The 49,442-nt window shown below is 52.1% G+C and carries 57 protein-coding genes, 2 tRNA genes and 3 pseudogenes; 34 read left to right on the plus strand and 28 right to left on the minus strand.

Annotated elements, in window-relative coordinates:
• Positions 1-125 precede the first annotated feature (125 nt).
• The 13 genes and pseudogenes from mafA (at position 126) to Q9J79_RS08100 (ending at position 8,316) form a co-directional block, all read left to right on the plus strand.
• Positions 126-1,067, plus strand: coding sequence for an adhesin MafA (mafA, locus tag Q9J79_RS08045; RefSeq protein WP_301672826.1), 942 nt, complete (start codon positions 126-128; stop codon positions 1,065-1,067).
• A gap of 3 nt (positions 1,068-1,070) precedes the next feature.
• Positions 1,071-2,411 (plus strand): polymorphic toxin MafB class 1, encoded by a 1,341-nt coding sequence (gene mafB, locus Q9J79_RS08050; protein ID WP_301912065.1) that lies wholly within the window; start codon positions 1,071-1,073, stop codon positions 2,409-2,411.
• Positions 2,408-2,824: a DUF6911 family protein gene (locus tag Q9J79_RS08055; protein ID WP_003689511.1), complete on the plus strand. Its 417-nt coding sequence runs from the start codon at positions 2,408-2,410 to the stop codon at positions 2,822-2,824. Before mafB ends, Q9J79_RS08055 begins: the two co-directional genes overlap by 4 nt.
• Before the next feature lie 135 nt (positions 2,825-2,959).
• The gene (locus tag Q9J79_RS08060; RefSeq protein ID WP_308446933.1) at positions 2,960-3,628 is read left to right on the plus strand and encodes an HINT domain-containing protein; all 669 of its coding nucleotides are present in this window, start codon (positions 2,960-2,962) and stop codon (positions 3,626-3,628) included.
• A 6-nt stretch (positions 3,629-3,634) separates the two neighbouring features.
• Complete coding sequence (locus Q9J79_RS08065) at positions 3,635-3,904, plus strand: hypothetical protein (protein ID WP_301912067.1); 270 nt, start codon at positions 3,635-3,637, stop codon at positions 3,902-3,904.
• A 291-nt stretch (positions 3,905-4,195) separates the two neighbouring features.
• Positions 4,196-4,825, plus strand: a complete 630-nt coding sequence (locus Q9J79_RS08070; RefSeq protein WP_308446934.1) for an HINT domain-containing protein — start codon at positions 4,196-4,198, stop codon at positions 4,823-4,825.
• Positions 4,806-5,261: a hypothetical protein gene (locus tag Q9J79_RS08075; RefSeq protein ID WP_101124512.1), complete on the plus strand. Its 456-nt coding sequence runs from the start codon at positions 4,806-4,808 to the stop codon at positions 5,259-5,261. The genes Q9J79_RS08070 and Q9J79_RS08075 overlap by 20 nt, the downstream gene beginning before the upstream one ends.
• A 140-nt stretch (positions 5,262-5,401) precedes the next feature.
• Positions 5,402-5,479, plus strand: a pseudogene (locus Q9J79_RS10465) (restriction endonuclease fold toxin); the annotation flags it as partial.
• Complete coding sequence (locus Q9J79_RS08080) at positions 5,480-5,839, plus strand: hypothetical protein (RefSeq protein WP_301912068.1); 360 nt, start codon at positions 5,480-5,482, stop codon at positions 5,837-5,839. It begins immediately after the preceding pseudogene.
• An 11-nt stretch (positions 5,840-5,850) separates the two neighbouring features.
• Complete coding sequence (locus Q9J79_RS08085) at positions 5,851-6,186, plus strand: hypothetical protein (protein WP_002235455.1); 336 nt, start codon at positions 5,851-5,853, stop codon at positions 6,184-6,186.
• Positions 6,187-6,334: 148 nt separating this feature from the next.
• Positions 6,335-6,829, plus strand: a complete 495-nt coding sequence (locus Q9J79_RS08090; RefSeq protein ID WP_301912069.1) for a hypothetical protein — start codon at positions 6,335-6,337, stop codon at positions 6,827-6,829.
• Positions 6,830-6,948: 119 nt separating this feature from the next.
• On the plus strand, positions 6,949-8,082 hold the full coding sequence (locus Q9J79_RS08095; protein ID WP_301912070.1) for a hypothetical protein: 1,134 nt from the start codon (positions 6,949-6,951) through the stop codon (positions 8,080-8,082).
• Positions 8,083-8,088: 6 nt separating this feature from the next.
• Entirely contained in the window at positions 8,089-8,316 is a 228-nt protein-coding gene (locus Q9J79_RS08100) for a hypothetical protein (protein WP_301672821.1), read from the plus strand.
• A gap of 239 nt (positions 8,317-8,555) precedes the next feature.
• On the opposite strand, the gene Q9J79_RS08105 is transcribed toward Q9J79_RS08100, so the two are convergent.
• From Q9J79_RS08105 to glnA, 3 genes are all read right to left on the minus strand, one after another.
• Positions 8,556-8,831, minus strand: coding sequence for a GIY-YIG nuclease family protein (locus tag Q9J79_RS08105; protein WP_301912071.1), 276 nt, complete (start codon positions 8,829-8,831; stop codon positions 8,556-8,558).
• A complete protein-coding gene (locus Q9J79_RS08110; RefSeq protein ID WP_301912072.1) occupies positions 8,828-10,111 on the minus strand; it encodes an MFS transporter in 1,284 nt (427 codons plus the stop codon). Before Q9J79_RS08110 ends, Q9J79_RS08105 begins: the two co-directional genes overlap by 4 nt.
• 150 nt (positions 10,112-10,261) lie before the next feature.
• Positions 10,262-11,680, minus strand: a complete 1,419-nt coding sequence (glnA, locus tag Q9J79_RS08115; RefSeq protein WP_301912073.1) for a type I glutamate--ammonia ligase — start codon at positions 11,678-11,680, stop codon at positions 10,262-10,264.
• Between the two features lie 310 nt (positions 11,681-11,990).
• On the opposite strand from glnA, the gene aroE reads away from it, so the two are divergent.
• Complete coding sequence (gene aroE, locus Q9J79_RS08120) at positions 11,991-12,800, plus strand: shikimate dehydrogenase (RefSeq protein ID WP_304685288.1); 810 nt, start codon at positions 11,991-11,993, stop codon at positions 12,798-12,800.
• A 2-nt stretch (positions 12,801-12,802) separates the two neighbouring features.
• A complete protein-coding gene (mtgA, locus tag Q9J79_RS08125) occupies positions 12,803-13,504 on the plus strand; it encodes a monofunctional biosynthetic peptidoglycan transglycosylase (protein ID WP_301912075.1) in 702 nt (233 codons plus the stop codon).
• Positions 13,505-13,710: 206 nt separating this feature from the next.
• Here the strand turns inward: mtgA and Q9J79_RS08130 are convergent.
• From Q9J79_RS08130 to Q9J79_RS08155, 6 genes are all read right to left on the minus strand, one after another.
• Positions 13,711-13,786: transfer RNA gene (locus tag Q9J79_RS08130), tRNA-Phe, on the minus strand.
• A 190-nt stretch (positions 13,787-13,976) separates the two neighbouring features.
• On the minus strand, positions 13,977-14,711 hold the full coding sequence (gene lptB, locus Q9J79_RS08135) for an LPS export ABC transporter ATP-binding protein (RefSeq protein WP_301912161.1): 735 nt from the start codon (positions 14,709-14,711) through the stop codon (positions 13,977-13,979).
• A 73-nt stretch (positions 14,712-14,784) separates the two neighbouring features.
• Positions 14,785-15,315, minus strand: a complete 531-nt coding sequence (gene lptA / locus Q9J79_RS08140; protein WP_301912076.1) for a lipopolysaccharide transport periplasmic protein LptA — start codon at positions 15,313-15,315, stop codon at positions 14,785-14,787.
• The gene (gene lptC, locus Q9J79_RS08145; protein WP_301912077.1) at positions 15,296-15,877 is read right to left on the minus strand and encodes an LPS export ABC transporter periplasmic protein LptC; all 582 of its coding nucleotides are present in this window, start codon (positions 15,875-15,877) and stop codon (positions 15,296-15,298) included. Before lptC ends, lptA begins: the two co-directional genes overlap by 20 nt.
• Positions 15,874-16,410 (minus strand): KdsC family phosphatase, encoded by a 537-nt coding sequence (locus Q9J79_RS08150; RefSeq protein ID WP_301912078.1) that lies wholly within the window; start codon positions 16,408-16,410, stop codon positions 15,874-15,876. The genes lptC and Q9J79_RS08150 overlap by 4 nt, the downstream gene beginning before the upstream one ends.
• Before the next feature lie 64 nt (positions 16,411-16,474).
• The gene (locus tag Q9J79_RS08155; protein WP_301912079.1) at positions 16,475-17,449 is read right to left on the minus strand and encodes a KpsF/GutQ family sugar-phosphate isomerase; all 975 of its coding nucleotides are present in this window, start codon (positions 17,447-17,449) and stop codon (positions 16,475-16,477) included.
• A 96-nt stretch (positions 17,450-17,545) separates the two neighbouring features.
• Here Q9J79_RS08155 and tal point away from each other — a divergent pair, with 96 nt between their 5' ends.
• From tal to gluQRS, 3 genes are all read left to right on the plus strand, one after another.
• A complete protein-coding gene (gene tal / locus Q9J79_RS08160) occupies positions 17,546-18,601 on the plus strand; it encodes a transaldolase (RefSeq protein WP_301912080.1) in 1,056 nt (351 codons plus the stop codon).
• 141 nt (positions 18,602-18,742) lie between these two features.
• Entirely contained in the window at positions 18,743-19,033 is a 291-nt protein-coding gene (locus Q9J79_RS08165) for a hypothetical protein (protein WP_301912081.1), read from the plus strand.
• 16 nt (positions 19,034-19,049) lie between these two features.
• Positions 19,050-19,937 carry a tRNA glutamyl-Q(34) synthetase GluQRS gene (gluQRS, locus tag Q9J79_RS08170; protein ID WP_301912082.1) on the plus strand — a complete coding sequence of 296 codons (888 nt, stop codon included), beginning with the start codon at positions 19,050-19,052 and terminating at the stop codon, positions 19,935-19,937.
• A 69-nt stretch (positions 19,938-20,006) separates the two neighbouring features.
• On the opposite strand, the gene dusA is transcribed toward gluQRS, so the two are convergent.
• The 7 genes from dusA to Q9J79_RS08205 form a co-directional block, all read right to left on the minus strand.
• Entirely contained in the window at positions 20,007-21,017 is a 1,011-nt protein-coding gene (gene dusA, locus Q9J79_RS08175; RefSeq protein WP_301912083.1) for a tRNA dihydrouridine(20/20a) synthase DusA, read from the minus strand.
• Between the two features lie 30 nt (positions 21,018-21,047).
• Positions 21,048-21,539 carry a D-aminoacyl-tRNA deacylase gene (gene dtd, locus Q9J79_RS08180; RefSeq protein ID WP_301672810.1) on the minus strand — a complete coding sequence of 164 codons (492 nt, stop codon included), beginning with the start codon at positions 21,537-21,539 and terminating at the stop codon, positions 21,048-21,050.
• 73 nt (positions 21,540-21,612) lie between these two features.
• The gene (locus tag Q9J79_RS08185) at positions 21,613-22,371 is read right to left on the minus strand and encodes a peptidylprolyl isomerase (RefSeq protein ID WP_301672809.1); all 759 of its coding nucleotides are present in this window, start codon (positions 22,369-22,371) and stop codon (positions 21,613-21,615) included.
• A 69-nt stretch (positions 22,372-22,440) separates the two neighbouring features.
• Positions 22,441-23,307: a peptidyl-prolyl cis-trans isomerase gene (locus Q9J79_RS08190; protein ID WP_301672808.1), complete on the minus strand. Its 867-nt coding sequence runs from the start codon at positions 23,305-23,307 to the stop codon at positions 22,441-22,443.
• Between the two features lie 48 nt (positions 23,308-23,355).
• Positions 23,356-23,634, minus strand: coding sequence for a BolA family protein (locus Q9J79_RS08195; RefSeq protein ID WP_301672807.1), 279 nt, complete (start codon positions 23,632-23,634; stop codon positions 23,356-23,358).
• Complete coding sequence (locus Q9J79_RS08200) at positions 23,634-23,924, minus strand: YciI family protein (protein WP_301672806.1); 291 nt, start codon at positions 23,922-23,924, stop codon at positions 23,634-23,636. The genes Q9J79_RS08195 and Q9J79_RS08200 overlap by 1 nt, the downstream gene beginning before the upstream one ends.
• A 2-nt stretch (positions 23,925-23,926) precedes the next feature.
• Positions 23,927-24,457 carry a septation protein A gene (locus Q9J79_RS08205; protein WP_301912088.1) on the minus strand — a complete coding sequence of 177 codons (531 nt, stop codon included), beginning with the start codon at positions 24,455-24,457 and terminating at the stop codon, positions 23,927-23,929.
• Between the two features lie 288 nt (positions 24,458-24,745).
• Between Q9J79_RS08205 and tspA the strand changes: the two genes are divergently transcribed.
• A complete protein-coding gene (gene tspA, locus Q9J79_RS08210) occupies positions 24,746-27,535 on the plus strand; it encodes a FimV/HubP family polar landmark-like protein TspA (RefSeq protein WP_304717646.1) in 2,790 nt (929 codons plus the stop codon).
• Positions 27,536-27,653: 118 nt separating this feature from the next.
• On the opposite strand, the pseudogene Q9J79_RS08215 reads toward tspA, so the two are convergent.
• From Q9J79_RS08215 to Q9J79_RS08230, 4 genes and pseudogenes are all read right to left on the minus strand, one after another.
• Positions 27,654-27,809 (minus strand): annotated as a pseudogene (locus Q9J79_RS08215) (IS5/IS1182 family transposase); the annotation flags it as partial.
• Positions 27,810-27,815: 6 nt separating this feature from the next.
• Entirely contained in the window at positions 27,816-28,232 is a 417-nt protein-coding gene (gene gloA / locus Q9J79_RS08220) for a lactoylglutathione lyase (RefSeq protein ID WP_118792481.1), read from the minus strand.
• 24 nt (positions 28,233-28,256) lie between these two features.
• A complete protein-coding gene (gene lapB, locus Q9J79_RS08225; RefSeq protein ID WP_301912162.1) occupies positions 28,257-29,426 on the minus strand; it encodes a lipopolysaccharide assembly protein LapB in 1,170 nt (389 codons plus the stop codon).
• 10 nt (positions 29,427-29,436) lie between these two features.
• Positions 29,437-29,751 carry a LapA family protein gene (locus tag Q9J79_RS08230; RefSeq protein WP_301912090.1) on the minus strand — a complete coding sequence of 105 codons (315 nt, stop codon included), beginning with the start codon at positions 29,749-29,751 and terminating at the stop codon, positions 29,437-29,439.
• Positions 29,752-30,083: 332 nt separating this feature from the next.
• On the opposite strand from Q9J79_RS08230, the gene Q9J79_RS08235 reads away from it, so the two are divergent.
• The 5 genes from Q9J79_RS08235 to ilvE all read left to right on the plus strand — a co-directional run bounded on the left by Q9J79_RS08235 (position 30,084) and on the right by ilvE (position 34,445).
• A complete protein-coding gene (locus Q9J79_RS08235; protein WP_301912091.1) occupies positions 30,084-30,884 on the plus strand; it encodes a choline kinase family protein in 801 nt (266 codons plus the stop codon).
• Positions 30,884-31,762: a DMT family transporter gene (locus Q9J79_RS08240; protein WP_301912092.1), complete on the plus strand. Its 879-nt coding sequence runs from the start codon at positions 30,884-30,886 to the stop codon at positions 31,760-31,762. Before Q9J79_RS08235 ends, Q9J79_RS08240 begins: the two co-directional genes overlap by 1 nt.
• On the plus strand, positions 31,759-32,487 hold the full coding sequence (locus tag Q9J79_RS08245; protein ID WP_301912093.1) for an NTP transferase domain-containing protein: 729 nt from the start codon (positions 31,759-31,761) through the stop codon (positions 32,485-32,487). Before Q9J79_RS08240 ends, Q9J79_RS08245 begins: the two co-directional genes overlap by 4 nt.
• Before the next feature lie 74 nt (positions 32,488-32,561).
• Complete coding sequence (locus tag Q9J79_RS08250; protein WP_301912095.1) at positions 32,562-33,365, plus strand: LicD family protein; 804 nt, start codon at positions 32,562-32,564, stop codon at positions 33,363-33,365.
• 81 nt (positions 33,366-33,446) lie between these two features.
• Positions 33,447-34,445, plus strand: a complete 999-nt coding sequence (ilvE, locus tag Q9J79_RS08255; RefSeq protein WP_061384955.1) for a branched-chain-amino-acid transaminase — start codon at positions 33,447-33,449, stop codon at positions 34,443-34,445.
• Between the two features lie 244 nt (positions 34,446-34,689).
• On the opposite strand, the gene fabI is transcribed toward ilvE, so the two are convergent.
• The 4 genes from fabI to pgi all read right to left on the minus strand — a co-directional run bounded on the left by fabI (position 34,690) and on the right by pgi (position 38,301).
• On the minus strand, positions 34,690-35,475 hold the full coding sequence (gene fabI, locus Q9J79_RS08260; protein WP_301912096.1) for an enoyl-ACP reductase FabI: 786 nt from the start codon (positions 35,473-35,475) through the stop codon (positions 34,690-34,692).
• Positions 35,476-35,629: 154 nt separating this feature from the next.
• Positions 35,630-36,451, minus strand: a complete 822-nt coding sequence (dapD, locus tag Q9J79_RS08265; protein ID WP_301912097.1) for a 2,3,4,5-tetrahydropyridine-2,6-dicarboxylate N-succinyltransferase — start codon at positions 36,449-36,451, stop codon at positions 35,630-35,632.
• 9 nt (positions 36,452-36,460) lie between these two features.
• On the minus strand, positions 36,461-36,688 hold the full coding sequence (locus tag Q9J79_RS08270) for a hypothetical protein (RefSeq protein ID WP_118792473.1): 228 nt from the start codon (positions 36,686-36,688) through the stop codon (positions 36,461-36,463).
• Positions 36,661-38,301, minus strand: coding sequence for a glucose-6-phosphate isomerase (gene pgi, locus Q9J79_RS08275; RefSeq protein ID WP_304685287.1), 1,641 nt, complete (start codon positions 38,299-38,301; stop codon positions 36,661-36,663). The genes Q9J79_RS08270 and pgi overlap by 28 nt, the downstream gene beginning before the upstream one ends.
• Before the next feature lie 317 nt (positions 38,302-38,618).
• Between pgi and Q9J79_RS08280 the strand changes: the two genes are divergently transcribed.
• The 6 genes from Q9J79_RS08280 to Q9J79_RS08305 all read left to right on the plus strand — a co-directional run bounded on the left by Q9J79_RS08280 (position 38,619) and on the right by Q9J79_RS08305 (position 43,362).
• Positions 38,619-39,938 carry an MFS transporter gene (locus tag Q9J79_RS08280; protein ID WP_301912099.1) on the plus strand — a complete coding sequence of 440 codons (1,320 nt, stop codon included), beginning with the start codon at positions 38,619-38,621 and terminating at the stop codon, positions 39,936-39,938.
• A 16-nt stretch (positions 39,939-39,954) separates the two neighbouring features.
• Positions 39,955-40,179 (plus strand): hypothetical protein, encoded by a 225-nt coding sequence (locus Q9J79_RS08285; RefSeq protein ID WP_301912100.1) that lies wholly within the window; start codon positions 39,955-39,957, stop codon positions 40,177-40,179.
• A gap of 180 nt (positions 40,180-40,359) precedes the next feature.
• Positions 40,360-41,592 (plus strand): type 4 pilus assembly protein PilG, encoded by a 1,233-nt coding sequence (gene pilG / locus Q9J79_RS08290; RefSeq protein ID WP_107819070.1) that lies wholly within the window; start codon positions 40,360-40,362, stop codon positions 41,590-41,592.
• Between the two features lie 73 nt (positions 41,593-41,665).
• Complete coding sequence (locus tag Q9J79_RS08295; protein WP_301912101.1) at positions 41,666-42,526, plus strand: prepilin peptidase; 861 nt, start codon at positions 41,666-41,668, stop codon at positions 42,524-42,526.
• 1 nt (position 42,527) lies between these two features.
• Positions 42,528-43,160: a dephospho-CoA kinase gene (coaE, locus tag Q9J79_RS08300; RefSeq protein ID WP_301912102.1), complete on the plus strand. Its 633-nt coding sequence runs from the start codon at positions 42,528-42,530 to the stop codon at positions 43,158-43,160.
• Positions 43,153-43,362 (plus strand): DNA gyrase inhibitor YacG, encoded by a 210-nt coding sequence (locus Q9J79_RS08305; RefSeq protein ID WP_301885593.1) that lies wholly within the window; start codon positions 43,153-43,155, stop codon positions 43,360-43,362. Before coaE ends, Q9J79_RS08305 begins: the two co-directional genes overlap by 8 nt.
• 84 nt (positions 43,363-43,446) lie before the next feature.
• Here the strand turns inward: Q9J79_RS08305 and pilB are convergent, their stop codons facing one another.
• The 4 genes from pilB to ispB all read right to left on the minus strand — a co-directional run bounded on the left by pilB (position 43,447) and on the right by ispB (position 46,953).
• On the minus strand, positions 43,447-45,123 hold the full coding sequence (pilB, locus tag Q9J79_RS08310; protein ID WP_301912103.1) for a type IV-A pilus assembly ATPase PilB: 1,677 nt from the start codon (positions 45,121-45,123) through the stop codon (positions 43,447-43,449).
• Positions 45,124-45,436: 313 nt separating this feature from the next.
• Positions 45,437-45,508: transfer RNA gene (locus Q9J79_RS08315), tRNA-Arg, on the minus strand.
• 20 nt (positions 45,509-45,528) lie between these two features.
• Positions 45,529-45,975 (minus strand): DUF441 domain-containing protein, encoded by a 447-nt coding sequence (locus tag Q9J79_RS08320; protein ID WP_301666924.1) that lies wholly within the window; start codon positions 45,973-45,975, stop codon positions 45,529-45,531.
• Positions 45,976-45,978: 3 nt separating this feature from the next.
• Positions 45,979-46,953 carry an octaprenyl diphosphate synthase gene (gene ispB / locus Q9J79_RS08325; RefSeq protein ID WP_301912104.1) on the minus strand — a complete coding sequence of 325 codons (975 nt, stop codon included), beginning with the start codon at positions 46,951-46,953 and terminating at the stop codon, positions 45,979-45,981.
• Between the two features lie 223 nt (positions 46,954-47,176).
• Between ispB and rplU the strand changes: the two genes are divergently transcribed.
• From rplU to ubiM, 4 genes and pseudogenes are all read left to right on the plus strand, one after another.
• A complete protein-coding gene (rplU, locus tag Q9J79_RS08330) occupies positions 47,177-47,485 on the plus strand; it encodes a 50S ribosomal protein L21 (RefSeq protein ID WP_002216394.1) in 309 nt (102 codons plus the stop codon).
• A gap of 24 nt (positions 47,486-47,509) precedes the next feature.
• Positions 47,510-47,782 (plus strand): 50S ribosomal protein L27, encoded by a 273-nt coding sequence (gene rpmA / locus Q9J79_RS08335; RefSeq protein ID WP_002212328.1) that lies wholly within the window; start codon positions 47,510-47,512, stop codon positions 47,780-47,782.
• Positions 47,783-47,826: 44 nt separating this feature from the next.
• Positions 47,827-47,958: pseudogene (locus Q9J79_RS10470) on the plus strand (IS5/IS1182 family transposase); the annotation flags it as partial.
• Between the two features lie 163 nt (positions 47,959-48,121).
• Positions 48,122-49,306: a 5-demethoxyubiquinol-8 5-hydroxylase UbiM gene (gene ubiM, locus Q9J79_RS08340; RefSeq protein WP_301912105.1), complete on the plus strand. Its 1,185-nt coding sequence runs from the start codon at positions 48,122-48,124 to the stop codon at positions 49,304-49,306.
• Positions 49,307-49,442: the final 136 nt, after the last annotated feature.

Here is a 49,442-nt window from a genome sequence, read left to right on the forward strand (position 1 = left end):
TGCTCATGGGAAATCCCCTAAATGTCTTGGTGGGAATTTAGGGGATTTTGGGGGATTTTGCAAAGGTCTCAAATCCTTAAAATCCCTTTACACTCAAACCCGTTCAAAACAAAACAAACCCTGCCATGAAAATCCTGCTCCTCCTCATCCCCCTCGTCCTCGCCGCCTGCGGCACACTGACCGGCATTCCTGCCCACGGCGGCGGCAAACGCTTTGCCGTCGAACAGGAACTCGTCGCCGCATCGTCCCGCGCCGCCGTCAAAGAAATGGATTTGTCCGCCCTGAAAGGACGCAAAGCCGCCCTTTACGTCTCCGTTATGGGCGACCAAGGTTCGGGCAACATAAGCGGCGGACGCTACTCTATCGACGCACTGATACGCGGCGGCTACCACAACAACCCCGAAAGTGCCACCCGATACAGCTACCCCGCCTACGACACTACCGCCACCACCAAATCCGACGCGCTCTCCAGCGTTACCACTTCCACATCGGTCTTAAACGCCCCCGCCGCCGCCCTGACGAAAAACAGCGGACGCAAAGGCGAACGCTCCGCCGGACTGTCCGTCAACGGCACGGGCGACTACCGCAACGAAACCCTGCTCGCCAACCCCCGCGACGTTTCCTTCCTGACCAACCTCATCCAAACCGTCTTCTACCTGCGCGGCATCGAAGTCGTACCGCCCGAATACGCCGACACCGACGTATTCGTAACCGTCGACGTATTCGGCACCGTCCGCAGCCGTACCGAACTACACCTCTACAACGCCGAAACCCTTAAAGCCCAAACTAAGCTCGAATATTTCGCCGTTGACCGCGACAGCCGGAAACTGCTGATTGCCCCTAAAACCGCCGCCTACGAATCCCAATACCAAGAACAATACGCCCTCTGGATGGGACCTTACAGCGTCGGCAAAACCGTCAAAGCCTCAGACCGCCTGATGGTCGATTTCTCCGACATCACCCCCTACGGCGACACAACCGCCCAAAACCGTCCCGACTTCAAACAAAACAACGGTAAAAACCCCGATGTCGGCAACGAAGTCATCCGCCGCCGCAAAGGAGGATAAACCGTGAAACCGCTGCGAAGACTAACAAATCTCCTTGCCGCCTGCGCCGTAGCGGCGGCCGCACTCATACAGCCCGCCCTCGCGGCAGAATTGGCGCAAGACCCGTTCATTACCGATAACGCCCAACGGCAGCACTACGAACCCGGAGGCAAATACCACCTCTTCGGCGACCCGCGCGGCAGCGTCTCCGACCGCACCGGTCAAATCAACGTCATCCAAGACTATACCCACCAGATGGGCAACCTGCTCATCCAGCAGGCAAACATCAACGGCACAATCGGCTACCACACCCGCTTTTCCGGACACGGATACGAAGAACACGCCCCCTTCGACAACCACGCCGCCGACAGCGCAAGCAAAGAACAAGGCAACGTTGACGACGGCTTTACCGTATACCGGCTCAACTGGGAAGGACACGAACATCATCCCGCCGATGCCTACGACGGCCCGAAGGGCGGCAATTACCCCAAACCTACGGGGGCACGCGACGAATACACCTATCACGTCAATGGCATAGCCCGCAGCATCAAACTCAATCCAACCGACACCCGCAGCATCCGGCAACGCATATCCGACAATTACAGCAACCTCGGCAGCAATTTCTCCGACCGCGCCTATGAAGCCAACAGAAAAATGTTCGAGCACAATGCCAAGCTCAACCGCTGGGGCAACAGCATGGAGTTTATCAACGGCGTCGCCGCCGGCGCGCTTAACCCCTTTATCAGCGCGGGCGAAGCCGTTGACCAGTGGATGCAGGAAAACCCCAATGCCGCCGAAACCGTCGAAGCCCTGGTCAACGTCCTGCCGTTTGCCAAAGTCAAAAACCTGACAAAGGCGGCAAAAGCAGCCAAAGTCGCTAAGCTGGCAAAGGCGGCGAAACCGGGGAAAGCTGCGGTTAGCGGGGATTTTTCGATTAGCTATAAAAACTTTTCTACTGTCAAACCAAAAGTAATTGCCAAAGGAACGATTAATGGAAAGACTTTTAGAGATGTTAATCAAAGTGCAAAAATTGGATCGCCTGATTCACCTACATTAATAGCCCAACGAGTTAATGCAAAAATCCAAGCCGACGGTAAACCTCGTCCGAATGCAACCGTTGCTAATTCACATGCTGAAATTGGTGTTATCCAGCAGGCTTATAATGCAGGTGAAACGAAAGGGGCATCTATGACAATGACAGTTTCAGGAAAAGATGTTTGCGGTTATTGTAAAGGAGATATTGCAGCTGCTGCTCAAGCTTCTGGACTGAAATCACTGACCGTTAATGCGACAGATAATGTAACAGGAAAAAATAAAACTTACTATTGGACGCCTGGTATGAAATCAATTAAGGAGAGAAAATGAAAACATCAACAATTGTTTTTGGTGGATTTTTTATTACAGATAATGGAGAACGAATCCAAATCCCTATTTTAGAAAATCCTAACATTAAAGAAATAAATAACTTTTTTTCTGTATCAAATTTTGAAAAAAAAGCCGGAGTCCTTGTTTTCAGAATTATTCCTGAGCCTGAATTTGGCAATACTGAATTAACTATCTATTTTGAAAAAGGATATTATTTACCAATAATTCAAACAATTTTAGAAGATGGAGATATTGAAGTAAAAAATCTTAAAACAGAAAATTATAGTGGAAATACAATGGAAATTTTGGGAGACGTCTACCCTATTGAGCATATCTCTAAAAATATTTCTATAATTCAAGATATAATTTCTGAATTTATTATGAAAAATAAACCAATCACAATAATGATTTAATTGAAAAGTTCAACAATCAAAAGGTCGCCTGAAATCGTGTTTAATTTTCAGACGACCTATTTCCTTCATTTGAAATAGGATATTGAGAACTAAGTTCTTCAAAAATCCTACACCTGCTCCTTCCACGGCAGCACCTTGGTCAAAACGGCAGACGGCTACAAAGCCATTGCCCGTATCCGAGTCGGCGAGAGCGTCTTCGCCAAGGACGAGGCAAGCGGGGAAACAGGATACAAACCCGTTACCGCCCAATACGGCAATCCGTATCGGGAAACCGTTTACATTGAAGTTTCAGACGGCATCGGCAACAGCCAAACCCTGATTTCCAACCGCATCCATCCGTTTTACAGTCAAGGAAAATGGATACAGGCAGGTCATCTGAAAAAAGGCGACACCCTGCTTTCCGAAAGCGGCGCAAAACAGACGGTTCAAAACATTACCTTCAAACAGCAGCCGCTCAAAGCCTACAACCTGACCGTCGCCGATTGGCATACTTACTTCGTCAAGGGTGATAGGGCGGAAACGGAAGGGGTTTGGGTTCATAATTCTTGTCCGCCCAAAAGAGCTCCCGAATACCATGCAGGAACTGTATCTGAATCTAATTTTTTAAATGCAGCTGAGAAATGGCTAGGGGAAAACTATAAGTCATATCCAAATGGTCGATATGTATCACAAGATGGAATGCGACAGGTACGATATGGTCATCATGAAACAAATTCATCTACGCATCATGGTCATTTTGAATCATATGACAAACCCAATGGACGTGTAATAGAAAATAGTGTAGTAACAATTATTCAGGATTAGAAAATTATGAGTGTAAAAGAATTATTCAAAGTTATCTTAGATAAAAATAAAGATTTTCCTATTAGAACGATTCATCGCACTCCAATGGGGATACTTCCCAAACCTGTTGCTTTAAGTATTGTTCAATATGAAGATGACCACGGATTTTATTTATTTTATTTGGATGAGACCGGTCAGGAACAAACGGATACTTATCATGACACATTAAATTCGGCATTTAAACAGGCTGAATTTGAATTTGGAATTAGAAAAGAAGAATGGATACAAAGTTCTTAGGTAGCAAGCGTAGAAAACAACAATCAAAAGGTCATCTGAAACCGTGTTTGGTTTTTCAGACAACCTTTCTATCAGTAAAAACGAGATGTTGGGTTTTCATCCGACCTAGGCTTGCGCAGCTCAAGCCAATGATAATAGGTTAAGTAACCGTAGGTTGGATTGAAAACCCAACAATTAAAAGGCTGTCTGAAATCAAGCTTGTTTTTCAGACGGCATTTCCTTCATTTGAAATAGGATATTGAGAACTGAGTTCTTCAAAAATCCTACACCTGCTCTTTCCACGGCAGCACCTTGGTCAAAACGGCAGACGGCTACAAAGCCATCGCCCATATTCAAGCCGGCGACCGCGTCTTCGCCAAGGACGAGGCAAGCGGGGTAACGGGATACAAACCTGTTACCGCCCGATACGGCAATCCGTACCAAGAAACCGTTTACATTAAAGTTTCAGACGGCATCGGTAACAGCCAAACCCTGATTTCCAACCGCATCCATCCGTTTTATTCAGACGGCAAATGGGTTAAAGCGGAAGATTTGAAAGCGGGAATCAGGCTGTTATCCGAAAGCGGCAGAACCCAAACCGTCCGCAACATCATTGTCAAACCAACACCGCTCAAAGCCTACAATCTGACCGTTGCCGATTGGCATACCTACTTCGTCAAGGGCAATCAGGCGGAAACGGAAGGGGTTTGGGTTCATAATTCTTGTCCGCCTAAAAGAACAGGAAGCTCCAAGAATGAAAAACATGGAGACGGCGGTCGAAGTCAAATATCAGCGGAATCAAGAATTGCTGAATTAAAAAATAAAATTATTCCCGGAATGTCCAAAAATGAACGCTTAAAGATTGAGAAAACAATCAGAAATATTGCAAAAAATGCCAATCGAAAAGCAAAAGGAGAAGAGCATGGTCGACGCGGTCGTTAAAACTCCCGAATTTTTACCTTTTACTTCTGTAGGAATATTCCGTTTTGGTGCGGATATAACAGAGTACAAAAACATACTGGAAACTTTTATGTATGAACCTCCTGATGAGTTTAGAACAGAATATTATGAATCTCCCGACTCAAATTTACTAATTGCCGTCAAGAAAAACAAAATTATTTCGATATTTTGTTATCAGGAGCTATATTTTATGGGCGTTAATATAATAGGTCTGAATTTTGAAGATTTTAAACAGCTTTTCCATCACCCTAAATCATACGGTGTTGATAAATATTATTTATCAAATGAATCTTATCCGACATATGTCTATGAGTTTGATGAAATAGGAGTACAAGCTTGGGAAGCAAAAGGGAAAATTGTTACTATCATTGCCGGGGGCAAAGACAATTATTCAACAGAACCTTACTACGATGAATAACATTAATGGCAGGCATAGGTTGGGTTGAAAACTCAACAACAAAAGGTCGTCTGAAACCGTAATCGATTTTTCAGACGACCTTTCTGTCAATCCAAACAGATTGTCGAATCTTAATCCAACCTGTGCTTGCTGTACGGAACAGGCACGGTGTTCATTCACAAGTTAAGTCATATATTGAATCAAAAGGCGGCATTGTTAAAACAGGTTTAGGAGATTAAATGGCATCATATGTTTCCATCAAAGGATGGATTGAATGCTCTGACGATGATATAAAAATCATCCAAGAAAACATTAATAATTTTTGGAATAATTGCCCCTTCAATATCGAAGAAAAAGAATCTGCAAAAATATATAAAAGCGGGTGGGTTTTCCCGACAAATAGTTTTAATTGGAGCAGCTATATTTTTTTTGGTGCATGCGTAAAGTCTTATTTCATTATTTATTTTGAAAAATGTATTAAAACAATAATGGAATTGGATATTGAAATATCAGGTTTTTTTGAATTAGATTATTATGAAGATAGTTATAAAGTAAATTGGAAAATAAATAATGTCAATTTAATACAAACGACTAATTAAATGGACAAAAAATGATGGCTGATAAGGAACAAGTAGAAAAGATGATTTATTCTGAAAATAAACAGAGTGTTATTGACGGTATGCTCGGTATGACCTTCAGCTCGGAGGAGGATGAAATCCCTTGGATTTCTGAGAAATTGACGGAGTTGTCGAAGCATAAAGACTTGGATATTGCCAGATTGTCATTAACCTGTTTCGGACATCTTGCCAGGATGCATGAAAATATCGGCGATTGCGATAAAGTGATTGCTTTATTGCGCTCAAAACAAGGTAATCCGGATTTTCAAGGTTTTGCCGAAGATGCGTTAGACGATATTTCCTTCTTTATATTTAAAAAGCGTCCGTAAGCACCGGCAAGGTCAAATCTGGCAAATGCCGTCTGAAGCGGTATTCGGCTTTCAGACGGCATTTTCTCCGATTAGCACAGGATGCAGGGGCTTGCCGGCTTGATTTTACCGAAGTTGTTGGCAAACAATTTGGAGGGGACGGCAACCTATGGAAAATAGATTTGAAAAAATAGTTAAGGATATTTTTAGTTTTACCCAATTTGTTTCCGAAGCGGAAAATAAGATTCCTAACCAATCCTCTCGTTATTACGACTGCTGGTGGGAATTGGAAGTCTTGAATGCCTCCGCATTGGAAGATTGGGAAATATCGGGAAAGCCTGAAAAATGGGAGAAATGGACAGAAAAATATCAGACCGAAGCGTTACAGTTAGTCAAGAATCTATTTGCCGAAGAAGTTCCTGAAAATAATATAGTTTGCGATATTTCTCATTTTTTGCATTTTGCCGATTGGGCAGAAGCCGATATTCCCAATCAATCACGTTTATATGCCGAATATTGGTGGGAAATGGAAACGTTCAAAATATCGGTTTTAGAAGATTGGGAACGCTCGGGAAAACCGTTAGATTGGGAAAAATGGCAAAGGCAATATCAATCCGAAGCATTTGAATTAGTCAAAAAATTGAATCAAAGCAAACAAGAGTAACAAGCCGCAGCCTGCATAGGGGTTTTTAAAGTACGGCAGCAACCGTAGATTAGATTAAAAATCAAACAATCAAAGCCCGCCTGATATAATCGATATATCCTGTTAAACGAAAAATAAATATGTTTAAAAAATTCAAACCGGTATTGTTGTCATTTTTTGCACTTGTATTTGCCTTTTGGCTGGGGAAGGGTATTGCCTATGAGATTAATCCGCGTTGGTTTTTGAGCGATACAGCAACTGAAATACCTGAAAATCCGAATACTTTTGTGGCGAAACTTGCCCGCCTGTTCCGAAATGCCGACAGGGCGGTTGTCATCGTGAAGGAATCGATGAGGACGGAGGAAAGTCTTGCCGAAACTGCGGATGACGGTCCGTTGCAGTCGGAGAAGGATTATCTCGCGCTCGCTGTCCGGCTCAGTCGTTTGAAAGAAAAAGCGAAATGGTTTCACGTAACGGAGCAGGAACATGGGGAAGAGGTTTGGCTGAATTACTATATCGGCGAGGGCGGTTTGGTTGCGGTTTCGCTTTTGCAACGCTCGCCGGAAGCGTTTGTTAATGCCGAATATCTGTATCGGAACGATCGTCCGTTTTCTGTAAATGTGTACGGCGGAACGGTTCACGGGGAAAATTATGAAACGACAGGAGAATATCGGGTTGTTTGGCAACCGGACGGTTCGGTATTTGATGCGGCGGGGCGCGGGAAAATCGGGGAAGATGTTTATGAGCATTGTCTCGGGTGTTATCAGATGGCCCAGATATATTTGGCGAAATACCGGGATGTCGCGAATGACGAGCAGAAGGTTTGGGACTTCCGCGAAGAGAGCAACCGGATTGCGTCGGACTCGCGCGATTCTGTGTTTTATCAGAATATGCGGGAATTGATGCCCCTGGGGATGAAGGCGAACAGTCTTGTAGTCGGCTATGATGCGGACGGTCTGCCGCAGAAAATCTATTGGAGTTTCGACAATGGGAAAAAACGCCAGAGTTTCGAATATTATTTGAAAAACGGAAATCTTTTTATTGCACAATCTTCGACGGTAGCATTGAAAGCGGATGGCGTAACGGCGGATATGGAGACCTATCATACGCAACAGACGTGGTTTTTGGATGGCGGGCGGATTGTCCGCGAAGAGAAACAGGGAGACAGACTGCCTGATTTTCCTTTGAACTTGGAAGATTTGGAAAAAGAGGTGCGCCGTTATACAGAGGCTGCGGCGAGACGTTCGGGCGGCAGGCGCGACCTTTCTTACTGAACGCAAATGCCGTCTGAAACCGGTTTTCAGACGGCATTGGAGAGTCAAACTCTTTTTGCAATGCCGTATATGCCGAACCCGATTCGCTATAAATTGAAAACCACAATCCAAAAAACGGAAATACACATTATAAAACAAACAAATAAGTTGACATATTGTGCGATGTCGAGGGCTGTACCGTATTTTCCCATCGTATTTTCCCGTTCTTTATATGAGCGGCAGGCATCCTCATAAAAGAAGGGATACCGATAAGGAAAAACACCCCGGCATAAAAATATACTGATTAATCAATACAAATCCAACAAACAGTTCATCGTATTCTTTTCTGTTGACGTATAAAAAATACTGATATATGCCTTCACTTTCACAGGGCGACGCTTTATGTGCCGTCCTGTACGTTGAAACATCGGTTTTCCTTGCCGCCTGCCCCGCTTTTCCCTGATTGCTGCCAACTGCCGTCCGAACCCGAACCGTCAGGTTTCAGACGGCATTTTTTCCGCCTGTTCCCACAATTGCCGTTTTTGTGCGGCGGTCAGTTTTTTGACGGCGATTTCCTGTTTGAGCGCAGTGCCTTTATCCATCCCGCCTGCAACGATACGCATCGCCACCGGTTTGAATACGCGGGTATATTTCGCGCCTTTGCCGGAAGTGTGGGCGGCAAGCCGCTGTTGCGGATTCTTGCTGATGCCGCAATAGAACGCGCTGTTTTCACACAATATCAGGTAAACGCTCCAGTTTGACGCGTTCATCTGCCTGTATCCTGAGTTTTTTCCCCGTTCCAAGGCGCAACTTTCAGCAACAACAGCATACCCGGCAGGGCAAGTACGAAACACAGCCGGAAAAACGGCACATAGCCCATCCATTCGATCAGATAACCGGCAAAGGAATTGATGACCGTGCGCGGCACGGCGGACAGGCTGGTAAACAGTGCGAGCTGCGTTGCGGTAAATGCGGGATTGGTCTCGCGCGCCATATACGATACAAACGCCGCCGTCCCCAAACCCACGCCGACCGCTTCCGCGCCGATAACCGCCGCCAGCATCAGCCTCTCGCCTGTGCCGACCGTGTCGAAATGTCCGAACCCTGCCAGCCATACAAACCCCAAAACCGTTATTGCCTGCACCGCGCCGAATAGCCACAAGGCTTTGTTTACGCCGATTTTCAGCATCCACACGCCGCCCAAGATACCTGCCGCCACTGCCGGCCACAGTCCTGCATTTTTCGCAATCAAACCGATATCTGTCTTACTGAAACCCATATCCAGATAAAACGGCGTTGCCAACGCGGTTGCCATACTGTCGCCGAGTTTGTAAAGGAAGATAAACAGCAGCACGCATACAGCAGAAGCGATGCCCTTGCGCGTAAAAAATTCTTTAAACGGCTCTACCACGGTCTGCTTCAACGTTTTAGGAACGGAAGGCGGCAACACGGGTTCGCGCGCGAGAAACAGCGTCATCAGAAGGCCGGGCAGCATAAATAATGAAGTGATAACAAATACTTCTGACCACGGCATCCTGTCTGCCAACACCAAACTCAATGAACCGGGAATCAGGGCGGCAATCCGGTAGGCGTTCACGTGAACCGAGTTGCCCAAACCCAATTCTTCGTCCGACAAAATCTCGCGCCTGAACGCATCCAATACAATATCCTGACTGGCGGCAAAAAACGCGACAAGCACCGACAAGCCGGCAATCAGCGGCAGATGATTACGGGGATTTAAAAAGGCATATGCCGCCAAAGCCGCCAGCAACCCTGCCTGCGTCAGCAGCATCCACCCGCGCCGCCGGCCCAAAACGGGCAGCCTGACCGCGTCCATCAGCGGAGACCACAAAAATTTCCAGGTAAACGGCAGTCCGATTAACGCCATCAGCCCGATGCTCTTCAAATCCACCTGCTCGCTGCGCAACCACGCCGGAATCAGGTTAATCAGAAAATACAGCGGCAGCCCCGAGGTAAACCCCGTAAAAATACAGACAAGCATATTGCGGGAAAAGATTTGCCCGATAAAACCTGATTTCGATGCAGTCATCGTTCGTGCAGCCAAAAAAAACAAAAGCCTATTGTAGCAAATATCGCCCGCCTGCTGAAAAACGCCGCCACGCGCCGCCGGTTTGCCGTTCCAATGCAAAATGCCGTCTGAAACTGCGTTCAGACGGCATTTCTACTGAAACCTGAGAGTTTACAGGCTGTAATACATTTCAAATTCCAGCGGATGAGGTGCCATACGGATGCGGCGGACATCTTCCTCTTTAAAGGCGATGTAGCTATCAATCCAGTCTTTGCTGAACACGCCGCCGCGCAGGAGGAATTCGTGATCGGCTTTGAGGGAGGCGAGGGCTTCTTCCAAAGAAGCGCAAACGGTCGGCACCAATGCATCTTCTTCCGGCGGCAGGTCGTAAAGGTTTTTATCGGCAGGGTCGCCCGGATGGATTTTGTTTTGAATACCGTCCAAACCGGCCATCAATAAAGCGGCGAACGCCAAGTATGGGTTGGCGGTCGGATCGGGGAAACGTGCTTCGATGCGGCGTGCTTTGCTGCTGTTTACAGACGGAATGCGGATGGAAGCGGAACGGTTTTTGGCGGAATAAGCCAATTTGGTCGGTGCTTCAAAGTGCGGCACGAGGCGTTTGTAGGAGTTGGTGGACGGATTGGTAATCGCGTTCAAGGCTTTGGCGTGTTTGATGATGCCGCCGATATAGTAGAGCGCGGTGTCGCTCAAGCCGGCATAGCCGTCGCCTGAAAACAGGTTTTGACCGTCTTTCCAGATGGATTGGTGGACGTGCATACCGCTGCCGTTGTCGCCCATAATGGGTTTGGGCATGAAGGTGGCTGTTTTGCCGAAGTTGTGGGCAACGTTTTGAATCACGTATTTCATGTCTTGGGTTTGGTCGGCGCGTTTGACCAAGGTGGCGAAGCGCGTGCCGATTTCCATTTGGCTGCCGGTACCGACTTCGCTGTGGTGGACTTCGACTTCGATGCCGAGTCCTTCCAAAATGTTTACCATCGCGGAACGCAAATCCTGACCGCAGTCAATCGGCGCGACGGGCGCGTAACCGCCTTTGACGGCAGGGCGGTGGCCGGTGTTTTGACCGTCCATATGCAGACCGCTGGCCCATGCGCCGCTTTCGGACGTGATTTCGTAACGGGTTTTGTGCATATCGGTTTCAAATTCTACGCCGTCGAAGACGAAGAATTCGGGTTCGGGGCCGAAGTATGCCGTGTCGCCGATACCGGAAGATTTCAAATAGGCTTCGGCACGGCGTGCGATGGAGCGCGGGTCGCGGTCGTAACCCTGACCGTCGGCAGGGTCGATGACATCGCAGGTAATGACGACGGTAACATCATCATAAAAAGGATCGACGAAGGCTGTAGACGCATCGGGACGCAGCTGCATATCGGAAGCCTGAATGCCTTTCCAGCCGCCGATAGACGAACCGTCAAACGCCTGACCGTTTTCGAACCACTCTTCGGGGTCTTTCAACACGATGCGCACAGGCACGGTAAAGTGGTGCTGCTTGCCTTTGGTATCGGTAAAGCGCAAATCGACAAAGCGGGCTTCGCTTTCTTCAATCAATTTTACGGCGTTTTTAATAGACATTTTTCAGCTCCTGGAAAAGGGAAATAGCAAAATATGCGGAACGCGGCAGCTTGACGCAAAGTCGGCACGATTCTACCACGTCCATGCCGTCTGAAACTGGCCCTGCGTCAAATTCCAAGCTGTAAAATATAGTTTCAGACGGCAAGATTGTCAACAATATGCTTCGGTTTGTCTGTTCAAAAGCGGAATACCCGCCCTTTTGTCCGAATGCCGACAAAACAGATGCCGTCTGAAAGCAGTTCAGACGGCATCGTTCCCATCTTCGCGCCGCCGTTATAAAATGACCGCCCCGCCTTGATGGAATATAACTATGCACACCCTCCCCCGCTACGCCGTTTTCGGCAACCCCGTCGCCCACAGCAAGTCGCCGCAAATCCATCAGCAATTTGCTCTTCAGGAAGGCGTCGACATTGAATACGGACGCATTTGTGCCGAAATCGGCAGTTTCGCGCAGGCGGTTTCGACATTTTTTGAAACAGGCGGTTGCGGGGCAAACGTTACCGTACCGTTCAAGCAGGAAGCTTTTGCGCTGGCGGACGAACATTCCGACTGCGCTTTGGCTGCCGGCGCGGTCAATACACTGATTCTGTTGAAAAACGGCAAGCTGCGTGGCGACAATACCGACGGTATCGGTTTGGCCAACGACATCACGCAGGTTAAAAACATTGCCATCGAGGGCAAAACCATTTTGCTTTTGGGCGCAGGCGGCGCGGTGCGCGGCGTGATTCCGGTTTTGAAAAAACACCGCCCTGCCCGTATCGTCATTGCCAACCGTACCCACGCCAAGGCCGAGGAATTGGCGCAGCTTTTCGGCATTGAAGCCGTCCCGATGGCGGATTTAAACGGCGGTTTCGATATCATCATCAACGGCACGTCCGGCGGCTTGAGCGGTCAGCTTCCTGCCGTCAGCCCTGAAATTTTCCGCGGCTGCCGCCTTGCCTACGATATGGTTTACGGCGACGCGGCGCAGGCGTTTTTGAACTTTGCCCAAAGCAACGGCGCGGCCGAAGTTTCAGACGGTCTGGGCATGCTGGTCGGTCAGGCTGCCGCTTCCTACTCCCTCTGGCGCGGATTTACGCCCGATATCCGCCCTGTTATCGAATACATGAAAGCCCTGTAACCATGTTCCGCATCATCAAATGGCTGATTGCCCTGCCCATCGGCATCTTCATTTTCTTCAACGCTTATGTGTACGGCAACATCATTACCTACCGTGCCGTCGCGCCGCATCAAACCGCCTTTATGTCGATGCGGATGAAGCAGTTCGAACAAGAAGGACGCAATGTCGCCCTGGATTACCGTTGGGTTCCCTACGACCACATTTCCACCAACCTGAAAAAAGCCCTGATTGCTTCCGAAGATGCCCATTTTGCCGGACACGGCGGCTTCGATTGGGGCGGCATTCAAAACGCCATCAGGCGCAACCGGAACAGCGGCGAAGTGAAGGCGGGCGGATCGACCATCAGCCAGCAGCTTGCCAAAAACCTCTTCCTCAACGAAAGCCGCAGCTATCTGCGCAAAGGGGAAGAGGCGGCCATTACGGCGATGATGGAAGCTGTTACCGACAAAGACAGGATTTTCGAACTGTATCTGAATTCAATCGAGTGGCACTACGGGGTGTTTGGCGCGGAAGCCGCGTCCCGATACTTTTATAAAAAACCGGCCGCAGACCTGACCAAACAGCAGGCGGCGAAACTGACTGCCCGCGTCCCCGCCCCGCTCTACTACGCCGACCATCCGAAAAGCAAACGGCTGCGCAACAAAACCAATATCGTACTCAAACGCATGGGTTCGGCAGAATTGCCTGAAGACGACACGGACTGAGTGCCGCCGCAATATAAAATGCCGTCTGAAATATCATTCAGACGGCATGTGCTTTCTGCCTTTACCCTACCCTCTTCTCCAAAACGCAACGGGGCGGTCATTATCGCTTTTGTCCTTCTACATAATGGTCAGACACAAAACGTGTCCGACACGGACAACTTCCCAAAAACGGCAGGCAAAAAAATAACCGCTCATCAGCGGTTTTTTGGTGGCCAGAGGCGGAATCGAACCGCCGACACACGGATTTTCAATCCGTTGCTCTACCAACTGAGCTATCTGGCCTTTGTCTGTCTCGTTAAGAGATGCGTATTAAACCAAATTACGGGACGACATGCAAGCATATCGGGCAATATTCTTTGAAAACCGGTTTAAGTCAATGTTTTAAATTTGAATTAATTTATGTAAAAACAGCATAAATCCGTACTTTTGCCGCCTGCCCGACGATATGAGGCCGCCCGTCTGAAAAATATTTTCAATATTTGAAGTTCTCACCCAGATAAACAGAACGAACCTGTTCGTTTCCGACCAAATCATCAGGTTTTCCCGATGCCAACACCGTGCCGTCTGAAATGATGTAGGCGCGATCGCAGATGCTGAGGGTTTCGCGTACGTTGTGGTCGGTAATCAATACGCCGATACCGCGCGACTTGAGAAACCCGATGATTTTCTGGATGTCGATGACGGCGATGGGATCGACGCCGGCAAAAGGCTCGTCCAGCAAAATAAAATGCGGTTTCATGGCAAGCACGCGGGCGATTTCGACGCGTCGGCGTTCGCCCCCCGACAAAGATGGGGCAGGATTATTGCGCAAACGCTCGATATTCAGGTCGGCAAGCAGTTTTTCAACTTCGCCGTCGATGAGGCTTTTGTCTTTGGTACTGATTTCCAAGATGGCGCGGATATTCTGTTCAACTGTCATTTTGCGGAATATCGAGGCTTCCTGCGGCAGGTAGCCGACACCGAGGAGGGCGCGTTCGTGTATGGGCAGGTGGCGCAATTCTTGTCCGTCTAGGGTTACGCTGCCCGCATCGGCGGCAATGAGCCCGACAATCATGTAGAAACTGGTGGTTTTACCCGCGCCGTTGGGCCCGAGTAGGCCGACGACTTCTCCGCTTTCGATTTCGAGGGAGAAGCTTTTAACGACTTGGCGTTTTTTAAAACTTTTTTGCAGGTTTTGAACAACAAGGCGGCTGACGTTTGCGCTCATAAATATCTCTTCAATATCTTCGGTCGGCATATGCCGTCCGAACCGGGTTTATGTTTCAGACGGCATTTGGGGATTATTCGGATTTTTGCGTACTCGAAGGCTGGATGATGACGCTGACCCTGCCGGATTTGGAAGCGGATTTTGCGCCGGATTTTGTGCTGCCGCTGATGGTATAGACTTCGGTTTTGGTGTTGTAGGTAATGACCGCACCTTCGGCAAGGTCGCCGCCGCGCTGCACTTTGGCATTGCCGGTCAGAACGACGGTGCTGCCTGCGGAGGAATAGGTAACGTTGTTTGCCTGACCGCGCACCGTCCCTTTGCCCCCGTCCAACGTTTGGCTGAAGCGCACGGGCGAGCCGTCGGCCTTCATAAACTGTTCGCCTTTATCATTACGCGTTACGTTGACGCGGGTGGCGGAAATATTGAGCGTACCCTGTCTGATGACGACATTGCCGCTGAATGTGGTGCTTTGGTTGGCTTGATCGAGCGAACCTTGGTCGGCCTCAATCTGAATAGGCTGCCTGCTGTCGCTTTGAAGGGCAAAAGCGGGGGATGTCGAAAAAAATGCTATTAAAACAAAAATTTTACATATTTTTTGTATCATAAATCGTGGCTTTCACTTTAGATGAGAAGTTCAACAGGCCTGTTTTGTGGTCGTAAGTCATGCTGCCCGCCTGACCGTGCGATGCACCATATTGGAAACTGACAGGCGTATCGGTTTGGGCATATTGAGATTCGGTATCGACGTGCAGCTTTTCGGTTTCAACTTTACCCGCCTGCCGTTTGCCGTCGGCGGTTTTGGTCAAGACGACATGGTTTTTAAAGAGAACCTGTTTGGTTTCGGTATGGTAAACGGCTTCATCGCTGCCGACTTCGTACAACAACCTGCCTTCTTGGAAGAACACGAGATGCGGCGAATCAAAATGGATGTCGCTGCTTTCGGGAAACTGTTTCGCACCTTTCGCGCTCAAATGTTCTTTCAAGTATCCCTGTTCGTCAAACCGCCTGCCGTCCAAGCCGTCCATTGTGTATTGGGGTTCGTCGGGATTGAGCCTGACTTCCTCGATTTCGACTTCGCTGATACGACCCAACCATGCCGACAGACCGCCCAAGGCAACCGCCAATATCAATGGGAATGCGATTCCGTACCGCCATCTTACTTTCATTTGATGTACTCGTTCAAAGCCGCGCCCAAAGTCCCTTGCGCCTGCATAATCAGGTCGCACACTTCACGCACCGCGCCCGCACCGCCGGGGCGTTTGGCAATATAGGCGGCGTGTTGCAGCGTAAACCAATGCGCGTCGGGGACGGCAACCGACAATCCGCAACGCACCATCACCGGCAAATCGACCACGTCGTCGCCGACAAAGGCACACTCAGCTTCTTCCACACCTGCCTGCACGCGCAGCTCTTCATACGCGGCGCGTTTGTCCGAAATGCCTTTGAAGTAGTAATTTATGCCCAACTGTTTGGCGCGGATGCCGACGGAGGGCGCGTCCCGACCTGTGATAATCGCAGTCTGCACGCCGCTTGCCTGAAGCATCTTCAAACCGTGTCCGTCCAGCGTGTGAAACGATTTGATTTCTTCGCCGTTATCGCGGATAAAGATGCGCCCGTCGGTCAAAACACCGTCCACATCCAATATCAGCAGTTTGATTTTGGCGGCGTGCGCCTGTAATTCGGGAGAAATTGCCTGCATGGGATTTCCTTGTTTTCAGACGGCATATCTTACCACAAATGCCGTCTGAAACGGCTGCACCGCCTTATACAATCCGTGCCGCCAAAAGGTCGTGCATATTCAGCGCGCCGATCAGCACGCCGTCGGCATCGGTTACCAGAAGACCGTTGATGTGGTTTGCCTGCATCACTTTCAACGCTTCGGCGGCGAGTCGTTCGGCGGAGATGGTTTTGGGCTGCGTATGCATCATTTCCTCCACTTGAAGGCCGGCAAGGCTGTCGCGCCGTTGGAACAGGCGGCGCAAATCGCCGTCGGTGAACACGCCTTTCAGACGGTCTTGTGCGTCCGTTACCGCCAGCATCCCCAGTCCTTTCTCACTCATACTGACGATGGCTTCTTTTAAAGGTGTGCCGAGCCGGACGGCAGGCAGGCCGCCGCCTTTGTGCATAATGTCGGCAACGCGCAAAAGCAGGCGTTTGCCGAGGCTGCCGGCAGGATGGCTCAAGGCGAAATCGTCGGGCGTGAACGCGCGCGCGCGCAGCAGGACGACCGCCAACGCGTCGCCCAAAGCCATCACGGCGGTGGTGCTGCTGGTCGGGGCAAGCCCCAGCGGGCAGGCTTCTTGAGAAACCGATGCGGTGATGTGGATGTCGGCATGGCGCGCCATCGTCGAACCGGGGCGGGCGGTGATGCAGACGAGGGTAATGTCTTTGCGTTTGAGTGCGGGGATGATGGCGGCGATTTCGTCGCTTTCGCCGGAATTGGAAATCGCGACGACCACGTCGTTGTCCACAATCATACCCAAGTCGCCGTGTGCCGCTTCCGCAGGGTGGACGAAAAACGCAGGCGTGCCGGTCGAGGCCATGGTTGCCGCCATTTTGCGCCCGATATGTCCCGACTTGCCCATGCCCGTGATAACAACCCTGCCCTTGCAGTGCAACAACGCGTCCGCCGCAAGGACGAAGTTTTCGTCCAAATCCGCCGCAATTTCGCGCAAGCCTTCCGCTTCGGTGTGCAACACTTCGCGCGCCCAGTCGAGATATTTTCCGTTTTCTGCCATTGCAACCCGCCTTTGCTGTAACAAAACTACCAAAATTTTCCGAATCGGGGTAGCATAAGCCCTCAAACCCCGCCCATCCATCCAAAGGAATCAGAAATGACTATTTTATCGGACGTTAAAGCATTAGGACAACAAATCTGGCTGGACAACCTTTCCCGCTCGCTCGTGCAAAGCGGCGAATTGGCGCAAATGCTGAAACAAGGCGTGTGCGGCGTAACTTCCAATCCCGCCATCTTCCAAAAAGCCTTCGCCGGCGACGCGCTTTACGCCGATGAAATCGCCGCCCTCAAGCAGCAAAACCTCAGCCCCAAACAACGCTACGAAACGATGGCGGTTGCCGATGTGCGTGCCGCCTGCGGCGTCTGCCTTGCCGAACACGAATCCACCGGCGGCAAAACCGGTTTCGTCAGCCTCGAAGTTTCCCCCGAGCTTGCCAAAGACGCGCAAGGCACGGTAGAAGAAGCCCGCCGCCTCCATGCCGCCATCGCGCGTAAAAACGCCATGATTAAAATTCCTGCCACCGACGCAGGCATCGATGCGCTCGAAACCCTCGTTTCAGACGGCATCAGCGTGAACCTGACCCTGCTGTTCTCACGCGCCCAAACCCTCAAAGCCTACGCCGCCTACGCGCGCGGCATTGCCAAACGCTTGGCAGCCGGACAAAACGTTGCCCATATCCACGTCGTCGCCAGCTTCTTCATCTCGCGCGTGGACAATGCGCTGGACGCAACGCTGCCCGACCACCTCAAAGGCAAAATCGCCATCGCCCTTGCCAAAGCCGCCTACCAGGACTGGGCGCAATACTTCGGCAGCCCCGAATTTGCCGCGCTGGAAACCAAAGGCGCAAACCGCGTGCAGCTTTTGTGGGCATCTACCGGCGTGAAAAACCCAGCCTATCCCGACACGCTCTACGTTGACAGCCTGATCGGCGCGCACACCGTCAACACCGTTCCCGATGCCACCCTCAAAGCCTTCATCGACCACGGCACAGCCAAAGCCTCGCTGACAGAAGGCGTAGAAGAAGCACAAGCGCAGCTTGCCGAAACCGCCGCGCTCGGCATCGATGTCGAAACCTTGGCGACGCGTTTGCAGGAAGACGGTTTGAAACAATTTGAAGAAGCGTTTGAAAAACTGCTCTCACCGTTGGTTTAAACTTTTCATCCCCGATGCCGTCTGAAAGGCTTTCAGACGGCATCGCCCTTTTGACCGGACACAGTGGGTTCACCCTAAAAATATTAATTAACAAGAAGTTAATGCACGACATTATCCACCAACACAAAAGGGAATAGAATCATGGCAAAAGCACTCGAAATCATTTCACCCGATGAAATTTATTCAGATCTGATTTTTAAGGATCCGGTACCTCCCCATACCATATATAGAGAATTGACGAAACTGGTTGATAGAAATGCAAGTAATGAGAGAATTGCAGATAGAGCCTTCGATTTTTTCTCATCTGGTCTTATGGATGATTCAGCTACCGAAGAGCAATATAATGCCCTATATGATTTAACCTTGCTTGAAGAGCCCGGGATGGAACTGAATAAAGATGAGATAATGGCTTTGATTAATAGTCTTAAATAAAGGGGCTGTACCAGATATGTACACAGGACGTTTTGCCCCCAGCCCGACCGGGCTGCTCCACATCGGCTCGCTGCTGACCGCCGTCGCTTCCTATGCCGATGCACGCTCAAACGGCGGCAAATGGCTGGTCCGCATGGAAGACCTCGATCCGCCGCGCGAAATGCCGGGGGCGGCAAGCCATATCCTGCACACGCTTGAGGCATTCGGATTCGAGTGGGACGGAGAAGTCGCCTATCAGAGCCGCCGTTACGCCCTGTATGAAGAAACCCTATGCCGTCTGAAAACCGCCGGACTGGTCTATCCCTGCCATTGCAGCCGCAAAGACTGGCAGGCCGGGGCAAGGCGGGGAGCAGACGGGTTCGTCTATAACGGACGTTGCCGCCACCCCGGCCAACGCCCTGCACTGCAAGGCAAACAGCCGGCGTGGCGCATCTGCGTCCCCGACCGCATTATCGGTTTTTCAGACGGCATCGTCGGCGGTTACGCCCAAAACCTCGCCCGCGACATCGGCGATTTCGTCCTACTTCGTGCAGACGGTTACTGGGCATACCAACTCGCCGTCGTTGCCGATGATGCCGAACAGGGTATTACCCACATCGTCCGCGGACAAGACCTGCTCGTTTCTACGCCGCGCCAAATCTATTTGCAGCAGTGTTTGGGCGTTTCGACACCGCAATATGCCCACCTGCCGCTCCTGACCAACGCGCAAGGGCAGAAATGGTCGAAACAGACGCTCGCCCCCGCATTGGATTTAAACCGCCGCGAACAACTCCTCCGCCAAGTGTTCCGTTACCTCAACCTGCCCGAAGCACCGGAAACCGACCGCCCTGCCGAACTGCTCGACTGGGCGGTGGCACACTGGGATATGGACAAAGTGCCGAAACACGCCATTACCGCCCCCTAAACACCGCCCGACAAACGCACAAATGCCGTCTGAAACCTTCAGACGGCATTTCACACATACAGCCCCGCCCTATTCGCGCGTATTTGCCTGCTCAACCTCTTTCCATGCTTCGAGAATCAGGCCGCCGTTGTTGCCTTTCAACAACGCCGCGTCGGAAAGCATACGCCGCCAAGTGCGGGCGTTTTTCAGACCGTGCATCAGCCCGAGGCTGTGGCGGACGATGTGGCGCAGGATTGTGCCGCGTCCGCTTTGGATTTGGGCTTGGCTGTACACAAACAGCCGCCGCACCAAATCGGCGTATTCAATCGGGCTGTGGGTATCGCCGTAAAACAGCCTGTCCCATTCGCGCATCACCATCGGGTTGTGGTACGCCTCGCGCCCGACCATTACGCCGTCAACGTGTTGCAGGTGTTGCACGATTTCCTCATTGGTCGTGATGCCGCCGTTGATGATGATTTCCAGCTCGGGAAACTCTTGCTTGAGGCGGTAAACGTAATCGTATTTCAAGGGCGGAACATCGCGGTTTTCTTTGGGCGAAAGACCGTCCAGCCAAGCGTTGCGGGCGTGGACGATAAAGGTTTTGCAGGCGGTTTTGTCGCGCAGCGTGCCGACGAAATCGGCAACGGTTTGGTATTCGGTCTGCCTGTCCACGCCGATTCGGTGTTTGACGGTAACGGGAATGCCGACCGCGTCCTGCATGGCGTTGAGGCAGTCGGCAACCAGCATGACTTCGTTCATTAGGCACGCGCCGAACGAACCTTTCTGCACGCGCGGACTGGGACAGCCGCAGTTGAGGTTGACCTCGTTGTAGCCGTATGCTTCGGCGGCTTTGGCGGCTTTCGCCAAATCGGACGGATTGCTGCCGCCCAGTTGCAGGGCGACGGGCTGCTCGCCTTCGTTGAACATCAAAAAGCGGTCTTTGTCGCCGTAAACAATCGCGCCGGCATTGACCATTTCGCTGTAAAGCCAAGCATTTCGGGTAATCTGGCGCGCCATGTAACGGTAGTGTCGGTCCGTCCAGTCGAGCATCGGGGCGACGGAAAGGCGGCGCGGGGGAAGGGTGTGTGTATTGTCGTTCATTGTCGATATTTCATCATTGCGGATTCAATTTCAATCTGGAACAACCTTCATTTTTGGGGAAATCCGCGTCATGAAAGAGTCCAGCAGTATGGTTACCGGCCCGTCGTTGCAGAGCGACACCTGCATATGCGTGCGGAAACGCCCTGTTTCGACATGAATCCCGTGTCCGCGCAACAGTTCCGCCGTTCGCAGGTAAAGCTGCTGCGCCTGTTCTGCAGGTGCGGCTTGGGAAAACGAAGGCCGCCGCCCGCTTGCCGCGTCGGCATAAAGCGTAAACTGCGACACCAGCAGCACGGAGCCCCCGACATCTTTCAAAGACAGGTTCAGCTTACCCGCTTCGTCTTCAAACACGCGTAAATGGGCAATTTTGTCGGCAATATATTGCGCATCTTTCTCGGTATCATCATGTGTTACGCCGAGCAGCACGACGAACCCGCCGTCAATTTTGCCGCAGGTTTCCGCACCGCTTTCGGACACGACATCCACCTTTGCACCTACCGTTTTCTGTATGACCGCACGCATAAGCCGTCCTCCTTACCTGAACGTGCAATGCCGTCTGAAAAGGCTTCAGACGGCATCGGTATCGGAAATGCCATTACGGTTTGACACCGTTTTCTTCCAAAAGGGCATCGATTTTCAAGCGGGCTTTTTCCTGTTTCAAACCTTGTTCCAATTGGTTTCTGACCAGCTCGAAGGGCTGCGCGTCGGGGTTTTTCCCAACCTCGCTGAGTTTGAACAGGTAATAGCGTTCGCCCAATTTGACCGGATTGCGGGTAACGTCGCCCCGATTCATCGCGGCAAACTGCGAAGCCAGCGGTTCGGGAAGCTGCTGCGCCATAATGAAACCGTCAAAAGCCTGTTCGTCGTTCGGATAACGCTTCATCAGCCCTTCAAAAGACAGCCCTTTGAGCAGGAGCTGCTGCGCCTGACGCGCCTCATCCTCCGTGGCAAAACCGACCTGCTGCAATTTGATCATGCGGATTTGCTGTTCGTAAAACTTGTGCAGCTCGTCTTCGGAAACCGTTTCCGAACGCTCCAGAAAACGGACGTATTCCTCGGCATAAAAAGACGCTTCGGCGATTTTAAAGCGGTTTTGGACATCCTTATCCTTATCCAAACCTTCCTTCAATGCCCTGTTTTTCAAAACTTCCAAAGTTTGCAGCCGGCGGACGGCATCGTTTCGGACAGCCTGCCCGTCCGGTTTTTGGGACTGCTCCGTATGCCGGTCTGCCTGCTGCATAATCTGCGCCACCAGCGTATCCACCAAAGCCGGGTCGATTTCGGGTACTTTGGCTGCCGCAAAACCTGCCAACATTGCAGCAATAACTGCGGCAGCGGTTTTTTTCTGTTTCATGGTATTCCCTGTCCTGTGCGGCGGCAAAACGCCTGTCTGAACGTCTTGCCTCCGTATCCCGTTTTCAGATTATTTTGCAGGTTTGATGTCTGCCTTGCCCAACAGCGCGCCGACGGCACGGTCAATCCGTTCCGCCTGAAGGTTGCCGGCAATCTGTTCCTTCATTTCCTCAAAAGAAGGCACTTTCACATCGCGGCGGTCGTTAACATAATAAACGCCGTAGAAATCGCCGTTTTTCAGCGGTGTTGCCGTAAATTCGCCTTTTTTCAAGTCCTTAATTGCCTGATAAAGCGGCGGAACACCCTGTTCCAAATCTTTCAGCGGCACATATCCAACCGGCGCGCCGGTCTGTTTGGTATGGTCGTTGAGGGAATATTGTTTCAAAACAGCATCGAAACCTTTTTTCGCCTTCAGATCGGCAACCGCTTTTTTCGCATTTTCTTCCTTGTCGGTCAGGATTTCGCCCAACTGGACTTCCTGCGTACCTTTATAAAAACCGCTGATATTGTCGTAAACGGCTTTTACTTCCTGCTCGGAAACCGGTTGGGTTTTGGCGATATGCAGCGCGTATGCCTCGCCGTTCAAGCCATATTCTACCGCCTGCCAAACGGTTTTGAAGGACGGTTTCTTGTCGTCGCCCGACTTTTTCGCTTCGGCACGCAATTTGGCAAGCGCGTCTTTAAACTCTGCCGACTGGTCGAGTTTCAGGCGTTTCACTTCCTGTGCGACCACGGTGTTGACCACTTCGTTTTCCAGCAGGGATTGGCGCAGTTGCGGCGTGTCTTCGGCACGGCTGTTTTCCGCACGGAATGCGGCAACCTGCGCATCGATGACGGAACTGTCGATTTTTTGACCGTTGACGGTTGCCAGTGTTTGGGCAAACAGGCTGCCGGAACAGGCAAGCAGTGCAACGGAAGTCAGGATTTTTGCTTTCATAATCTTCTCTCTTTAAATTTTAAATTGAAATGTTCGGGCAGACTTCATTCAGTCCGCCGTATGGAAATACTCGTCAGGGGCAGCCGCCCGGATGCCGAGCGCGTGGATGATGCCGTCTGCAAACAAATCTTTGAGCAGCGATTTGACCGTTTTCTGGCGGTTCAAGCGGCTTACGCCTTCAAAACGGCCGCTGACGACCAAAACGGCATAATGTCCGCCGCCGGTATTGCCCGCGTGTCCTTTGTGCAGATGGCTCTCATCGCCGATTTCCAACACCAGAGGATCGAGTGCCTGCAGGCGTTCGCGGATCAAATCGACGGCCGACATTATTTGAACACCGCTTTAAACGGCTTGATCAGCACTTCGCTATACACGCCGGCATGAACATAGGGATCATCTTCCGCCCAAGCCTGCGCCGCATCCAAAGACTTGAACTGCGCCACAATCAAACTACCCGAAACGCGGTTCGGATCCTCCGGCAAAGGATTCGGACCTGCGGTCAGCAACCGCCCTTCCGATTTCAGCGTTTCCAGCCGTTTGAGGTGTTCGGGACGTGCCGCCATACGCGCTTCATGCACATTCTCCCCGTCTGTTGCCAGCAACATAAAATATTCCACAGTCAATCCTCCTTTTTCAGATAGGTACTCAGATAAATACCCTGAATAATAAAGAAAACAAGCATCAGCGCAGTCGAACCGAACATCTTATAGTTAACCCATTGCGCTTCAAACCTAGTAAACACAAACCAGTTGGCAATACCCATAAAAATCAGAAAACTGACCCACATATAAGTCAATTTCGCCCATACGGCATCCGGAAGCTGAATCTCCCTGCCGATACTCGCCTTCAAGCCGTTTTTACCCGCAAGGTGGCTGCCCAGCAGGAATAATGCCCCGCACCAGAACAATACTGTCGGCTTCCACATAATGAAGCGGCTGTCGCCCAAAACGACGGTTGCGCCGCCGAACACGACAATCAGCACCAATCCGACCCACTGCATCGTATCCAGCTTTTTATATTTCCAATACAGAAAAGCCGCCTGAACCACACCGGCAACCAATGCGACCGCCGTTGCGGTAATCATGTTTTTGGTAACGGTATAGGTGGCGAAAAACAGGATGACGGACAAAAGGTCGCTGACAAATTTCATATCCAAATGAGAAAGCAAAGCAAATAAATGCTTATCATACAGGCAGAACCCTATTTTTGCACCTGCAAAGCCAACAAATTTTGTTTTGATTAATGCAAATATGCACAGATGTTTTTGAAAAAAGATGGAGATATGTCATAATTTGTAAAATTGGCTTTAAAATACAGCTTCGGCTGGGACCTCTGCCTATCCGCACCCTATCGTCCGTATTGCCGATGCCTGATGACGAAATTTACAGACTGTACGCGGTCAAACCGTATTCAGCCGCCAACCCACAGGGGATACATCTTGAAAAACAACAGACAAATCAAACTGATTGCCGCCTCCGTCGCACTTGCCGCATCCTTTCAAGCACATGCGGGACTGGGCGGGCTGAATATCCAGTCCAACCTTGACGAACCCTTTTCCGGCAGCATTACCGTAACCGGCGAAGAAGCCAAAGCCCTGCTAGGCGGCGGCAGCGTTACCGTTTCCGAAAAAGGCCTGACCGCCAAAGTCCACAAGTTGGGCGACAAAGCCGTCATTGCCGTTTCTTCCGCGCAGGCAGTCCGCGATCCCGTCCTGGTGTTCCGCATCGGTGCAGGCGCGCAGGTACGCGAATACACCGCCATCCTCGATCCTGTCGGCTACTCGCCCAAAACCAAATCTGCACTTTCAGACGGCAAGACACACCGCAAAACCGCTCCGACAGCAGAGTCCCAAGAAAATCAAAACGCCAAAGTCCTCCGCAAAACCGATAAAAAAGACAGCGCAAACGCAGCCGTCAAACCGGCGCACAACGGTAAAACCCATACCGTCCGCAAAGGCGAAACGCTCAAACAGATTGCCGCCGCCATCCGTCCGAAACACCTGACGCTCGAACAGGTTGCCGATGCGCTGCTGAAGGCAAACCCAAATGTTTCCGCACACGGCAGACTGCGTGCGGGCAGCGTGCTTCACATTCCGAATCTGAACAGGATCAAAGCGGCAGCACCCAAAAAAATCAAAGCGGAACAACCCAAGCCGCAAACGGCGAAACCCAAAGCCGAAACCGCATCCATGCCGTCTGAACCGTCCAAACAGGCAACGGTAGAGAAACCTATCGAAAAACCGGTTGAAAAACCTGAAGCAAAAGTTGCCGCGCCCGAAGCAAAAGCGGAAAAACCGGTTGTTCGACCCGAACCCAAACCCGCAGTGTCCGAAACTCCGGCTTCGGCGACAGAACGCCAACCCGAACCTGTACCCGCTGCAAATACTGCCGCATCGGAAACTGCTGCCGAATCCGCCCCCCAAGAAGCCGCCGCTTCTGCCATCGACACGCCGACCGACGAAATCGGCAACGCCGTTTCCGAACCTGTTGCGGAAACAGCCAGTGAAGTTGCCGCCGAACCCGTTGCCGAACCTGTCGAACAGGTTCCTGCCGAAGAAGAAACCGAAAGCGGACTGTTTGACGGTCTGTTCGACGGTTCGTACACCTTGCTACTTGCCGGCGGAGGCGCGGCATTGATTGCCCTGCTGCTGCTTTTGCGCCTTGCCCAATCCAAACGCGCGCGCCGTACCGAAGAATCCGTCCCTGAAGAAGAGCTTGACCTTGACGACGCGGCAGACGACGGCATAGAAATCACCTTTGCCGAAGTCGAAACTCCGGCAACGCCCGAACCCGCTCCGAAAAACGATGTAAACGACACACTTGCCTTAGGTGGGGAATCTGAAGAAGAGTTATCGGCAAAACAAACGTTCGATGTCGAAACCGATACACCTTCCAACCGCATCGACTTGGATTTCGACAGCCTGGCAGCCGCACAAAACGGCATTTTGTCCGGCGCACTTACGCAGGATGAAGAAACCCAAAAACGCGCGGATGCCGATTGGAACAAAATCGAATCCACAGACAGCGTGTACGAGCCCGAAACCTTCAACCCGTACAACCCTGTCAAAATCGTCATCGACACGCCCAAACCGGAATCTGTCGCCCAAACTGCCGAAAACAAACCGGAAACCGTCGATACCGATTTCTACAACAACCTGTTCTCAAACAACCATATCGGCACAGAAGAAACAGCTTCCGCAAAACCTGCCGCACCCTCCGGACTGGCAGGCTTCCTGAAGGCTTCCTCGCCCGAAACCATCTTGGAAAAAACAGTTGCCGAAGTCCAAACACCGGAAGAGTTGCACGATTTCCTGAAAGTGTACGAAACCGATGCCGTCGCGGAAACTGCGCCTGAAACGCCCGATTTCAACGCCACCGCAGACGATTTGTCCGCACTGTTGCAACCCGCTGAAGCACCGGCCGTTGAGGAAAATGTAACGGAAACTGTTGCCGAAACGTCCGACTTCCACACCGTTGCCGACGATTTGTCCGCACTGCTGCAACCGTTTGAAACGCCTGATGTTGGGGAAACCACAGCAGAAGCCGTTGCCGAAATACCTGATTTCAACGCCACCGCAGACGATTTGTCCGCATTACTTCAACCTACCGAAGCACCAGTCGTTGAGGAAAAAGCGGCGGAAACCGTTGCCGAAACGCCCGACTTCCACACCGTTGCCGACGATTTGTCTGCACTGTTGCAACCTGCTGAAGCACCGGCTGTTGAGGAAAATGTAACGGAAACCGTTGCCGATGATTTGTCCGCGCTGCTGCAACCGTTTGAAACGCCTGACGTTGGGGAAATCGCAGCAGAGACTGTTGCCGAAATGCCCGATTTCCACACCGTTGCAGACGATTTGTCCGCGCTGCTGCAACCTGCTGAAGCACCGGCCGTTGAGGAAAAAACAGCGGAAATCACTTTGGAAACGCCTGATTCCAACACCTCTGAGGCAGACGCTTTGCCCGACTTCCTGAAAGACGGCGAGAAGGAAACGGTAGATTGGAGCATCTCCCTCTCGGAAGAAAATATCCCAAATAATGCAGATACCGGTTTCACTTCGGAATCTGTGGGTTCTGACGCACCGTCCGAAGCGAAATACGACCTTGCCGAAATGTATCTCGAAATCGGCGACCGCGATGCCGCTGCCGAGACAGTGCAGGAATTGCTGGAAGAAGCGGAAGGCGACGTACTCAAACGTGCCCAAGCATTGGCGCAGGAATTGGGTATTTGATTCCCAACTGCCCTTTTGCAAATCAAGGATGCCGTTTCAGACGGCATCTTTTTTTTGCCTTATCGGTGTAACGGATAAAGTTTGAACCGGCACAGGCTCAAACAGCAGACCGCCGGCAATATAGTGGATTAAATTTAAACCAGTACAGCGTTGCCTCGCCTTGCCGTACTATTTGTACTGTCTGCGGCTTCATCGCCTTGTCCTGATTTAAATTTAATCCACTATAAGAAATGCCGTCTGAACTCCCTAAAGGCTTCAGACGGCATTGGCGGCGGCGGTATCAGGCAGTTTGATAGGCAACCGAATCGTCGCCGCTTTTCTTTTGAATGAACTCGATTTTGTATCCGTCGGGGTCTTCGACGAAGGCTATCACGGTTGTACCGTGTTTCATCGGGCCGGCTTCGCGGACGACGTTTCCACCCTGCCGCTTCACACGTTCGCAGGCTTCGTAGGCATCGTCCACTTCAACCGCGATGTGTCCGTAGGCGTTGCCCAAGTCGTATCGTTCCGTATCCCAGTTGTGGGTCAGTTCCAAAACCGTGCTGTCTGCCTCATCGCCGTAACCGACGAAGGCAAGGGTAAATCTGCCTTCAGGATAGTCTTTTCGGCGGAGCAGTTTCATGCCCAAAACGTTTTGGTAGAAATCGAGGGATTTTTCGAGATTGCCCACGCGGAGCATAGTATGGAGTAAGCGCATTTTTTGTGTTCCTCTCGGTGGCGGTTAAACTTCGATTTTATTCGGGGTAAACGTCTGCCATTTGTTGCAGGCGGGACAGTGCCAGAAAAAGACTTGGGATTTGAAGTGGCAGTTGCGGCACCGGTACATCACGCTGCGTTGGAGCTGCCTGCCCACCACAGAACGCATCATGTCCGCATCGGCTTTCCAAGTCGGATCCATATCGCTGATTCTTAAACCAAGCAGGCGGTAAACACCGTTCAAGTCCGGTTTGCGCCGAACAAGCTCGATAGCAGTTTGTGCAGCCTCTTTCTCCCCCCTGAGCAATAAGGATTTCTCGTACACGACGTTAATCAAATCAAGTTCCGGGAAGGTCTGCATATACCCTATCAGGCGATTTAATCCTTCTTCAGGCTTTCCTTGCGCCGCATAGGCGTCATAAAGTTTCTCTCCGACCATGCTCAAATAGGCATGATTTTGCTGCTCGATGGCGGCATACGCTTCAACCGATGCAGGAAAATTGCCCTGCCTGTATTCAATGTCGCCTAAAATCATATTGGCACGGGTACATCTTTTGTTGGCCTCAAGGGCTTTACCGACATTAAAACGTGCAACATCAAAATTGGACTTAAACAATGAAGCCTGTGCAAGTTCGCAATAAAACTGTGCGATTTCAAACTGATATGTCTGTTCGTCGTGACTGAGAAGTTGGGCGGTTTCAATCGCTTTTTCCCAATCCCTGTCCTGCTGGTAGATATTGAGCAGGTGCTGTCTGGCTTCACGCGCCATTTCACCGTCTTGCAGACTGAGGAAAATCTGTTCGGCACGATCAACCAACCCCGCACTTTGATAGTTTTGCGCCAATTCAAACAACACGCGCGCACGCTTGGCTCCGGTTGTATCGGGAGAGTCAAGCAATGTTTGGTGCATATTGATGGCTTTGTCGTTTTCGCCGCGCTGACGGTAGAGTTTGCCCAAAGTCAGGTTTAAATCATATGACTGTGGCTGCTGGTCAATCACTTCCGCCAATTCGCGTGCGGCGCGGCCGCTGTTGCGGTCAACGAGGGCATCAAGGCTTTTGTAAAAGCCTGCCGGTATGCTTTTGGCCTGTTTCAGGACGGTCTTCATATCGACGCGCGCGGCAAACCAGCCCATAGCGAAGAAAACGGGCAAAAGGATAATCGGCAGCAGGATAATCCATAATTCGTTGTCCATATCGGCTTTCTCAAGGCTGTTTGGCAGATTCGGCAGCATTTTGTGCCGGTGGTGCAGTCAATTCCTGTCCGCTCAAGCGCGCACTTTTCTTCACTTCGGCACGCAGGCGGCTGTTTTCGCCGCGCAAGGACAGCAGCCGCCCGAACAGGGCAAACATTCCGAACACGATGCCGACGACAAACGCGCAGAACAGGGCGGCAATCAGCGGCAAATCGAATTTCTGCCCCGGCAGGTAGGAAAAGGAAACAGTATCGGTATTGAGGACGGCAAGCAGCAGAAAGAGCAGCAGGATAATGATTTTGATGACGGTATAGATAAGTTTCATATGTGTTCCGCAGGTAGGACAGACGGGCGGCACACCCAAACGGTGCGGCAGCCGGATTGTGCAAGTTTAAACGATTTGAACGCTTCCGGATAGGGAAGCCGCTGACACGGACAGGCCGCAATGCTAAAATATGCAAAGACAAACTCCCCGCGCCGATACAGAAATGCCATGCAATCAATCAATCAATCAATCAATCAATCAATCAATCAATCAATCAATCAATCAATCAATCAATTAATAAAATTGTAGGCTTTGCCCGAACCTGCCGCAAGCCTGACGAAGTATTTGATTTTCTCACGCGCCACGCCGTCCCCTTCTCCCCCATCGGGGGGATGACCAACCAAAATATCCTGCTGGACCTGCCCGGCGGGAAATTCGTCCTGCGCCTGCCCCATCCCGCCCGCGCCGCCTTAATCGACCGGGAGCACGAGGCGTTCAACAATGATTTGGCGTACCGCGCCGGTTTGAATGTGGAAACGCCTGTTTTGGATGTGCGAAGCGGAGTGAAGCTGACGCGTTATCTGGAAAACGGCGTGCCCTTAAATCAAACGCAACTGCAGGACGGACGCTGCCTGCGCCTGATTGCGGGCAACCTGCTCCGGCTGCACGGCGGAAACTTCGCCTTCCGCAACACATTCAATGCCTTTGACGCATTCCGCCGGTATTTCTCCTTATTGCAGGACAAGGATTTGTTCCTGAAGGCAGACGCGCGTATGGACAGGCTCGCGGATGCTTTTTGGCGGCTGGAAGGCGTATGCCGGAAACTGCCCCGGCGCCCGTGCCACAATGATTTGGTACCGGAAAATATGCTGCTGCAGGGGGAGGGGCTGTTTTTTATCGATTGGGAGTATTCGGGTATGAACGACCCCTTGTTCGACCTTGCCGCCGTTATCGAGGAGGGGAGGATGCCGTCTGAAGCGGCAGACTGCCTGCTGGAAGCCTATTTTGCCGGCGGGGCTTCAGACGGCATTTCGGCGCGGGACGCGGCGGCGCGCCTGACCATCCACCGGTTTTGCCAAAACGTGCTGTGGTTTTTATGGACGAAGGTTAAAGAGGAACAGGGTGAAGATTTCGGCGGTTATGCGGCACGGCGGCTGGCTGCTGCGTTTGAACTGTCGGCGGTGCTGCCGTGATGCGCGGCTATCTGTTCGGAGCGGCCTCGGCGGTATTTTGGGCGGCTTCCGGCCTGTTGTTCGACCGTTTGCCGTTTGCGCGCGGCGCGGCATTCGGACAGATGGTTTTTTTGCTGTTTTTAATTGATTTGTGTTCTTTGTCGGCAGTATGGGCGGGATTGGGGCGCGGCGGGCGGCCGGGGTTTCGCGGCGGTTTTTGGCGGCCCGTGTTGTCGGGTCTGCTCGGCGGGCCGGTCGGTATGTCGGCATACCTCTTGGGCATCCATTACCTGACGGTATATTACGCCGCGCCTTTATCGTCCCTGTTCCCCGTATTGGCGGCGGCTTTGTCGGCTTGGTTTTTAAAGGAACGCACGGGAGCGGCGGCGCGTGCCGGTTTCGCGCTGGCGGTACTCTCTTCGGCGGGCTTGGCTGCGGATGCGGGCGGACGGGGCGGACTGAACGCTTTGGGGTTGGTTTGTATCGCGGTGTGCGTTTCGGGCTGGTCGCTCGAGGTTGTTTTGTCTGCCCGGACGATGCGTACGCTCTCCGGCCTTCAGGTTTATTGTTTGCGCCTGTGCGGATCGGTATGCGGCTACCTGCTGATCCTTGTCTGCCTGTCTGCCCGGGGGTTTTCTTTAAACCCCTCCGATTTGTACGACGCGCGCATCATCGGCATCATTGCCTTCGGCGCGTTGTCTTATGCCTGTTATTATCAGGCGATTTATCTGTTGAAACCCCTCAAGGCGATGGCTTTGAACATCACTTACCCTGTTTGGGCTATGGTTTTGGGGTTCTTCGTTTACCGCCACCCGGTTCCGCCGTCCGCCATAATGTGGGCGGTTTTGTTGGGAACCGGCGCGGCATTGAGCCTGTGCGGGCGGAAAGGTGAAATATGAATGCCATTATTTTGGCGGCAGGGCTGGGCAGCCGCTTTAAAGAAATGACGCAAACCGTCCACAAAGCCCTTTTGGACATCTGCGGCACGCCCAACCTCGAAAGGACGCTGTCCTTCCTGCGCGAAGCCGGCATAAGCAATATCGCCGTCGTAACCGGCCATTTGCACCGGCAATTCGATTATCTTCAAGAAAAATACGGCTGTATTTTGATTCACAACGAAAAATATCGGGAATACAACAGCATCTATTCCTTTTCGCTGGCGCGTGATTTTTTCAACGGCTGCTACGTCATCGATGCCGACGTGGTGCTCGGGCGCAATATTTTTTTAAACCGCCCGCGGCACAGCACCTATTTTACCGTCGTCCGCGCCCGCACGCGCAACGAATGGCTGCCTGTTTCAGACGGCACCGGACGGGTCGTCCGCATCGACATCGGATCCCAACCTCGCCCCAGCCTGTCGGGCGTGTCTTATTGGACGGCGGAGGACTGCCGCACCGTCTTAAACCTGCTCGGCGCATACGCCGGCGCGGAACGCTTGGAAAACCCCAAACTCTATTGGGACAACATCCCGATGGAACACCTCGGCAAACTGGACATCCGCACCGAGCTGCTCGGCAGCGGCGACATATTTGAAATGGACGACCAAGAAGACTACCGCGCCATCTTACGGCAACTCTCCCCCCTTAAAGAACGGCAATGCCCCGACGCGCAAGGAGGTGCATAAAACGCGCCCCCGCCGTATTGCCCGGACAGGTTTGCCGCTGCGGATGGCGGCGTTTCAACAGGAAAGGAATTTAGATGAAAAAACTGACACTCAGGGAACAACAGCTTGTCTGCCTCGACATTTTGGACGATTTCCACGCCCTGTGCGAACAGCACGGCATCCGCTATTCGCTCGGCGGCGGCACACTGATCGGCGCGATACGCCACCAAGGCTTCATCCCTTGGGACGACGACATCGACGTTTATATGCACCGCGACGAATATCAAAAATTTGTCGGCGTTTGGCAAAAAACCGCGCACCCGCACTATTTTTTGGAAACCGCCGAAGACATCCGCGCCCGGCATACCGGGGAAATGGCAAAAATCTTCGATCCGCGTGCAGAACTCATCGACGCATACGGCAAAAAAAGCCCTTTATTTATCGACATTTTCATTTATGACGGCGTGCCGGACGAGCCAAAAACCATTTTCCGTATGATGAAGAAACACCGCCGCATCAAGCTGCGCTTTTCTTCCTGCAAAAAAAGGTGGCTGAAAGCAAAAGAAGGCAGCCTGAAACACAAAATCCTCGGCAGCCTGAGCCGTTTCCTGTTCGACAAAATGACGCGCAACCTGCAACAGTTCCAAACCGCCTACCCGATTCGGGAATGTGGTTTCATCGGTTTGGTTTTGTCCGACTACGGCGGCTGGCGGAAATCCTATATGCCTAAAAAATATTTCGACAGCGTCGTCTATAAAACATTCGAGGGCAGGCAGTTTCAAGTGATGAACGGCTACCACGAACACCTGACGCAATATTACGGCGACTATATGCGGCTGCCGCCCGAAGAAGAACGGAAACCGCACCATACGTCCGAAGCATACCTGTTGTCCGAATGAGCGCGGCCGGCAGATTGTCATCCGTCCCCGATACGGATTAAAATGTCCGGATACATATCCGAATAAGAAAGGCTTTACATTATGAGCAGACCCGTACCCGCCGTATTCGGCAGCGTTTTTCACAGTCAAATGCCCGTCCTCGCCTACCGCGAAGGCAAATGGCAGCCGACCGAATGGCAATCTTCGCAAGACCTCTCCCTCGCACCCGGCGCGCACGCCCTGCACTACGGCAGCGAATGTTTCGAGGGACTGAAAGCCTTCCGTCAGGCAGACGGTAAAATCGTACTGTTCCGTCCGACTGCCAATATCGCGCGTATGCGGCAAAGTGCGGACATTTTGCACCTGCCGCGCCCTGAAACCCAAGCCTATCTCGACGCGCTAATCGAATTGGTCAAACGTGCCGCCGACGAAATTCCCGATGCGCCTGCCGCGCTGTACCTGCGCCCGACCTTAATCGGTACCGATCCCGTTATCGGCAAGGCCGGCTCGCCGTCCGAAACCGCCCTGCTGTATATTTTGGCTTCCCCCGTCGGCGACTATTTCAAAGTCGGCTCGCCCGTAAAGATTTTGGTGGAAACCGAACACATCCGCTGCGCCCCGCATATGGGCCGCGTCAAATGCGGCGGCAACTACGCTTCCGCCATGCACTGGGTGCTGAAGGCGAAAGCCGAATACGGCGCAAATCAAGTCCTGTTCTGCCCGAACGGCGACGTGCAGGAAACCGGCGCGTCCAACTTTATCCTGATTAACGGCGATGAAATCATTACCAAACCGCTGACCGACGAGTTTTTGCACGGCGTAACCCGCGATTCCGTACTGACGGTCGCCAAAGATTTGGGCTACACCGTCAGCGAACGCAATTTCACGGTTGACGAACTGAAAGCTGCGGTGGAAAACGGTGCAGAAGCCATTTTGACCGGTACGGCAGCCGTCATCTCGCCCGTTACTTCCTTCGTCATCGGCGGCAAAGAAATCGAAGTGAAAAGCCAAGAACGCGGCTACGCCATCCGTAAGGCGATTACCGACATCCAGTACGGTTTGGCGGAAGACAAATACGGCTGGCTGGTCGAAGTGTGCTGATGCTTTAAATAAAAAAATGCCGTCTGAAACCCGTTTGGCGTTTCAGACGGCATTTTCGCGTTCGGACCGTTTCCGCCGCACCTGTAGCAAGTCGGCACAAAGGCAGTCGGTTAAAACAAGCGTCCGCATTTCCCATCCCGCCTGCCGCAAGTCAGGCATTTCCCTGGAAATACGCTTCAGACGGCAAACCGCCGCCCGAAACCGATATGCGGCACGGACGGCGCACGGATTTGAAAACGGCGGATTATCCCTCGGTGCTCAAGGCATTGATGCTGTAACCGCCGTCAACATAAGTGATTTCGCCGGTAATGCCGGACGACAGGTCGGACAGCAGGAAGGCGGCGGTATTGCCGACTTCTTCGATGGTAACGTTGCGGCGGAGGGGATTGTGGGCGGCGACGTGTCCCAAGAGTTTGCCGAAATCGGCGATGCCGGAGGCGGCAAGCGTTTTGATCGGGCCGGAGGAAATGCCGTTGCAGCGGATGCCTTCTTTACCCAAACAGGCGGCGGTAAAGCGGATGCCTGCCTCAAGGCTGGCTTTTGCCATACCCATCACGTTGTAATTCGGAATCGCGCGCACCGCGCCCAAATAGCTCAGGGCGACGATGGCGGAGTTTCTGCCGCGCATCATCGGACGGGCGGCTTTTGCCAGCGCGGGCAGGCTGTATGCGGAAATTTCGTGTGCGGTGTTGAACGCTTCGCGGCTGATGCTGTCGAGGAAATCGCCGCTCAAGGCTTCTTTCGGCGCGAAGCCGATGGAATGCACCAAACCGTCCAAGCCGTCCCAATGTTTGCCCAAGTCGGCGAACACTTGGTTGATTTCGTCGTCGCTGGCGACATCGCAGCGGAATACGAGTTCGGAATCTAATTCCGCCGCCATTTTGCGGACGCGCTCTTCCAGTTTGTCCACAACGTAGGTAAACGCCAAATCCGCGCCTTGTTCGCGGCAGGCTTTGGCGATGCCGTAAGCGATGGAACGCTCGGAAATCATGCCGGTAATCAGAATTTTTTTGCCTTGCAGAAAACCCATTTTGTATCCTTCAAATAGTGTTCGGTTCGTTCTAAACCGTTGATTATAGCAAATTGTCCCTGTTTCTGTGTTTTCACGTTGCAGCGTGCAAACGGCAATGCCGTCTGAAGCGGATTTCAGACGGCATTGGACGTTTCAAATACGGTTTAAGGCATCAGATGCCGCGCAACAATTCGTTCACGCTGGTTTTGGCGCGGGTTTGCGCGTCCACGCGTTTGACGATGACGGCGCAGTAAAGGCTGTGGCTGCCGTCTTTGGAAGGCATGCTGCCGGACACGACGACCGAACCTGCCGGTACGCGGCCTTGGTAGATTTCTCCGGTCGTACGGTCGAAGATTTTGGTGGATTGACCGATGAACACGCCCATCGAAATCACGCTGCCTTCTTCGACAATCACGCCCTCAACGATTTCAGAACGCGCACCAATAAAGCAGTTGTCTTCAATAATGGTCGGGCTGGCCTGCAGGGGTTCGAGTACGCCGCCGATGCCGACACCGCCGCTCAAGTGGACGTTTTTGCCGATTTGCGCGCAAGAGCCGACGGTCGCCCAAGTATCGACCATCGCGCCTTCGTCAACGTATGCGCCGATGTTGACATAAGAAGGCATCAACACGACATTTTTCGCCACAAAGCTGCCGCGTCGGGCAACCGCACCCGGAACTGCACGGAAACCTGCGCTGCGGAACTCGTCTTCAGACCAGTCGGCAAACTTGGTCGGCACTTTGTCGAAGTATTTGTTCACGCCGTCGTTGAGGACTTCGTTGTCTTGGATGCGGAAGGACAGCAACACGGCTTTTTTCGCCCATTCGTTGACTTTCCACTCGCCCACGCCCAAGCGTTCGGCAACGCGCAGTTTGCCTGAATCGAGTTGGCGGATGGTTTCCAACACGGCTTCTTTGACTTCGGGAGTAACGGTGGACGGGGTGATGTCCGCGCGGTTTTCAAAGGCGGTTTCGATAATGTTTTGCAAAGACATAATGTTTCCTTATGTGAGATGTTTCGTGGGACGTTTGCCGGTATTTTCAGGCAGTATGTTCATTTGAAATGAATGCGCTATTGTGCCACGCAAACGCATATTCGTCAGCAATACGCGGGCGGTTGCCGAACATTGGCGTTTCGGAATCGGGCGGGCGGCAGGCATTGCCTTTTCCGCGCCCGAATCAATACAGGACAACGGCAGTGCCTTTATGCCGCGCCGCCTTTCAGACGGCATTCGCGGTAAAACGCCATCAGCCCTTCGGTCGAGGCATCGTGTACGGACGTGCCGCCTTCCAGTTCGCCGATGATGGTTTTTGCCAACTGTTTGCCGTATTCCACACCCCACTGATCGAAGGGGTTGACGTTCCATATCGCGCCTTGGACGAAGGTTTTGTGTTCGTAAGCCGCCATCAGCATACCCAAATTGTAGGGCGTGAGGCGGTCAAGCAGGATGCTGTTGCTGGGGCGGTTGCCAGGGAACTCTTTGTGCGGCGCGAGGCGTTCGCGTTCCGCTTCGGGCAAATCCGCCAACTCGGCGCGTGCTTCGTCCAAGGTTTTGCCCTTCATCAAGGCTTCCGCTTGGGCGAAGGCGTTGGCAACGGTAAAACGGCTGCGTCCGTCCTCCACGCCCTGCGCCGTCATCGGGACGATAAAGTCGCAGGGAATCAGGCGCGTGCCTTGGTGGAGCAGTTGGAAATAGGCGTGCTGGCAGTTGACCCCTTCACCGCCGAACACGATGCCGCCCGTTTTGCACGCGGCGGGACTGCCGTCTGAAGCGCGGCTTTTGCCCAAACTCTCCATATCGAGCTGGTTCAGCCACGCCGGCAGCAGGCGCAGGTTGTGGCTGTACGGAACAGCGGTCTGCCCGTCCGCGTGCTGGAAATTGTTGTACCACACGGCAATCAGCGCCATCAGCACGGGAATGTTGCGGCGCGGCGGCGTGTGGAAAAAATGACTGTCCATCGCGTGCGCCCCCGCCAACAACTCGCGGAAACGCGCCCCGCCGACCGCAACCATCACGGGCAAACCGACGGGCGACCAGACGGAATAGCGTCCGCCCACCCAGTCGTACATCGCAAACACACGTTCCGCCGCAATGCCGAAACTTTGCGCCGCTTCCGTATCGGCAGACACCGCGCAAAAATGGCGCGCCGTTTCCGATTCCGAAAATCCCGCATTGCGGTACCACGCCTTGACCGCCTGTGCATTGAGCAGGGTTTCAGGCGTTTTGAAGGACTTGCTGGCAACGCAAAACACCGTCGTTTCGGGATTCAGACGGCATAAAACCGCATCCAGGCAGGCAGGATCGGCGTTGGCGGCAAAATGGACGGCGATATGCCGTCTGAACGGCTCAAGCGCCTGCACGCACATTGCCGGCCCGAGGTCGGATCCGCCTATGCCGATGTGGACAAAATCCGTAATCCGTTTTCCGGTTACCCCCTGATACGAACCGTCGTCCAAACTGTGTGCAAACTCCAACGCACGATTTAACTCGCGGCGGATTTCGGGCAATACGTCCCTGCCGTCCGCATAAACGGCATCCGCACCGTCGGGCAGGCGCAAAGCCGTATGCAGCGCGGCACGCCCCTCGCTGTTGTTGACCTTCGCACCCGTCCGCAAAGCACGCATTTTCCCTTCCAAATCCGCCGCGTCGGCAAGATTGCAGAGCAGTTGCAGCGTATCTTCGTCCAAACGGTTTTTGCTGTAATCGAACAACATACCGTCCAAACGCTCGTGCATACGCCCAAAACGGCCGGGGTCGGCAGCAAAGCGGTCGCGCAAAAGGATGTGGCGCGTATCCTGATTGTGGCGTTCGAGCGCGTGCCATGCACGGGTAAAGGCATCCATCTGTTTTCCTTGATTTTTCAGAACCGGATTAAAATGTAGCAGAATGTAGTTTAACAAACGGCAGAAGCTTTGGCGAATCACGGAAACACTACGCCCCGCTTTCAGACGGCGGCAGAATTGATTTTTATCAAGCAGGATACCGATGGGGGTGCAGGATGCAAAAGACTTGTGCTATTCTTTGTAATCGAATGAAAGACGGGGGTTATCGTCTGTAAGATACCTACAAGATGCCGCACGACGGCACGGTTGGCAAAAGAAAGCGGCACACCGCTTCGCAAATTGTTGTTTCTTCCCATTTTCCTCAGGAGCAGGTCGATATGAAGGTTTCCCCACAAACGGCAATGACGCTTCGCCAAATCATGCTGATGAACTTCGGATTCTTCGGCATCCAATACAGCTTCGGTTTACAGCAGACCGCCATCAACCCCATCTTCAGCTTCCTTCAGGCCGACCCCGCACAACTGCCCGTCCTCAATATGGCGGGACCGATTACCGGACTGCTCGTGCAGCCCATCATCGGCGCAATGTCCGACCGCACATGGATACCCGGACTCGGCCGCCGCCGTCCGTATTTCCTCATCGGCGCAATCGGGTGCAGCCTCTGCCTCTTCATCTATCCGCACGTTACCGCCCTGTGGGTCGCCGTGATGCTGCTTTGGCTTTTGGACATCAGCAACAACACCGCCATGGAACCCTTCCGCGCCTTCGTTGCCGACACCGTTCCCGAGAAACAGCAGCCTACCGGCTTTCTGATGCAGTCCGTGTTTACCGGCTTGGGCATCACGCTGGCAAACGTCTCCCTCTACATCTTCCAACAAATCGGCTGGCTCAAACAGACCTCCGAAGCAGGCATCCCCTACTGGGTATTCGGCTCCTTCTACATCGGCGCAGTCTGTTCCATCGGCTCGGTGCTCATTACCATCCTCTCCACGCAGGAAAAAATGCCCACAGGCAAAGAAGCCGCCGAGTTGAAAGCCAAAACGGGCAATCCCTTGGGCGCGGTCAAAGACATCTTCGCCGCCATCAAAGAAATGCCCCAAACCCTGTGGCAGCTCGCCCTTGTGTACCTCTTCCAGTGGTACGCCCTCTTCATCTACTGGCAATACATCTCCCACAGCATCGTCCAATCCGTCTGGCACTCGACCGCCGCCGACAAAGCCGCCTACGAACAGGCAGTCGCCTGGACGGGCCTGGTCAACGGTTTCTACAACATCGTAACCTTCGTTTCCGCGTTCGGACTGATGTGGCTCGCGCGCAAATACGCCGCCAAATACGTCCACGCCTTCGCCGTTTCCCTTGCCGCCGCCGCACTATTGGCAATTCCCCACATTTCCGACAAATACCTCATGTTCGCACCCATGATCGGTTTCGGCGCAGGTTGGGCAAGTATGATGGGCGTGCCGTTCATGATTGTCGTCAACTCCATCCCCAAAGCGCGTTACGGCGTGTACATGGGCATCGTCAACATGATGATCGTCATCCCCATGCTGATCGAAACCGTAACCTTCGGCTGGGTTTACAACACCTTCCTCGGCGCGGATCCCGCCAACGCCATGACCTTCGCCGGCATTTTCCTCGCCGTCGCCGCCGTCCTGACGCTGGGCATCAAAACCAAAGGCAAACCGTCCGAATCCTGATACATCCGCCTGCCCCATGCCGTCTGAAGACAACCGTTTTCAGACGGCATCTTGTTTTCCGAACACCACAAAACACCCTCACACCGGTCTTTTAAAAATAAACGGGCATTCCGAAAAACTTCCTTACCGGTTAGAACGTACCTCTGAAAACAATAGATTTTTGGTTTATTCGAAAGAAGTACAGACCCTTCCAAATCAGGGCAATAAAGGGCTGCACCTTGTGTGCGGCACTGCATATTGAAACATTGCAGATGCATAGATGTCAGACAACCGTTTAATAAGGTATAATTGCACCCGATTCCGTCCCGTTTGCCGCCCGCAGGCGGGATGTCGGTGGTTTCCATCTTGCCGGGAACACGCTGATACTGTTTTTTAACGATATTTCTTACATTTTATTCCAATTACTTTACGGGGCTAGAATATGGCTAAAAATGGGGGATTTTCTTTGTTCGCAAAGAAAGAAAAACGCTTTATCTTTGAAGGCAGGCATTCCGCCTCCGACAAACTGGTCAACGGCGAAGTATCTGCGTTTACCGAAGAAGAGGCGCGCAAAAAACTGGCAAAACGCGGCATCCGCCCGTTGCAGATTACCCGTGTGAAAACAAGCTCCAAGCGCAAAATCACACAAGAAGACATCACCGTCTTCACCCGCCAGCTGTCCACGATGATTAAAGCGGGCCTTCCGTTGATGCAGGCGTTTGAAATTGTGGCGCGCGGACACGGCAACCCGTCTATGACGGAAATGCTGATGGAAATCCGCAACAATGTGGAACAGGGCAGCACGTTGAGCCGCGCATTCTCCAACCACCCTAAATATTTCGACCGCTTCTACTGCAACCTGGTTGCGGCGGGCGAAACGGGCGGCGTGTTGGAAAGCCTGTTGGACAAATTGGCAGTTTACAAGGAAAAAACCCAGGCCATCCGCAAAAAGGTAAAAACCGCGCTGACCTATCCGGTATCCGTCATCGCCGTCGCCATCGGTTTGGTATTCGTGATGATGATTTTCGTACTACCCGCCTTTAAAGAGGTTTACGCCAATATGGGCGCGGAGCTTCCCGCACTGACCCAAACAGTGATGGATATGTCCGACTTTTTCGTCTCATACGGCTGGATGGTGCTGATCGCACTCGGCTTTGCCATATACGGCTTCCTCAAATTGAAGGCGCGTTCGATTAAAATCCAACGGCGTATGGATGCCCTGCTGCTGCGTATGCCGATTTTCGGAGACATCGTCCGCAAAGGGACGATTGCCCGCTGGGGCAGGACGACGGCGACACTGATTGCGGCAGGCGTGCCTTTGGTCGATGTCTTGGACTCCACCGCCGGCGCGGCGGGCAATTTAATCTATGAAGAAGCCACCCGGGAAATCCGTACGCGCGTCATCCAAGGCCTGTCCATGACTTCCGGGATGCGTGCGACGGAACTGTTCCCCAATATGATGGTGCAGATGTCCTCCATCGGCGAGGAATCGGGTTCTTTGGACGATATGCTCAACAAAGCCGCCGAATTTTATGAAGACGAGGTGGACAATGCGGTCGGCAGGCTGTCCGCTATGATGGAGCCGATTATTATTGTGATTTTGGGCTTGGTCATCGGTACGCTTCTGGTCGCTATGTATCTGCCGCTGTTCAACTTGGGCAACGTGGTCGGCTGACCCGTCATACGGATCCGGCGCGGATTGGTTCTGCGCCGGTTTGTTTTTGCTTTGAATATATCGAGGGCAAAATATGTTTGCTTTATCTGTACTGCCTCCGTTTGCCGTACCTTTGGCGGCGGTTTTGGGGCTGCTGGTCGGCAGCTTCCTGAATGTCGTCATTTACCGCGTGCCGATTATGATGGAACGCGGCTGGACGGTATTTGCCAAAGAACATTTAAACCTGCCGCTGACCGACGAGGAAAGCCGCACCTTCAACCTGATGAAGCCGGATTCCTGCTGTCCGAAATGTCGCACACCGATACGCGCGTGGCAGAACATCCCGATTGTCAGCTACCTGCTCCTGCGCGGCAAATGCGCTTCCTGCCGCACCAAAATCAGCATACGTTATCCCTTAATCGAGCTGCTGACCGGCGTATTGTTCGGGCTGGTCGCCTGGCAATACGGCTGGTCTTGGATTACGCTGGGCGGATTGGTGCTGACCGCGTTTCTGATTTCCCTGACCTTTATCGATGCGGACACCCAATACCTGCCCGACTCGATGACACTGCCCTTGATTTGGCTGGGGCTGATATTTAATTTGGACGGCGGCTTCGTGCCTTTGCAGTCTGCCGTTTTAGGTGCGGTTGCCGGCTATGGTTCATTATGGCTCTTATGTGCGGTGTATAAACTGCTCACAGGAAAAACCGGTATGGGCAACGGAGATTTCAAACTGATTGCCGCATTGGGCGCGTGGCTCGGCATATCCGCATTGCCCGTGCTGATTTTTGTTTCCTCACTAATCGGTTTGATTGCGGCAATCGTTATGCGCATCGCCAAGGGGCAGCATTTTGCCTTCGGCCCCGCACTGACAGTTTCGGGCTGGATAATTTTTACGGCAAACGATTCCGTATGGCGGGCGGTCAACTGGTGGCTGACCCATCCGGTGCTGTAAGATGACGGTATGGGTCGGGCTGACCGGCGGAATCGGCAGCGGCAAATCGGCAGCCGCGCAATGTTTTGCCGATTTGGGCGTGCCGCGCATCGATGCGGACGCGGCGGCGCACTCGCTGACGGCTTCAGACGGCATCGCCCTGCCGGAAATCAGACGGCTGTTCGGCGACACCGTTTTCGACACACAGGGTTTGTTACGGCGCGACATATTGCGTAAAGAAATCTTTGCCTCCCCATCGCGCAAAGCCTTGCTCGAATCCGTGATGTTGCCGCTGATTTTCTCAGAAATCAAAAAACAGCAAGAAACCTTTACCGATGCGGCCTACGGCATTGTCGAAATCCCGCTGCTGACGGAAAAGCGTCAATTTATCAGCCTGATACGGCGTGTCCTGACCATAAGCGCACCTTTGGAAAAACGTATCGGCAGGGTGATGGCCCGCAGCGGGCTGACGCGCGGCGAAGTGGCGGACATCATCAGCCATCAGGCATCCGAATCCGAACGCCTGCTGCTTGCAGACGATGTGCTGCTCAATAACGGCAGCCTCAAAAACCTGCGTGAGAAAACAATGCGCCTGCACGCGTTTTATTCAGGGATTTTCGCCTCAAAACCAACACAAGGAAAACACAATGGCTGAATCGCGGCAAACACGCCTTCAAGTCAAATGTCCGACCTGTCAAACGGCAGTAATATGGGAACCGGAAAACGCATTCCGCCCGTTCTGTTCGCAACGCTGCAAACTGATCGACTTGGGCGGATGGGCAGACGGGAAATATACGGTTTCCGGCCAAACGGAAAGTTTGCCGGAAATATCCGAACCCGACGGGGCATACCGCTGACCGCCCCGCCTTCCCGGCAAGCACCCTGAAAGTCAAATGCCGTCTGAAACAAACACGCTTCAGACGGCATTTTCATTCTCAAACCTAATCGTTGGTATTTGCCGTTACCTCTTCCAATGAAGTAATGCCCTGCATAACTTTCAACAAACCGGCCCGGCGCAAATCCACCATACCCTCCTTATAGGCAACGTCCAAAATATCCACTTCCGTACCGTTGTTCATAATCACACGCTGCATTTCTTCGCTGATGGGCATAACCTCATACACGCCCGCACGCCCCTTATAACCCTGCCCCCGGCAACGGTCGCAACCGACGGCGCGGTAAAGTTTCCAATCTTTTGCAAGATCCTCATCGGTGAAACCGACTTCCTTCAAAGCAGAGGCAGACGGACGTTCCACTTCCTGTTTGCAGCTCGAACACAGCCTGCGTAAAAGACGCTGCGCCATAATCAGGCTGACCGAACTGGCAATATTAAACGGCGCGACACCCATATTCAGCATACGCGACAACGTCGCCGGCGCATTATTGGTGTGCAGGGTGGAAAACACCATATGCCCTGTTTGTGCCGCCTTAATCGCAATATCGGCAGTTTCCAAATCACGAATCTCACCGACCATAATGATGTCCGGATCCTGACGCAGGAAAGACTTCAAAGCAGCTGCAAAAGTCAGCCCCTGCTTCTCATTGACGTTAACCTGATTGATGCCTGGCAGGTTAATCTCGGCAGGGTCTTCCGCCGTTGCAATATTTACCGACTCCGTATTCAAAATATTCAAACAGGTATAGAGCGACACCGTCTTACCCGAACCCGTCGGACCGGTTACCAGCACCATCCCGTAAGGACGGTGAATCGCTTCCAACAACAATTTTTTCTGAAACGGCTCAAAACCGAGCTGGTCGATGTTCAAAGACGCAGCATCGGAATTCAAAATCCGCATCACGACCTTTTCGCCAAACAGCGTCGGCAATGTGCTGACACGGAAATCGATAGGCTTGCCGCCCTTTTGAAAGGTCAGCTGCATCCTGCCGTCCTGCGGTATCCGTTTTTCGGAAATGTCCAAACGCGACATCACCTTAATCCGGGAAGCAAGCTGCCCCCTTACCGCAATGGGCGGCTGAACCACCTCGCGGAGCTGCCCGTCCACACGGAAGCGGATACGGGCATTGTGTTCGTAAAACTCAAAATGAATGTCCGATGCCCCGCTGCGCAAGGCATCAGACAAAGTTTTATGGATAAACCTCGGAACAGGGCCGTCCTCAGCCTCCTCATTGTCGATATACAGGGTGTGGCTTTCCTCTTCCTCCTGCTCCTCTCCAAGCTCCTGAAGCAGCGATGTCGAACGCGAACCCACCCAATCGAGCAAACCCGCCAACTGGTCATCCTCGACAATGACCAACTCAACCGCAATCCCTGCGGCAGAAACGGTTTTCTGAATTTGCGGCATCTGGGTCGGATCGGAAACCGCAAAAAATACTTTGTTGCCCCGACGGAAAACCGGCACACAGTGGAACTCCACCATCTGCTCCTCCGTCAATATACCCATTAACACCCTATGGCGCGGATAGTAGCGCAAATCGAAAACCGAATAACTGAACACCCTTGCAATCAATGTCGCAAGCGACTTGGGCGAAATGACGCCGTCTGAAAACAGCATCGGCAACACTTCCTTACCCGCCTGCGACTCCTTGTAGTAATGCTCGGCCTGCTCAACAGTAACCACCTGGTTTTGAACCAGAATCCTCAGCAAACCTACGCTCATACGACCTTATCCCCAAATTTATTCATTGTTATACCTGTACAGCTTTTATAGTGGATTAAATTTAAACCAGTACGGCGTTGCCTCGCCTTGTCCTGATTTAAATTTAATCCACTATATCATAAAACAACAGATTTCCAAGCCGGAACATCTTTTACGGAACCTGAAAATCATTTCATGATTCTACCGTCCTAAAGGTCGGTTTTTCAAGCAGGAAGAAAAAGTTTTCAGATGGCAAAAAAGCCTTCCAACACTGAAAGGCCTTATATCGGAAACTTCCCGCAACACGAGAAACAGACAAATGCAAATCGTCAAACCTCGCCAACAGGAATCGAACCTGTATTTTACGCTTAGGAGGCATACGTTCTATCCGTTGAACTATGGCGAGCCGAAATGAAAAGGGAGATTTTAAACCTTTCCGGCAACAAAAGACAAGATGCCGGCAGCAATCAACGGCCCGACAGGGATACCGCCCATAAATGCCACCCCGATGACCGTACCGATCAGCAAGCCCGTTACCAATACCGGCTGCTGTCCCATCAAAGGCACGCCGCGTCCCGCCAGCCAAGCCACGAAAATACCGATAAAAACGGCGGATATCATTTTAAAATTCAAAAATTCGGCAACAGGAGGAACCTGCGCCTTTCCTGAAACCAACGGACTCAAAACCCCTATGGTCAAAAGAATGATACCGAGATTCAATCCGTGCTTCTCGACCAACGGGACAAACTGTACCAATGCCGTCTGCTGCATCAGCAGCAATATGGTTGCCGAGATGGTAATCGAATTGTTGTTGCTGACCACACCCAACAGAATCAGCGTAACCAGAAACAGGGGAACAAAACTGAAATTCATCGGTTACGACACCCTGACCAAAGATTCCTTCGCCAGCTGAATCATGGCATCCTTCACTTCGCTGTCGGGCAGGGCATCCAAGGCGGCAACGGCACAATCGACTGCTTTGCGCGCCTCGCCTATTGAATATGCCAAAGCATCCGAACGGACGACATAATCGTGGATTTTCTCAAAATAGCTGCGATCTGCATTTTCCAAAGCAGTACGCACATCGTTCGCAACCTGTTCGGAACCCTGACGCATCAGATAAATTAAAGGCAGGGTCGGTTTTCCTTCTGCCAAATCGTCGCCGACGTTTTTGCCGGTTTCTTCGGTTTCCCCCGAATAATCCAGCACATCGTCAATAATTTGGAATGCCGTACCGACATACATACCGTAATCTTTCAACGCCTGCTCGTATTCGGGAGGGGCATTGCCCAAAATTGCACCGACCTGCGCCGCCGCTTCAAACAATTTTGCCGTTTTATATTGGATAACTTGGACGTATTGCTCTTCGGTAATATCCGTATTGCCGATGTTCATCAGCTGCATGACCTCGCCCTCGGCAATAATGTTGGTTGCATCCGCCATCACTTCCAAAACGCGCATACTGCCCGAGGCAACCATCAGTTGAAAGGCGCGCGTGTATAAAAAGTCGCCCACCAAAACCGCCGCCGCGTTGCCGAACAGATTGTTTGCCGTTGCCCGCCCACGGCGCAAATCGCTTTCATCGACGACATCGTCGTGCAGGAGGGTGGAAGTGTGGATAAACTCGACCATCGCCGCCAGCGAATACAGTTTCTCGTCATCATAACCGACCGCCTTACCCGCCAAAATCGTCATAATCGGACGCAGGCGTTTGCCGCCCGCGCTGATGATATATGTACCGATTTGCGAAATCAGTGCGACATCGGATTGCACCGCACGGTTGATGACTTCATTGACTTTGGCAAGGTCTTCAGGCAGATGTCGCTGGAAATAGGGCAGATTCTCGAGCATGGCAGACTCTCAGGTTTACGTTTCCGTCAAACGGCAGATACCGCTTGAAAGCTGATTCAAATAGCGGGCAATTATATCAGCAAAGCCATCAGGGTACATCTTTTCAGACGGCATATGGTTATCCGAACCGCGCAAACTTTGACAAAACAGGCAAATAACAATACAATGCCAAGCTTCGCACAATGGTGTGCGGATATTAACCATAACCCTTATGGAGTTGAGTATGTACGCGGTCGTAAAAACCGGCGGCAAACAGTATAAAGTTTCCGTCGGCGAAAAATTGAAAGTAGAACAGATACCAGCCGAACTCGACAGCCAAATCGAACTGACCGAAGTTTTGATGATTGCTGACGGCGAATCTGTAAAAGTTGGCGCACCCTTTATCGAAGGTGCAAAAGTAACGGCTAAAGTAGTGGCACACGGTCGTGGCGAAAAAGTCCGCATCTTCAAAATGCGCCGCCGCAAACACTACCAAAAACGCCAAGGCCACCGCCAAAATTTCACCCAAATCGAAATCGTGGCAATCGCCTAACCTTAAAACTTAGGAGCATTACAAATGGCAAGTAAAAAAGCAGGCGGCAGCACCCGCAACGGTCGCGATTCAGAAGCCAAACGCTTGGGCGTTAAAGCCTACGGCAACGAGCTGATTCCCGCAGGTTCCATCATCGTACGCCAACGCGGTACCAAATTCCACGCAGGCGACAACGTAGGCATGGGCAAAGACCACACTTTGTTCGCCAAAGTTGACGGTTATGTCGAATTCAAAACCAAAGGCGCGCTGAACCGTAAAACTGTCAGCATCCGTCCTTACACCGGTTCTGAAGAATAATCCAACCGATACCTGAAGCCGCATCTTTTCACGATGCGGCTTTTTATAGTGGATTAAATTTAAATCAGGACAAGGCGACGAAGCCGCAGACAGTACAAATAGTACGGCAAGGCGAGGCAACGCCGTACTGGTTTAAATTTAATCCACTATACATACCCCACACCCGATTTGATACACATTAAGCTGAAAGTAAAAATCCGCATACACCCTCCCCTGCATATTTCTTCAACAGTGGGTTTTGATATAATCGCCTATCTGTTACAGATAGTTCAAACGGCATTCAAACCCTTACAAATGCCGTCTGAAATCATCGGCATCCGCCTATGCAAAGGATATTTTATGAGTTTACACAGCGACATCCTCGTCGCCGGCGCAGGCCCGGCGGGTTTAAGTTTTGCAGCCGAACTTGCCGGCAGCGGTTTGAAAGTTACCCTGATCGAACGCAGCCCACTGACTGTTCTGCAAAATCCTCCATATGACGGACGCGAAATCGCCCTGACCCATTTTTCCCGCGAAATCATGCAGCGTTTGGGTATGTGGGACAAAATTCCCGAAAACGAAATCTACCCTTTGCGCGATGCCAAAGTGCTGAACGGACGTTCCGACTACCAGCTCCACTTCCCTCAACCAACCGAAGCGCGCGGCGAGCCTGCCGACTGCTTGGGTTATTTGATTTCCAACCACAATATCCGACGCGCTGCCTATGAAGTCGTATCACAACTCGACAATGTCAGCATTCTGACCGATACAGCCGTTAAAGAAGTCAAAACATCTGATAATGAAGCGCAAGTCATTTTGGAAAACGGCAAAATCCTGACTGCACGCCTCCTTTTGGCAGCAGACAGCCGTTTCTCACAAACCCGCCGACAACTCGGTATTTCTTCAGATATGCACGACTACAGCCGAACCATGTTCGTCTGCCGCATGAAACATACTCTTTCCAACCAGCACACTGCTTACGAATGCTTCCATTACGGGCGCACCATTGCCCTGCTGCCCTTGGAAGAACACCTGACCAATACCGTCATTACCGTCGATACCGATAAAATCAACAGCGTTCAAAACCTTTCGCCCGAAGAATTGGCGGCAAGCGTAAAAGAACAGCTCAAGGGCAGGCTCGGCGATATGGAACTGGTCAGCAGCATCCACCATTACCCCCTTGTCGGCATGATTGCCAAACGTTTCTACGGCAAACGCAGCGCGCTGATCGGCGATGCCGCCGTCGGTATGCACCCCGTTACCGCACACGGTTTCAACTTGGGGCTTTCCAGCGCAGATATTCTGGCCAAACTGATTATCGAAGCCGAACAGCGCGGTCAAGACATCGGTGCATCTTCATTACTGGAAAAATACAGTAACAAACATATGCTGCATGCCCAGCCGCTTTATCACGGAACCAATATGATGCTGAAACTGTTTACCAATGAAACCGCACCGGCAAAACTGTTGCGCGGCTTGGTATTGCGTGCCAGCAACAATTTCCCGCCGCTGAAGAAACTGATCACCAAACAACTGACCGGTTAAAAACTGCCGAAATGCCGTCTGAAACATTTCAGACGGCATTTTTGTGTTATAGTGGATTAAATTTAAATCAGGACAAGGCGACGAAGCCGCAGACAGTACAAATAGTACGGAACCGATTCACTTGGTGCTTCAGCAC

This window comes from Neisseria viridiae, from assembly GCF_962747995.1.
GTDB lineage: Bacteria > Pseudomonadota > Gammaproteobacteria > Burkholderiales > Neisseriaceae > Neisseria > Neisseria viridiae.

Bases quoted from the DNA above. Each gene is read 5' to 3' on its own strand.
- pgi (WP_304685287.1), bottom strand. From the start codon at position 38,301: ATGGATGCCTTTACCCGTGCATGGCACGCGCTCGAACGCCACAATCAG.
- dapD (WP_301912097.1), bottom strand. From the start codon at position 36,451: ATGTCTTTGCAAAACATTATCGAAACCGCCTTTGAAAACCGCGCGGAC.
- tal (WP_301912080.1), top strand. From the start codon at position 17,546: ATGACTATTTTATCGGACGTTAAAGCATTAGGACAACAAATCTGGCTG.
- lptC (WP_301912077.1), bottom strand. From the start codon at position 15,877: ATGAAAGTAAGATGGCGGTACGGAATCGCATTCCCATTGATATTGGCG.
- mtgA (WP_301912075.1), top strand. From the start codon at position 12,803: ATGTTCCGCATCATCAAATGGCTGATTGCCCTGCCCATCGGCATCTTC.
- gluQRS (WP_301912082.1), top strand. From the start codon at position 19,050: ATGTACACAGGACGTTTTGCCCCCAGCCCGACCGGGCTGCTCCACATC.
- Q9J79_RS08240 (WP_301912092.1), top strand. From the start codon at position 30,884: ATGCGCGGCTATCTGTTCGGAGCGGCCTCGGCGGTATTTTGGGCGGCT.
- Q9J79_RS08205 (WP_301912088.1), bottom strand. From the start codon at position 24,457: ATGAAATTTGTCAGCGACCTTTTGTCCGTCATCCTGTTTTTCGCCACC.
- Q9J79_RS08185 (WP_301672809.1), bottom strand. From the start codon at position 22,371: ATGAAACAGAAAAAAACCGCTGCCGCAGTTATTGCTGCAATGTTGGCA.
- fabI (WP_301912096.1), bottom strand. From the start codon at position 35,475: ATGGGTTTTCTGCAAGGCAAAAAAATTCTGATTACCGGCATGATTTCC.
- dtd (WP_301672810.1), bottom strand. From the start codon at position 21,539: ATGCGTGCGGTCATACAGAAAACGGTAGGTGCAAAGGTGGATGTCGTG.
- Q9J79_RS08110 (WP_301912072.1), bottom strand. From the start codon at position 10,111: ATGACTGCATCGAAATCAGGTTTTATCGGGCAAATCTTTTCCCGCAAT.
- Q9J79_RS08150 (WP_301912078.1), bottom strand. From the start codon at position 16,410: ATGCAGGCAATTTCTCCCGAATTACAGGCGCACGCCGCCAAAATCAAA.
- lptB (WP_301912161.1), bottom strand. From the start codon at position 14,711: ATGAGCGCAAACGTCAGCCGCCTTGTTGTTCAAAACCTGCAAAAAAGT.
- lptA (WP_301912076.1), bottom strand. From the start codon at position 15,315: ATGATACAAAAAATATGTAAAATTTTTGTTTTAATAGCATTTTTTTCG.
- Q9J79_RS08190 (WP_301672808.1), bottom strand. From the start codon at position 23,307: ATGAAAGCAAAAATCCTGACTTCCGTTGCACTGCTTGCCTGTTCCGGC.
- pilG (WP_107819070.1), top strand. From the start codon at position 40,360: ATGGCTAAAAATGGGGGATTTTCTTTGTTCGCAAAGAAAGAAAAACGC.
- ispB (WP_301912104.1), bottom strand. From the start codon at position 46,953: ATGCTCGAGAATCTGCCCTATTTCCAGCGACATCTGCCTGAAGACCTT.
- Q9J79_RS08295 (WP_301912101.1), top strand. From the start codon at position 41,666: ATGTTTGCTTTATCTGTACTGCCTCCGTTTGCCGTACCTTTGGCGGCG.
- pilB (WP_301912103.1), bottom strand. From the start codon at position 45,123: ATGAGCGTAGGTTTGCTGAGGATTCTGGTTCAAAACCAGGTGGTTACT.
- Q9J79_RS08090 (WP_301912069.1), top strand. From the start codon at position 6,335: ATGGAAAATAGATTTGAAAAAATAGTTAAGGATATTTTTAGTTTTACC.
- Q9J79_RS08100 (WP_301672821.1), top strand. From the start codon at position 8,089: ATGCCGTCTGAAACCGGTTTTCAGACGGCATTGGAGAGTCAAACTCTT.
- dusA (WP_301912083.1), bottom strand. From the start codon at position 21,017: ATGAACGACAATACACACACCCTTCCCCCGCGCCGCCTTTCCGTCGCC.
- Q9J79_RS08105 (WP_301912071.1), bottom strand. From the start codon at position 8,831: ATGAACGCGTCAAACTGGAGCGTTTACCTGATATTGTGTGAAAACAGC.
- Q9J79_RS08155 (WP_301912079.1), bottom strand. From the start codon at position 17,449: ATGGCAGAAAACGGAAAATATCTCGACTGGGCGCGCGAAGTGTTGCAC.
- coaE (WP_301912102.1), top strand. From the start codon at position 42,528: ATGACGGTATGGGTCGGGCTGACCGGCGGAATCGGCAGCGGCAAATCG.
- rpmA (WP_002212328.1), top strand. From the start codon at position 47,510: ATGGCAAGTAAAAAAGCAGGCGGCAGCACCCGCAACGGTCGCGATTCA.
- Q9J79_RS08235 (WP_301912091.1), top strand. From the start codon at position 30,084: ATGACCAACCAAAATATCCTGCTGGACCTGCCCGGCGGGAAATTCGTC.
- Q9J79_RS08065 (WP_301912067.1), top strand. From the start codon at position 3,635: ATGAGTGTAAAAGAATTATTCAAAGTTATCTTAGATAAAAATAAAGAT.
- Q9J79_RS08055 (WP_003689511.1), top strand. From the start codon at position 2,408: ATGAAAACATCAACAATTGTTTTTGGTGGATTTTTTATTACAGATAAT.
- Q9J79_RS08245 (WP_301912093.1), top strand. From the start codon at position 31,759: ATGAATGCCATTATTTTGGCGGCAGGGCTGGGCAGCCGCTTTAAAGAA.
- ubiM (WP_301912105.1), top strand. From the start codon at position 48,122: ATGAGTTTACACAGCGACATCCTCGTCGCCGGCGCAGGCCCGGCGGGT.
- Q9J79_RS08250 (WP_301912095.1), top strand. From the start codon at position 32,562: ATGAAAAAACTGACACTCAGGGAACAACAGCTTGTCTGCCTCGACATT.
- Q9J79_RS08230 (WP_301912090.1), bottom strand. From the start codon at position 29,751: ATGAAACTTATCTATACCGTCATCAAAATCATTATCCTGCTGCTCTTT.
- Q9J79_RS08075 (WP_101124512.1), top strand. From the start codon at position 4,806: ATGGTCGACGCGGTCGTTAAAACTCCCGAATTTTTACCTTTTACTTCT.
- Q9J79_RS08085 (WP_002235455.1), top strand. From the start codon at position 5,851: ATGATGGCTGATAAGGAACAAGTAGAAAAGATGATTTATTCTGAAAAT.
- Q9J79_RS08095 (WP_301912070.1), top strand. From the start codon at position 6,949: ATGTTTAAAAAATTCAAACCGGTATTGTTGTCATTTTTTGCACTTGTA.
- ilvE (WP_061384955.1), top strand. From the start codon at position 33,447: ATGAGCAGACCCGTACCCGCCGTATTCGGCAGCGTTTTTCACAGTCAA.
- rplU (WP_002216394.1), top strand. From the start codon at position 47,177: ATGTACGCGGTCGTAAAAACCGGCGGCAAACAGTATAAAGTTTCCGTC.
- Q9J79_RS08195 (WP_301672807.1), bottom strand. From the start codon at position 23,634: ATGTCGGCCGTCGATTTGATCCGCGAACGCCTGCAGGCACTCGATCCT.
- Q9J79_RS08320 (WP_301666924.1), bottom strand. From the start codon at position 45,975: ATGAATTTCAGTTTTGTTCCCCTGTTTCTGGTTACGCTGATTCTGTTG.
- Q9J79_RS08285 (WP_301912100.1), top strand. From the start codon at position 39,955: ATGCCGTCTGAAGACAACCGTTTTCAGACGGCATCTTGTTTTCCGAAC.
- aroE (WP_304685288.1), top strand. From the start codon at position 11,991: ATGCACACCCTCCCCCGCTACGCCGTTTTCGGCAACCCCGTCGCCCAC.
- glnA (WP_301912073.1), bottom strand. From the start codon at position 11,680: ATGTCTATTAAAAACGCCGTAAAATTGATTGAAGAAAGCGAAGCCCGC.
- gloA (WP_118792481.1), bottom strand. From the start codon at position 28,232: ATGCGCTTACTCCATACTATGCTCCGCGTGGGCAATCTCGAAAAATCC.
- Q9J79_RS08270 (WP_118792473.1), bottom strand. From the start codon at position 36,688: ATGCCGTCTGAAAGGCGGCGCGGCATAAAGGCACTGCCGTTGTCCTGT.
- Q9J79_RS08080 (WP_301912068.1), top strand. From the start codon at position 5,480: ATGGCATCATATGTTTCCATCAAAGGATGGATTGAATGCTCTGACGAT.
- Q9J79_RS08165 (WP_301912081.1), top strand. From the start codon at position 18,743: ATGGCAAAAGCACTCGAAATCATTTCACCCGATGAAATTTATTCAGAT.
- Q9J79_RS08305 (WP_301885593.1), top strand. From the start codon at position 43,153: ATGGCTGAATCGCGGCAAACACGCCTTCAAGTCAAATGTCCGACCTGT.
- mafA (WP_301672826.1), top strand. From the start codon at position 126: ATGAAAATCCTGCTCCTCCTCATCCCCCTCGTCCTCGCCGCCTGCGGC.
- lapB (WP_301912162.1), bottom strand. From the start codon at position 29,426: ATGGACAACGAATTATGGATTATCCTGCTGCCGATTATCCTTTTGCCC.
- Q9J79_RS08280 (WP_301912099.1), top strand. From the start codon at position 38,619: ATGAAGGTTTCCCCACAAACGGCAATGACGCTTCGCCAAATCATGCTG.